Here is a 53,094-nt window from a genome sequence, read left to right on the forward strand (position 1 = left end):
ATCTCACGCGAGTGCTGAGAATCCTGGGCTTTAAAAAGACAATGAAGGCGATGCGGCTGGTGGGTGCGTGAGAACCCCTTTAGGCCCTGAAAAAAAGCCATAAACTCGTCTGGAACGCGTTGGAGAGGCTCGCAGTCTCGTCGTCCCATTGATGGCCGAAAAGGCAACCAAACGCACTGCGGCGGTCAGCAATCATGCGTCGCATTGCAATCTCATCGGGTTTCCACACAGCCTGCTTCTTTATCGAACAGCGCGCGTTGCACGTCGAGCGGTACGATTTCGTCGTCGAAGCGCCCCGCCGCTTGCGCGTCCGCCGTGCGCTGCTGACTCGTCAACGCATACTCGTCCTGGGCTTCGCGCGTAATGCCGTAGCGGCGCGAAACAACCTCGGCCGTTTCGATCATCGCCATGTAGGCGGCGGGTTGATGCGCGAGCACCGCTTCGGAGCGTGAGCGATAGCTGTTCTTGTACTTGTTCTGCGTAAGCGTGATCGACTCGACGCCGCCCGCCACCACGATCTTCGCGTCGCCGCACAAAATGCCTTGCGCGGCGCTCGCAATCGTCATCAGGCCCGACGAGCACATGCGGTCCATCGCCATGCCCGGCACCGACGACGGCAACCCCGCCGCGGCGGCCGACAGCCGGCCGATGTTGTAACCCTGGGTGCCCTGCTGCGCAGCGCACCCCATCAGCACGTCGTCGATCTCCGCGCCGTCGAGTTGCGCGCGCTCCAGTGCCGCACGCACCACATGGCCGCCTAACGCGGGCGCTTCGGTATCGTTGAACACGCCGCGATACGCTTTGCCGATCGGTGTGCGTGCAACCGATACGATGACCGCTTCGTTCATGAGCTATTTCCTCTACGGGTTCTACTGCTACGAATGGCTACAGGTAGTAACGGCTGATGGTGTCGGCCACGCAGCCGGGTTTGGACTCGCCGTCAATGTCCACGGTGACGCGAATCCACGCCTGCACGCCGCCCTCGAACGCTTCGGCGCGCAGCAACTGGCCGACGCCGCGAAGCCGCGCGCCGACGCGCACCGGCGCGGGAAAGCGGATCTTGTCGCAGCCGTAATTGACGCCGAGCCGCGCGCCGTCGATGCGCACGATTTGCGGCAAAAAGAAATTGACCAGCGCGAGCGTGAGGAAGCCGTGCGCGATGCACGCGCCGAATGGACCGTGCCGGGCACGTTCGGCATCCACATGGACCCATTGATGATCGAGCGTTGCGTCGGCAAAACGGTCGATCCGCGTTTGATCGACTTGTAGCCACGCGCTTTCGCCAAGCACTTGCCCCACCGCCGCGATCAGTTCGCCGGGATGCGCGAACACGCGCGCGGGTTGCGGGTCGCCGCCGACCTCGGCCATGGCGCGCTCCATCACGCGTGCTGGCTGCTGACCGACAGCACTTCGCCGGTCATGTACGACGCGTAGTCGCTTGCGAGAAAGACCATCACGTTCGCCACCTCCCACACTTCGGCGGCGCGTCCGAATGCTTCACGCGACGCCAGTTGATCGAGCAGGTCGGCCGAAGCCGACTTCTTCAGAAAATCGTGCAACGCAATACTCGGTGCCACTGCGTTGATGCGCACGCCGTACGGCGCGGCCTCGAGTGCCGCGCAGCGCGTCAACGCCATGACCCCGGCCTTCGCCGCCGCGTAATGCGCCTGTTCCGCCTGCGCGCGCCAGCCGAGCACCGACGCGTTGTTGACGATCACGCCATGGCCGCGCTGCTGCATGTGCGGCAACATCGCCCGCGTCATCCGGAACGTGCCGGTGAGGCTAATGTCGATCACGCGCGACCATTCGGCATCGTCCATTTCGACGATGCGGCGCGCGCCGCCGAGCCCGGCGTTGTTGATCAGCACGTCGACGCCCGCCAGCTTGTCCTCGGCCTCGGCCACCAGCGCGCGCACATCCTCTTCCACCGAGACGTTGCACAGGCGCCCGTAAATGGCCTGCAATCCGGTTTCGGCGCGCAGCGTCTCGACCGCTTGCGCCAGCCGCCGTTCGTGGATGTCGGAGATAAACAGCGCACGGCAGCCCTCTTCCGCCGAGCGCTTCGCGGCGGCGAAGCCGATGCCCACGCCGGCGGCGGCGGTAATCAGCACCGACTTGCCCGCCAACAACTGATGACCCGGCACATACGCGGGCGCGCTGCGCACCGTTTGAGACTCGTTCATAGCGTTCCTCTGGGTTCTTTCGGCATGCCGAGCCCGCGCTCGGCCATGATGTTGAGCTGGATTTCGTTGGTGCCCGCGTAGATCGTGTCGGCGCGCGAGAACAGGAAAACGCCTTGCAGACGGCTGCGTTTTGCGTCGTCGGCGGCGAGCACGTTCGCGTTCGGCCCGAGCACGTCCATGGCCAGCTGGCCGAGTTCGCGGTGCCAGTTGGACCAGTAGTACTTGTAGATCAGCGCCTCGCGGCCCAATGCGCTGGCGGCGGCCGCGTTTGCCGTGTTGGCATCGTCGGCGCCGGCCAGCATGCGCAGCGCGTTGTAGCGCATCACGCGCAAGCCCGCCCACGCCCGCGCGATCCGCTGCCCGATCACGGGATCGTGCGCAACGCCCGTCTCGTGAGCGGCGTCGATCACCCAGTCGAGTTCGCGGATGAACTGCATCTGCTGGCCGAGCGTGGACATGCCGCGTTCGAAACCGAGCAAGGTCATCGCAATGCGCCAACCGTCGCCCGGAGCGCCGACGAGATCGTCTGCAGCGGCGAGTGCGCCGTCGAAGAACACCTCGTTGAATTCCGCGCCGCCGTTCATCTGCCGGATCGGGCGGATCTCGACACCGGGTTGATCGAGCGGCAGCAGCAGGAAGGAAAGACCGCGATTGCCGCGCGAATCAGGATCGGTACGCGCAACGACGAAGATCCAGTCGGAATCGTGCGCGAGCGAGGTCCAGACTTTCTGGCCATGAATGCGCCAGTTGCCCTGGTCGTCGCGAACCGCGCGAGTGCGGATGTTCGCGAGATCGGAGCCCGCGCCGGGTTCCGAATAACCCTGACACCAGAACTGCGTGCCGTTCAGGATACCGGGCAGGAAACGCTTGCGCTGATCGTCGGTGCCGCAGGCAATCAGCGTCGGGCCGAGCAGGCCTTCGCCGATATGTCCCATGCGGCCGGGGCCGCCGGCGCGCGCGTATTCCTCGTGGAAAATCACCTGCTGCGCGACCGTGAAGGCGCGGCCGCCTTCGCTCGAGGGCCAGCCCAGTCCCGTCCAGCCGCCGTCCGCCAGTTCGCGTTCCCATTGCTTGCGCAGCGCCGGATAGGCGTCTTCGTCGCCGGGACCACCTCGGTATTTCAGGCACGCGAATTGGCCCGTCAGATGCGTGCGCATCCAGTCGGCGACTTCGACGCGCAAGCGCTCGTAGTGTGTTTCGCTATTCATCACAGCACTCCCGCAAGCACGTTTTGCGCGTGGTCGCCGTGCGCGTCGGCAGGTGCCCCGGACTGCGGATCGCGGCGATCCACGAGTCGTTGCGCGATCCACGACAACATTTGCGAACTCGTGCCGAATAGCGCGCTCGACGCCTGAGCCCGTTTGAAATACAACTGCGGGTCGTATTCCCAGGTGAAACCGACCCCGCCGTGCAACTGGATCGCTTCCTGCGCGCAGAAGCGGAACGCGTCGTTGGCGGTCGCTTTGGCTGCGGCAACATCCGCGAAGACATCCGCGTCAAGTGATGCAGCGGAGCTCGCCTGATCCCACGCTTGCGCCGCACCTAGAACGACAGAACGGCTGGCTTCGATCTCGACCAGCATCTGCGCGCAGCGGTGTTTGACGGCCTGAAACGATGCGATCGCGCGGCCGAATTGCACACGATCCGCGGTGTAGGCCAGCGTGAGATCGAGGCATTGCTGTGCGCCGCCGACCTGTTCGGCGGCGAGCGCCAGCGCGGCGAACCAGGCAGTGTGCGAGAGCACGCGTTCGGCTTCGCGGCCACGAGCCAGAACGGCGGAACGCGGCAGTTCGACGTCATGCAGGTCGAGCCGCGCGAGGGGACGCGTCGCATCGAGCGTGACGAGCGGCGTGCGCGTCAGCCCCACGATGTCCACGCCACGCAGCTCGAACAGCGCGAGCGTCTGGGCTTCGTTGGCAACCCGCGCCGGCACCAGTAGCAGTTCGGCGCTCGCGCCATCGATCACCTGATCGAGTGTGCCGGACAGACGGTAACCGCCGCCGGTTTCTTCCGCGTGCAGCGGGGCCGTGCGCGCATCGAAGTCGAATCCGGAACCCGCCGAAACCGGCAACGCGAGCGTGGCGCTCAATTCACCGCTCGCGATCCGTGCGAGGTGCTCACGCGCTGCCTCTGCATCGCCCACGCCGTGGCCCAGCATCGCCAACGCCGTCGCCGCCAGACAGACGGTGCCGAAGTACGGCACGCACGCGAGCCGCCGGCCCAGTTGCTCCATCAGCAGCACCAGTTCCGTCGCGCCCAGACCGGCGCCGCCCGCGTCTTCCGGCACTGTGAGCGCGCACCAGCCGAGTTCGCCCGCGATCGTGCGCCACAGCGCCTCATCACGACCCGCGCCCTGTTCGATCGCCTGCCGCACCGCTGCCGACGCGCTGTGCTCGGCTAGCACCTCGGCCGCCGCGTCGCGAATCATGATCTGTTCTTCGGAAAGAGCGAGGTTCATCGCATCAGCTTCCGTAGACGCGCTGTGCGGGCTCGCGCTGCGCGACCAGCGCGGCGACCGCGCCGCCGATTTGCGCGACGTTCCAGCGCGCGCCGTTGTCGATGCTCGGGCCGGTGCGCCAACCTTCGGCCACCGCGATCATGCCGCCCGCGGCCTCGAACACCTGGCCGGTCACCTCGCGCGACGCGGCGCTGCCGAGCCACACCACCAACGGCGCGACGTTGGCGGGATCGAAGTAGTCGAAGCCATCAGCGGGCTTCTTCATCATGTCGGCGAACACGCCTTCGGTCATCGACGTGCGCGCGGCCGGCGCCAGCGCGTTCACGCGAACACCGTAGCGTTGCAGCTCGGCGGCCTGCATCAGCGTAAGCGCCGCGATGGCGGCCTTGGCCGCGCCATAGTTCGCCTGTCCGATCGAGCCTTGCAAGCCCGCGCCGGAACTCGTGTTGACGATCCGCGCGTCTACCTCGGCGCCCGCCTTCGACGCCTCGCGCCATTCGCGCGCCAGCAACTGCGCCATGCAGAAATGGCCACGCAGATGGACGCGCATCACGTCGTCCCAATCGGTTTCGCTCATGCTGGCGAACATCCGGTCGCGGCAAATGCCCGCGTTGTTCACCAGCACATGAATCTCGCCGAACGCCCCGTGCGCGGCATCGACAATCCGTTGCGCGGTATCCATGCGCGTAATGTCGTCCGCGTTGGCGAGCGCGCGTCCGCCTGCCCGCGCGATCTCGTCGCAGACCGCTTGCGCGGCGTCCTCGCGAATATCGTTGACCACTACCGCCGCGCCTTCGGCGGCATACGCCAGTGCATATTCGCGGCCCAAGCCGCCTCCCGCGCCGGTGATAATCACCGTGCGGCCGTTGCAGATTCCCATGCTTGATCCTCGTAGACAGTGATGTGCCTGGTTCCCGCTTACAGGCGCTCGATAATCGTGACGTTGGCGAGGCCGCCGCCTTCGCACATGGTTTGCAGGCCATAGCGGCCCTGCGTGCGTTCGAGTTCATGCAGCAGACTGGTCATCAGCCGCGCCCCCGTTGCGCCGAGCGGATGACCCAGCGCGATCGCGCCGCCATTCGGATTGGTGCGTTCGTGCGGATAACGCATTTCGGCGAGCCAGGCCAGCGCGACCGACGCAAACGCCTCGTTGAGTTCGACCACATCGATATCGTCCAGCGTCAGGCCCGCTTTTTTCAGCGCATGACGGGTCGCGGGAATCGGCGCGGTGAGCATCCACAGCGGATCGTCGCCGAGCACGCTCAGGTGATGAATCCGGGCACGCGGCGTCAGGCCGTAACGCTTGAGCGCGTCTTCGGAAACGATCAGCAATGCGGCGGCCGCATCGCACGTCTGGCTGGAAACGGCGGCCGTCAGCGCGCCACCGGGCATCAGCGGTTCGAGCGATGCCATTTTCGCGAGCGTGGTGTCCTTGCGCGGCGTTTCGTCATGCACGACGCCCGCGAACGGCGCGATTTCACGTGCGAAATAGCCGCCCTCGATCGCCGCCAGCGCACGCCGGTGACTTTCGAGCGCGTACCGTTCCATGGCCTCGCGCGACAGATTCCAGTGATCCGCGATCCGCTGCGCCGCATGAAACTGCGAGACCGGCGCGTCGCCGAACCGCGCGCGCCAGCCGATGCTGCCGGAGAACGGATCGCTGAAACCGAGCGGCACGGCCGCCGTCATCGCCGAAGAAATCGGAATCTGCGTCATGGTCTGCACGCCACCCGCGACCACCACGTCCTGCGTGCCGCTCATCACCGCCTGCGCGGCGAAATGCACGGCCTGTTGCGACGATCCGCACTGCCGGTCCACCGTCACGCCCGGCACCGTCAGCGGCAGACCGGCGGCAAGCCAGCAGGTGCGCGCGATATTGCCCGCCAGCGGCCCGATCGTATCGACGCAGCCGAACACCACGTCGTCGTAGTCGTCGGCGGGAATCGCGTTGCGCGCCACCAGTTCGCGCAGCACGAAGCCGCCGAGGTCCGCGGCGTGCACCTGTGCAAGGCCGCCTTTGCGGCGGCCGGTCGGCGTGCGCAGCGCGTCGACGATATAAGCCTGTCTCATCACGACTCCAGTTCGAAAGTACGGGCCGGCCCGATCGGTGCGCGATCCTCGATCAGCGCAGCGGCGACGCGAGCCTTGTGAAACGTCGTGTCGCCCCAGCTATTCGCGAGCGCCCAGATGCGTTTCATGAAAATTTGCAGATCGAGTTCCCACGTGTAGCCGATCGCGCCATGTACCTGCATGGCGTGGCGCGCGGCGAGCTGCGCGGCGGCGGTGGCCGCGAGCTTCGCGTGAGAAACGTACAGCGCGCGTTGCGGGTCGTTGTCGGCAATCGCGTACGCCGCGCGATACACCACCGGCCGCGCGAACTCGTAGCGAATCGCGACGTCGGCGAGCAGATGCTTGAGCGCCTGATACGAGCCGATCGGCTTGCCGAACTGCTTGCGCTGCGCGCTATAGTCGATCGCGACGTCGAGCACGCGCTGCGTCAGGCCGAGCAATTGCGCGGCGACGGCGAACGCGCCGCGATCCAGCGCGCCGGCCAGCAGCGGCGCGGCCGTTTCGCGCGAGGCCACTCGCGTCGCGTCACAAGGCGTCCATTCGACTTCGAACAAACGCCGCGAAGGATCGACGCTTTCCACCGCGTTCAGGCGGCACGCATGCGGCGTGAGCCAATGCAATTCACCGCCGTGCTCGGCCAGCAAAACCTGCGCGACGTGCGCGTCGGCGACATACGGATTCACCGGATGCGCAATCGCCACCCGCGCCGAGCCCGCCGCGATATCGCGCAACAACGCGTCGCGCGCTTCGCTCGCGGGTAGACCGGCGAGCAGGCCCACGGCCACCAGCGCCGTATCGAGCAGGGGCTCGGGTCCGGCGAAGTAACCGTAGGTCTGCGCGAGCAGCGACCATTCCACTTCGCCGAGACCGAGGCCGTCGTGAGTCTCGGGCACCGACACCGCCGTCAAGCCTTGCGCGGCGATCATCTGCCACAGCGCGTCCGAGCGACCCGTCGGCGTGTGCCACAACTCGCGGATCAGTTCTGGCGTCATCTCCGTCATGAGAAAACGCCGGACACTGCTTTCCAGCGCTTCCTGATCCTCGTTGAATACGAAATCCATAGTTCCTCGCTCAATCCTTTAAGCGCCCGCAAGCGGGCTCGTTGCGGCGGCCGGCGGCGCTTCGCACCGGCATCACGAGCGCGGCATGCCCAGCATCCGTTCAGCGACGATGTTCCGCTGGATCTCGTTGGTGCCCGCGTAAATCGGCCCGGCCTGCGCGAACAGAAAGCCGTCGAGCCAGTTGCCGAGCGCGGCATGCTGCTCGCGCGTTTGCGGCACCACCTCGGCGCGCGCGCCGAGAATGTCGAGCGCGGTCTGATGCATGCGCAGATCGAGTTCGGACCAGAACACCTTGTTGGTGCTCGACTCCGCGCCGATATGGCCGCCCTTCTGCAGACGGCTGGCGGTGGCATAGGTCGACAGCGCGTACGCCTGCGCGTCCATCCATGCGGCGCTCACGCGCTCGCGCAAGGTGGGATCGCGGTCGGCCTCGGCGCGATGTGCGAGGTACAGATCGCGCAACGCTTCGGCGGTGCGCTGAAAACGTGCGGGCGAACGCAGCATCAGGCCGCGTTCGAAGCCGGCGGTTGCCATCGCCACTTGCCAGCCCATGCCTTCGCCCGCCAGACGGTTGTCGACCGGCACGCGCACGTCGTCGAAAAAGATTTCCGCGAAACCCGTGTGGCCGTTCAACTGCCGGATCGGCCGCACGGTGATGCCGGGTGTCGACAGCGGCACCATCAGGAAAGTCAGCCCGTGGTGGCGGGTGGATTGCGCGTCGCTGCGAAACAGGCCGAACAGCCAGTCGGCCCAGACCGCGCGCGTCGACCAGATTTTCTGGCCGTTGAGGATGTATTCGTTGCCCGCGCCACCCTCGGTACGGATCGCGCTCGCGCGAATCGCGGCCATATCCGAGCCCGCGTTCGGCTCGGACCAGCCTTGCGCCCACACATGCTCGCCGGCGGCCATGGCCGGCAGAAAGCGAGCTTTCTGCTCGGGTGTGCCGAAATCCATCAACGTAGGACCGAGCAGGAAAATGCCGTTCTGATTCACACGCATCGGTGCATCGGCGCGCCAGTATTCTTCTTCGAAGATCAGCCACTCGATCAGATCGCAGCCGCGTCCGCCCAGTTCGCGCGGCCACGTCACCATGCTCCAGCGGCCCGAATGCAGCGTGCGTTCCCACGCGCGGTGCGCGGCGAAACCGGCTTCGGTGTCGAAGCTCGGCAGCGGCTCGCGCGGCACGTGCGCGGCGAGCCAGTCGCGAATCTCCGCGCGAAACGCGCGTTGCGCCGGCGTGTAGTCGAGCTTCATGCGCGCGCTCCGGCTAGCGGTTCGGTTTTAGGTTCGGTTTTAGATGCAGCCGCATCGAACTGCGCATCGCGTTTCTCGACGAAGGCCGAACGCGCCTCGGCCGAATCGTTCGTCATATACGCCTGCAGCGTGAAGCCCTGTTCCCAGCGGTATTTGTCTTCGAGGTCGCCGTCTTCCACGCCGTTCAGCGCCTCTTTCGCGAGTTGCAGCATCGCGGGACTCTTGGCGGCGATCTTGCGCGCCAAGTCGAGCGCCGCGTCGCGCAACTGCTCGCGCGGCACGACGCGTTCCACCGCGCCGAGGCGATAGGCGTCGGCGGCGTCGACCATGTCGCCGGTGAAATACATTGCGCGCACTTTCTGCACGCCGAACATGCGCTGCAAATGCGCGCCGCCGCCCATCGCGCCGCGATCGATTTCCGGCACGCCGAAACGCGCGCAGTCGGACGCGACGATCACGTCCGCCGCGCCGCAGATACCGATGCCGCCGCCCAGCACGAAGCCGTGCACGGCGACGATCACCGGCTTCGGATTGCGGTGCACGGCGCGAAAGGTCGCGTAATTGCCGGCGTTGACCGCGACGATCCGCTCCGGATGCGCGGCCAGTTCCTTGATGTCGACGCCCGCGCAAAAGCCGCGTCCCGCGCCGCGCAGCACGATCACGTGCACGCTGTCGTCGCGGCCGAGCGCGTCGATCGCATCGGCCAGCGCCTGCCAGCCGCGCGTGTCGAGCGCATTGACCGGCGGCTGATCGATCACCAGCTCGCCGATACCGCCTTCGCGTTCAAGCCTGAACGGCAGCGAGCGGACGCTGTCGAGGGGTTCTGTCATGGTCTCCGTCCTGGTGAATGATGTCTGTAGACGCGGCCGGCTCACGCGTGAACCGGAATGCCGCGCATTGCGGCAAGTGTGTCGAGCCGCGCCGAGGCTTCGTCGACAATGCGTGCGATCACGCTGTCGCATGACTCGAGCGAGCCGATCATCGCGGCCACCTGGCCGCTCGGCAGCACGCCGTCGTCCGGCTCGCCGTCGACGATCGCGCGCTGGATCAGAAACGGCGCGTTCGCGGCCATCAGCGTCTGGCTCGCGGTGTAGCTGTGCTCGCGCAACGCCTTGAAACCGAGCGACGCCATTTGCGCGACACTCATGCCGCTCTGGCGACGCCACGCTTCGGCGGTGCGCAGCGCGAACAGCGTGCGGCGCAACGGCCCGAATGCTTCGAGACGCAGCAGGTAGGGGTTGTCGATCATGCGTTGCGGCAAGCCGTCGAGCGCGGCCGAGACGCGAATGCGCGCGGGGTCGTCGACGGCCACGTAGCGTTCGAGCGTCGTGCGCGGCACTGGCGATTCCTCGGTCATCAGAAAGCGCGTGCCCATTGCGATACCGGCCGCGCCGTACCCGAGCGCGGCGGCGAGGCCGCGTCCGTCGAAAAAACCGCCTGCGGCGATCACCGGTACGTTGACGGCGTCGAGCACACGCGGCAGCAGCAGCGTGGTGGGTATCGAGCCGGTGTGACCGCCGCCTTCGGCGCCTTGTACGGTGACTGCGTCAGCGCCGAGTTCCACCGCTTTCTGCGCGTGTTTCGGCGCGCCGACGGTGGGAATGCACATCACGCCCGCGTCCTTGAAACGGCGGATCGTCTTCGCGTCAGGTCCACGGCCATAGCTCACGGCGCGCAGCTTGTGTTTGATCGCCAGATCGACGACTTGCGCCGCGTTCGGCTGGAACATGTGGAAGTTGATGCCGAACGGCTGGTCCGTCAGTGCCTTCACCCGCAGAATCTCCGCTTCCACGCGTTCGGCTTCGAGCGTCGCGCCGGCGAGAAAACCGAAGCCGCCCGCGTTGCAGGTGGCCGCGACGAGCCGCGCGTCGGCGACCCAACCCATTGCCGTTTGCACGATCGGATAGCGGCAGCCGAGCAGGTCGCACAGCGGCGTGTGCAGCGCGGCGGTCATGCGGCTTCTCCGTTTGCGGCCGCGTCCGGGCGTTGGGACTCCGCCATCTTGCGGGCGTCGTAACCGCCCAGCTTGTCGCCGCTCACCAGTTCGTTGTGAGCATGTGCGAAGTGATGCCAGGCAAAGGCCGCGTCCATGGCCGCGCGCTTGCCCTGCAATTCCTCGACGTGATTCACCGCCTGCTTGGTGAGCGTCAATCCGAGCCGCGGCATGCGCGCGATCTTCGCGGCGATTTCCGTGGTGGTGTCCTGCAAACGTTCGCGCGGCACGACCCGGTTCACCATGCCCATCTGATACGCGCGCGCCGCATCCATCCGTTCACCGAGGAACAGAAATTCCTTCGCGATGCGCGGATTCAACTCATACGCATGCGCAAAATATTCGACGCCAGGAATCCCCATGCGCACGACCGGATCGGAGAAGAACGCATCGTCGGACGCGACGATCAGATCGCAGACCCACGCCAGCATCAGACCACCCGCCACACACGCGCCCTGCACCATGGCAATGGTCGGCTTGGGCAGATCGCGCCAGCGGCGGCACATACCGAGATACACCTCCTGCTCGCGGGCATACAGAAACTCGCCGCCTTCCTTGCCGACATGGTCGTACCAGAGCGAGGTCCGCTCGAACGATTGATGAATGTCGCGGCCCGGCGTGCCGATGTCGTGCCCCGCCGAAAAGTGCTTGCCCGCGCCAGCCAGCACGATGACCTTGACGGCGTCGTCGTTGGACGCGCGTTTGAACGCGGCGTCGAGCGCGTACGTCATCTTCGAGTTCTGGGCGTTGTGATACTCGGGGCGGTTCATCGTGAGGGTCGCAATGCCCTCGCTCACGCGATAGCCGACAACTTCGTCGGCGGCGTCGGCTGCACCCGTGGATGGATTGATCGACATGACGTCCCTCACGCGCTGCGTGGCGCGGGGTTATTGCGCACGACGCTGGCGCGCAGGTTGTGGGGGTCGAGCGCGCGCACGATGCGCAGATCGTCCGCGGTGGGCGGCGGCGTCACCTGCATCTCGGGGTGCGCGAGCAGCGCGAAACCGGTCAGCTCCTGCACTTCGTCGAAGCTCACGCCGGGATGCAGCGAGCGCACCTGTACCGCGTGATCCGCACCGCCGAAGTCCATCACGCACAGATCGGTAATCACGCTGCGCAGATCGGTGAACGCACGCATGCCCGGAATTTCACGCGCGGGGTTGTAGCCCACGCTGCACACCATGTCCACTTCCCCGGCCACGAACGTGCGCTTGCCATGTCCGCTGACGAAAAACGAATTCGCGTGATTGATGCTGTTGCCTGGAAAACCGCGCGCGCCGAGCAGTTGCGTTTTCGGGCGCGCGTAGTCGTCGCCGAGCCACGAGATGTTGGCCTGGCCGAAGCGATCGATCTGCGTCGGCATGACCAGCGCATGACGCCTGCCATGCCAGACGCAATCGAACACGCGCTCGTAGGTCATCAAGCCGCTTGCCTCGACGCGATAGCCCGCTTCACGCGGCCCGAGCGGCACGGGGCTTTCCACCAGATACGCCTCGCCGTCGGTCAGCATCAGTCCGGCGTTATAGGCCAGACGCGCGAGACCCGCCGCGAGGCGCGGCCCCGTGCCGATGCCGGTGGCCAGCACTTCGCCGTCGTCGCGCCAGACTCGCGCAGCGGCGGCGATCATCAGTTCCGCAAGGGAATAATCGAGAGAGTCGCTCATTTGCGCTCCATTACAGAATCGGCAACGGCAAAGCCGCCACATGGGACCGGCCGCCTGCGCGTTGCAGATAGCCCGGTTCGTCGGCGCCCACTACATCGCGCAGATAAGCCGCGGTTTGCGCCGCATCTTCGGCGCTCGCGCAATACGTCTTCAGGTGCGGCAAATCCCAGCCGTAAGCCGGCGCGCACGAAGTAGGATGCGCACCGCACGGCGCCTGCACCACGCCGGTCACGAGCGAACGCTCGAAGGTATTGCGGCGCGCGAGATCGAGGTCGCTGCTGGCGAGCGAATCGACTACGGTCTCGCTGCTGACGAAGCATTTCGCCGCCGCCCGCGCGAACCATGCGTCGAAGAACGGATCCGGGCCGTCGATACGCGTGTTGCCCAGTTTGTCCGCCGCATTCACGTGCAGCAGCGCGGCGTCGAGTTCGAGCGCGGGCATGGCGAGCAGGGTCTCGCCGCCGTACGGCGACTGCACCGTGCGCAGATGCGGCGCGTGCTTCAGCAGATCGGTGCCGAGCCCGACCCGCGTGGGCAGAAACGGCAAACGCGCGGCGGCTGCACGCAGGCCGAGTTGCAGCAGGCCTTCGTCGAGTTCCAGCACGTCGATCGCGCCGGCTTCGCGAGCCCGGCGAAAATGCGGCTCGAGCGGAATCACGTCGAGCGAGACGAAACCGAACACCACCTTGCGCACCTTGCCCGCCGCGCACAGCAGTCCGACATCGGGTCCGCCGTACGCGACCACCGTCAGGTCCTTCAGATCCGAGCGGACGATTTCGCGCACCAGCGTCATCGGTTTGCGGCGCGGACCCCATCCGCCGATGCCGATCGTCATGCCGTCGGCGAGTTGCGCGACGACGTCGCGCGCGCTGAGTTGTTTGTCGAGAGTTTTCATATCGGTCTAGCGGAATCCCACGCTGAAGTCATGTCCCCACAAACTCACGCGGGTCGCTTCGTAGACGCTGTGCTGCGCCCAGTCGACCGTCAGTCCGCCGTAGCCGTACTCCAGATCGAAGCCGCCCGGCGTCTTCATGTAGAACGAGGTCATGTGGTCGTTGCAATGACGGCCGAGCGTGGCGGAAAGCTTCACGCCCTGCGCGGCGACGCGGTCGAGCGCGCGGCCCACCTCGTCCATGGAATCGACTTCGGCCATGACGTGAATGCAGCCCGACGGCACCGCCATCTCCATGATCGCGAGGCTGTGATGCCGCGCATTCTTGCAATGCAAAAAGTGGATACGCTTTTCGGGTTCGGCAGGGTCGTCGGTGAAGCGCACGCGGAAGATGTCCGAGAGCTCGAAGCCCATCACGTTGCGCATGAACGAATCCGTGGCGTCGAACTGCGGGGCGGGCAGCACCGTATGGCCGAGACCCATCGCACCGGTGACGAAACCGGGCACCCCGAGCGGTGACGCGAAACGGCGGAAATCGGCACGCATGCCCCAGAAAAACTCGTGCCGGTTGCCGGACGGATCGACACACCACACCATCGCCTGCACGCGGCGCAGCGCGACTTCGTCGGCGCTCGCGCGGACCGCTTCCACGCCACACAATTCGAGCGAGCGGATCGCATTGTCGAGCGCCGCGGCGTCGGCCAGTTCCCAGCCGGACGCGAAGTAGCGATCGGTATCGCCGGGCACGATCAGATAGCGGAAATCGCGCTCGTCCATCTTCAGATACAGCGCGCCGTTCGCGACGTTCTGCGTCTGCATGCCCAGCACGTTGTCGGCGTAATCGCGCCATCTGTCGACCGTGGCCGACCGCACGACGACGTAGCCTAAAGCCCGCACTTCGATCATCTCCGACTCCTCCAGAAGCTGTTGTTGTCAGGCTTATTCTGGCGCTGCGGGGGCGGGGTTACATCGTCTGTTGGGACTAGCTTGCGGGGCTGTTTTCCGGGGTCTTGGCGTGGTTGACGGCGCGGGTTTCCGCGTTGGTTTTCGGATCGCTTCCAGCGTCGCTCCCTGCGTCATTTCCCGCCCCTTCGCGCAGACGGTACTTGAGCACCTTGCCCGCCGCACTGACCGGCAAACGCTCGACCAGCGACAGAAAGCGCGGCACCTTGTAGTTCGCCATGTTCCTGCGCGCCCACCCGGTCAGTTCCTCGACGCTCGCGTGCTCGCCCGCGCGCAGCACGACGAACGCGTGCCCTACTTCGCCGAGCCGCTCGTCGGGTACGCCGATCAGCGCCACCTGCGCGACCGCCGGATGCCCGCTGAACAGCCGCTCGATCTCCGCCGGATAGCAGTTGAAGCCGCCGACGATAAACATGTCCTTGATGCGATCCGTAATGCGTAGATAACCGTTGAGGTCGAGCGTGCCGAGGTCGCCGGTGTGCAGCCAGCCGTCGGCGTCAACGGTATCGGTCGCGTTGTCGCGCTGACCGAAATAGCCCTGCATCACGTTGTAGCCGCGAATCTGCACTTCGCCGGTTTCGCCCGTGGCGAGTGCTGCGCCGTTGCTATCGGCGATCCGTACTTCGACGCCCGGCATTGCACGGCCCGAGGTGTGCGCGACGGTTTCGGCGTCGTCGCCGCGCCGGCACAGCGTCGCGAATCCGCACGATTCCGTCAGGCCGTAGCCTGTCAGCACCATGTCGAAACCCAGTTGCGCGCGCATCCTTTCGATCAGGCTCGGCGCAATGGCCGCAGCGCCGGTCACCGCCACCCTCAGCGACGACAGATCGCGCGCCGCCAGATCCGGCATGTCGAGCAACGCGTGATACAGCGTGGGCGGTCCCGGCAAAACCGACACCTTGTCGCGCACGATCCGTTCGAGCACGCGCTCCGGGTTGAACACCAGATGCGGCAAAATCGTCGCGCCGCTCGCCAGCGCCGCGAGCCAGCCGGCCTTGTAGCCGAACGCATGAAAGAACGGATTGACGATCAGATAGCGATCGCTGCCGCGCAGCGTCGCGATCTGCGCCCAGTCGTGGACCGCGCGCAGATTCTGGCCGTGCGTGGTCATCACGCCTTTCGGGCGGCCCGTGGTGCCGGACGTGAACATGATGTCCATCAGCGTATCGGGGCGGACCGTCGCTTCGCGGCTGCGGAAGGTTTCCATCGAGGTACCGGCCGCGCGCAACAGGAACGCGTCCCAGCTTTCGTCGCGGCCGTGATGCTTGCTGGCGCCGGGCTCCACGTCCCCGTCGAACACGACGATCCGCTCCAGCGACGCAGGACGGTGCGGCGCCAGCATCGCCGGATACGAATCGCCGAGGAAAGTACCGCAGCAGAACAGCAGCCGCGCGCCGCTGTCTTCCAGAATCGCCCCGGCTTCAAGGCCTTTCATGCGGGTGTTGATCGGCACCAGCGCCGCGCCCGCGCTATGAATCGCCAGCGCCGCGACGATCCATGACGCCACGTTCGGCGCCCAGATCGCTACGCGCTCGCCCGGCTGGATGCCGCAGCCGATCAGCGCGCGCGCCGCCGTGATGCGGGCGGCGTCGAGTTGCGCGTAGCTGAGGTTGCCCTGCGCGGTTTCGATGGCGGTGCGCGTGCCGTGGCGCGCGGCGCCGTGCGCGATCAACGCGGGCGTCGTCAGAATGTGGTTCAGCGTCATGATGAATTCGATGAAAAGGGTTTGCGGCGCACGTACGCACGAATGACGCGCCCGCGCGCCGCGAACCTAGTCGGGGAAAGCCACGCGCAGCGTCGCGCTGGCAGGGGTCGCGCTGCACGCGAGGGTCCAGCCGTCGGCGAGATCGCCTGCGTCGAGCACGTGGTTCGCGTTCAGGGTCACGCTGCCTGCCACCACCCGGCACATGCAGGCGCCGCACAAGCCGCTGCGGCATGAGTTCGGCGCGGGCACATCGGCGCGTAGCATCGCGTCGAGCAGGGTTTCGCCGGGCTCGCTGGTGAGATGGAAGGTGGCGCCGTCGAGTTGGGTTTCGATGGCAGCGGTGACGGTGGTGACAACGGTAGCGGCGACGGCAGGCGGCCCGATCGCGTGGGTGGCAGCACCGGGTTCGCCGTTGCCGCCACGCTCGCCTGCCGGCAGATCCGGCAGCGAAACAAACCGCTCCACATGCACCTTCGCACGCGGCAAGCCGAGCGCCAGCATCGCCGCCAACGCGTTCTCCATGAACAGCGCCGGTCCGCAGATAAAGCAATCCTGCTGGCTCCACGGCCGCGCCAGTTCTTCCAGATGACGCTGTTGTGGAATGCCCTGCACGCTATCGAGCCAGTGAATCACGCGCAAACGCCCCGCGTGCCGCTGCCCGAGTTGCCGCAGTTCATCGGCGAAAATCACCGACTGCGCGTCGCGGTTCGCATAGATCAGCGTCAGCATGCCGCGTCCATTCACCAGCGCCGATTTCAGAATGGACAGCACCGGCGTGATACCGCTGCCGCCGGCGAACAACAGCAGATCGCCGTCGAGCGAGCGCGGCGTGAAGACGCCCGCCGGCGCCATCACATCGAGCTCGTCGCCTGGCTGCACGCTGTCGCACATCCAGTTCGACACGCGGCCGTCGCGCACCCGCTTGATGGTGATCTTCGGCGCGAGGTCGATACCCGGCGCGCTCGACAGCGAATAACAACGCTGCAGGGTCGCCTCGGCGCACGGCACCTTCAGCGTCAGAAACTGCCCCGGGCGATAGCTGAACGCCTCGCGCAGCGCCTGCGGCAGGTCGAACACGAAAGAGCGCGCGTCGGCGCTCTCCGCGATCACGTCCGCCACTTTGAGCCGGTGAAAACGCGCATCAGCCATGACGGGCGAACTCAGGCCACGCCCATGATCAGCTGCGCGTTATCGATCCGATACTCGCTGCCGTTGATGAAGCGCGATTCGTCCGAAGCGAGGAACAGCACCAGATTCGCGATGTCTTCCGGCAGGCACATGCGCGCCTGCGGATCGATGGATTGCGTCAGCGCGTCGCGCGTGCCTTCCGCCGAACCGAAGAACGGCGCGGTCATCGGCGTGAGAATGCCGTCGGGGTGGATCGTGTTGCAGCGCACCTTGTAGCCCTGGGTCTTGCAATGCGCGGCGATCGCACGCGTCATCGCGGTAACCGCGCCCTTGCTCGCCGAATACGCGCAGAACGCGCCGAGGCCGCCCAACGCCGCGACCGAAGACATATTGACGATCGAGCCGCCCTTCTCCTTCATCGCCTTCACCGCCGCGCGGCAGCCGAGAAAATAACCTTCGGCGTTGATGCGCAGCACGTTCTGCCACTGTTCGAGCGTGGTGTCTTCAATGCTGCCGAGCAACAGCACGGCGGCGTTGTTGACCAGCACGTCCGGCGTGCCGAAGTTCGTTTGCGCGGCGCCGAACACGTCGTTCCAGCCCGCTTCCGAGGTGATGTCGTGGCGCACGAAACGCGCCGCGTCGCCGATTTCCGCCGCCACCGCACGGCCCGCTTCTTCGTTGACGTCGGTCAGCACGACCCGCGCGCCTTCACGCGCGAACAGCAGCGCGTCCTGTTTGCCGACGCCGCTCGCCGCACCCGTCACGACGGCGATCTTGCCTTTGAGTCTGTCTCCCATCTTCGTGCTCTCTTTCAGTGTCAGTCAGTTTCAGTCAGGGAATGGGTGCGGTTCGCGAGAACCACGCCCGCTGCGGCCCGGCCCGCCTGGCGGCCGGACCAGATACAGTCCGCGAGCGAGAGGCCGCTCACGTAATGATCCGATGCCAGTCCGCACGCGGCGCGGCCGGCGGCAAACAGACCCGCGACCGGTTCGCCTTGCGCCGACAGCACCGCGTTGCTCGTTTCGTCGACCCGCAGGCCGCCGAGCGTGATCGACGGGCACGGGAAAATGCGGCTGTCCGAGGAGATATCGATCGCGTAGTAAGGGCCGTGCGTAAGCGGTTTCAGCATGGCGGCGGATTTGCCGAACTCGCGATCGACACCGCTCTGCGCGGCCGCGTTGTAAGTGGCGACGGTGTGCTTCAAGACCGCCGGATCGCAGCGCATGCGTCCGGCAAGTTCGTCCAGCGACTTGCCGCGCTTACGACCCGCGAGCATCAGCAGCAGTGCGGGCACGCTTTGAAACGCCCACAGCTTGCCGCGCCGGCACTCGTGCAGTGCCTGCTTGACCAGACGCGCGTCGAGAATCAGCCACGCGTGGCCGTCGCGGGTTTCGCACATGGCATGACCGAGCGCGGCGCCATACACTTCCTCGTTGCAGAAACGCGCGCCGCGACGGTCCACGACGCAGCCCTGCGCCCACGCATACGGCGGGTTGATGAAACGCCATGCGGACACGCGTTCGAGCCGCGTCGCCACGCCGCCCGCCGATACGCCGAGCCGGATGCCCGCGCCGTCGCAACCGGTCGTGCCGAGCCGCCAGTTCGGCAGATAGCGCGGCGCGTGACGCGCGATCATCGAACGATTGAAGATGAAGCCGCCGGTGCTGAGAATCACGGCGTCGGCCTTGATCGTGATGAGCCGGCTTTCGCGCAACTCGATACGATGCAGCGCGGCGCGCAATCTATCCGCCCACGCCGGCATGCCGTTATGCAAACGTTCGGCCCACCGCGCGAGCCGTTTATGCGCGCGCTGCGCCTGACCCGGCGCAACCTGCCAGACCTGTGCGCCGATCACGCGACCGCTGCGGTCGGTCACGAGGCGGCGCACGCTGGCGTGGCACATCGTGTCGATAAACGGTTGCGACTCGACCGCGCGATGCAGCGTGTCGTACAGCACGCGTCCCGACATGCCGTCGCCGACCACGCGATGCCCACGCGGCGCAGGCGCATGTTCGTGCTCGGCGTCGCCCACTGCCTCGTTGCCGGAGAAGTACAGGTAATAACGATTCTGCGGATACGAGGTTTTGCGCGGCGGCACCGACGCGCCGAATTGCACGCCGAGCCGTTCGAGCCAGCGCAGCATCTCCACGCTGCCCGCGCAAAAGCGTTCGAGCGTCGCGGCAGAGACGGCGTCGCCCACTTCCTGTTGCAGGTACGCGAACATCGCCTCGGGCGTATCGCTGTAGCCTGCTTCGTTCTGGTAACGCGTGCCGCCGCCCGCATACACTACGCCGCCGCTTTTCGCGCTCGCGCCGCCGCCTTCGAACCGTTCGACAATACGGACCTTCGCGCCGGCGGCCGCCGCTTCGAGCGCGGCGCAAGCACCGGTCGCGCCGAAGCCCGCGACCAGCACATCGCACACATCGTCCCAGCGCATCAGCGCGGCTTCGTCGACGACGAGCGGCGCTTCCACCGGCGTCGCGAAGTCGTGTTGGGCGGTTGGCGAATCGTGCATGGCGCGCTGTGCCTCGTTCAAACCGTCGCGCAACGCACGGGAGTCGTAGCGGTCGTATAAACCCCGTCCACGTACACCAGCGGATCGACCTCGCCGCTGATCAGCACCTGTTCCACGCGGCCGATAAAAATCGCATGTGTGCCGTAGTCGAAACGGCCGTCCTGCGCGCAGATCAAACTGGCCTGCGCGTCGAGCAGAAACGGCACGCCGTTTGCCGAGCGTTGCCAGTCGCCGGTGCTGAAACGCTCCTCGCCCTTCAGGCGGCCGCTGCAATCGATCGCAATGTGCTGATGCTGCGCCGACAGCACGTTCACGCAAAACGCCGCGCCCTGATCGAGCGGCGGAAAAATCGACGAATTGCGGTTGATGCAAATCAGCAGCGAAGGCGGTTCCGTGGATAGCGAATCGACCGCGGTGGCCGACATGGAATAGCGGCGTTCGCCGTCGCTGCAACTGATCACGGCAACCGAGCGCGCAAGGCGGCGCATGGCAAGCAGCATGTCGGCGCGCAGCGGGTGGGCATTGAGTTCGGTCATGGTGTGACTCCGCGAAGTTCGCTGTGGGCCTGGGTGTTCGCTTCTGCGTCGACTTCGGCTTTGCCGTCGGCGAGATGATTGGCGGCGATGTAGCCGAAGGTCATCGCCGGGCCGAGCGTCGAGCCCGCGCCCGGATAGCTCGCGCCCATCATCGACGCGCTGGTGTTGCCGATCGCGTAGAGGCCGGCAATCGGCGACCCGTCCTCGCGCAGCACACGAGCGAACGCGTCGGTGACGAGCCCGCCTTTCGTGCCGATGTCGCCCGCGTCGACGCGCACCGCGTAGAACGGTCCGGTGTCGAGCGGCGCAAGGCAGGGGTTCGGCTTGACGCTCGGGTCGCCGTAGTAGGTGTCGAATGCGTTGCCGCCTTTGGCGAAGTCTTCATCCACGCCACGGGCGGCGTAGCGGTTCATCTTCGCCACGGTGTCGCGCAAGCCTTGTGCGTCCACGCCGATCAGCGCGGCCAATGCGTCGAGCGAGTCGGCCTTGTACAGCAGCGAGCGAAACGCCGTGGGAATCCGCGAGTCGGGCATCATTGAACCCGGCATGATCGGCCCGCACGGATAGTTGCGGCGAAAGCGCGCGTCGAACACCATCCACGCGGGCACGCAGGCGCCCGTTTGCGCATGGTCGCGATACATGGCGGGAACGAACTCCGAATACGGCGCGGCTTCGTTGACGAAGCGCTTGCCGAGTCCGTTGACGATCACGCAGCCGGGCAAATTACGCTCCACGAACAGCGCGCGCTGCTTTTCCTCGCGATCCACATGCACGGTCGGCGCGCCCCACACATGCTCCATCAGGGCGATACGTGCGCCGAGTTGCTGGCCTGCCGCGATGGCGTCGCCGGTATTGTTGGGCGGGGTTGCGCTCCAATGCGCTTGCGTCGGATTCGGCAGATAGCGTTCGCGCATGGCCTGATTCCGCTCGAAACCGCCCGCTGCGAGAATCACGCCGCGTCTGGCCAGCACACGCACCGGCTGGCCATCGCGTTCAACCACGACGCCCGTCACGCGCCCATCGGCTTCGAGCAGCTCGCGCATCGGCGCGTTCAGCCACACCGGCACCTTGCGGTCGAGCAAGGCGCGGCGTAAGCCACCGGCCAGTGCATTACCCAGCGTCAGACGACGATCGCGCCGCGAGCGCATCCGCGAACCGATATCGAACCAGTAGCGGCCGAACTGCTTCAATGCGAGACCGATATAACCGGGCGCCTTCGAGAGCAGCACATGCGCTTCCTTCGACGTCACCGCCACGCGTCCGCCGACCAGCGTCCCCGGCGAGGGCAGCCGCAGCCGCGCGAATTCCGCACCGAGCGACGCACCGTCGACCGGCAACGGATCGAGCGCGCGATAACCCGGCATCGAGCCCGGCAGATGCTGAAAGTAGTCGGCATACTTCGGCAGCGATTCGTAGCGCACCGGCGTATTTGCCTCGACATAGCGCAGCATCTCCGGCGCGCTGTCGAGATAGGCGTCGATCTTGTCGCTGGCTGTCACGCCTTGCGTGCAGGCGTCGAGATAGGTGCGCGCCGCTGCGCGCGTATCGGTCGCGCCGAGTTCGGCGATATGGTGATTGCACGGAATCCAGATGCCGCCGCCCGACACCGCCGAGGTGCCGCCGTACACGTCGCTCTTTTCGAGCACCACCGCCGAGAGGCCGCGGTCGGCCGCGCGGCAGGCGGCCAGCATGCCACCCGCACCGGAGCCGACCACCACCACGTCGAACACCTGAGTCTGCGTTTGCTGTTCGCTCATGGCGGTGCCCGTCAGACGAAGAAGTCGGTGTTCGGGCGTCCCAGCATCACCGCGCCGAGGTTCTGTCCGAAGCGATCAAGGTTGTTCGCGTAGTGCGCGCGCGCCGCATGCAGATCGAGGAAACGCCGCACCAGCGGATTGCGGTTGTAAATGCCGTTGCCGCCCGCGTAACGCAGCAGCGCATTGGCCGCCTGCGCGCAGCGTTCGGCCACCTGCGCGGATTGATAGCGGAACAGCACGCGACGTTCGATCGATACCTCGGGGCCGCCGTTGGCCGCCGCCATCAGCTCAGCGAAGTTGCGCCTGAGCAGCACCTTCATTTCGTCGATCGCGACCGACGCGTTGGCGCACGCGGTTTGCGCGCCGGTGTCGTCGGTCGTTTTCGCGCCGCTGTTGGCGCTCACGCGCGTGGCGGCATAGCCGGTGAAATCGTCGAGCGCGCCCTGCAATGCGCCGATGCACGCCGTGCAAACCGCCCGCACGAAAATCTGCGCGAACGGCAGATGAAACAGCGCCGCGTCGTTCACCGCGAGACCGGGGCTCGTGCCCATCATGCCGTCGATCGCCTTGTGCGTGCGGTAGTCCGGCACGAACACATCGTTCACGACAATGTCGTGGCTGCCGGTCGCGCGCAAACCGAGCACGTCCCAGTCCTGCTGGATCGTGTAATCGCTTTTCGGCAGCAAAAACGTGCGGTATTCGGGCGGCTCACCGTCTTTTGCGGGCGGCACCAGGGCGCCGAGAAACACCCAGTCGCACAGTTCGCTGCCGCTGGAAAATTTCCAGTGACCCGCGAGGCGAAAGCCGCCTTCAACCGGCGTGACGCGTCCCACCGGCATATACGTCGAGGCGATCAGCGTGCTCGGGTCCTCGCCCCACACGTCCTGCTGCGCGCGTTCGTCGAACAGCGCGAGCTGCCAGTTATGCACGCCGACCACGCCGTACACCCACGCGCTCGACATGCAGCCGCGCGCCACCGCCATCTGGATCTCGAAGAAGGTCTGCGGATCGAGTTCGTAGCCGCCATAGCGTTTCGGCTGCAATACCTTGAACAAACCGGCCGCCTGAAAATCGGCCACCGTTTCGGCGGGAAGGCGTCCGTTGGCTTCGGCCTGCGCGGCTCGCGCGGCCAGCACCGGCGCGAGGGCTTCGGCGCGGGCGATCAGTTCGGCTGCAAGGGTGTTCGAATCGTTGTCTCGATGCACGGCTGTCTCCTGTCGATCCGGCCTGGCGCGTCGTTCCGGGTCAGCGCTCTGGCGCTTGCTCCGGTCGCATGACGCCGACGCCGGTCTCACGCGCGAGAGGTTTCGCGCTTGTTCTGTTGGGTTCATCTTCGAGGGCCGGCCGGCGCGTCGCATCGTCTGAAGAGACTAGCGGCACGCGCGACCGGTTCACGCTCGCACGGCGTCAGGCGATCACCTGGTCCTTCTGCCGCTCCGCCTTGACGCGGTTGAAGTAAGGGATCACGTGCTCGCCGATATTGCGGATCGTTTCGAGCTGCGCTTCCTGCGGCACGGTGCCCATCTGACACAGGAACAGCACTTCATCCACGCCCGCTTCCATCAGGCGGCCCACGTAGCCGATGCAATCGTCGACGGTGCCGTACGCGTGATTCGGGTTCATCATCGAGAGCGCGGGGTCGCTGAAATCGACCACCACTTCTTCCGACGCGAAGCGCGAGCGGATCACCATTTCGCCGGTGTTGCCCTTCACGAGGTCGTCGCCCCAACTCGACGGATCGGGACGCTCGCCGCCCGTGTACCAGTACGCGAGCGATTCCATGAAATAGCGCTGCCCGCGAATGCCGATCTTGCGAGCCTGCTGGCCGTCGTTCATCACCACCGCCGGGCACAGCGCGGCCAGATGCCGGGTCGGCCGGAAGCCGACCTGGTCTTCTGCTTTGCGGGTGTCCCACGCTTCGCGATACAGCGCGTTTTTCTTCGCGACTTCATCGGGGCCGCCGAAGCCGAGCACCAGCGCGCCCAGGCCGCGTTGTCCGGCGCGCAGCAGGCCGTCGTTGTTGGTGCACGCCATGTACATCGGCGGATGCGGGTCCTGGAACGGCTTGGGGTGGATCGGCCGTTTGGGGATCTTGATGTATTTGCCATCGTGCTCGATCTCGTCCTGCACGAACATCTTCGGGACGAGATACATCGATTCGTCGATCATCGGCTGCAGTTCCGCGAGGTCGTAGCCGAACGCACCGGCTTCCTGCTGGCTGCCGCCTTTGCCGACGCCGAAATGCACGCGGCCGCCCGACAGAATGTCGAGCATCGCGACGCGCTCCGCGACCTTGATCGGATGGTTCATGGCGGGCGGCAGGCAGATCACGCCGTGGCCGAGGCCGATGCGGGTCGTGCGGCCGGCCAGATACGCGAGGAAGGTTTCCGGCGCGCTCATGTGCGCGTAGTTCGTCAGCGACGTGTGTTCGACGCACCAGACGGTGTCGAAACCCATCTGCTCGGCAAGCAGGGCCTGCTCGACGGTCTCCTTGAATACCCGGTGATCGCCTTCCCGCGAAGCGTCCGTGGTCTGGGCTTCGTAAATCAGAGAAAACTTCATTGCGTGCGTCTCCATGAATTTTGGACTGTGCTGAATCGGGCGGTCCGCCTGCAATCCGGCGCTGCACCTGCCCGGCATCGTGACGGTCCACGAAACGCAGTTTCAGATCGCGCGTGCTTGCCGGCATCGTCTGTTTGGATTAACGGCGGGGGTTTGGCGGAGAAGTTTCCATCGGCGCGGTGGCCGGATCCGTTCGAGGCCTGTTTCAAGGCCTTTTTTTGCGTGCCGGCTAGTCCGATTGGACCTCGTGCGACGCGTGCGCGCAGCGCTACGATCGAATCGCGGTCAAGCAAAAACCACGCGAAAGACAACGCGAAAGACAGCGCAAACAACAACGCTCAACGATGGGAGTGCCATGCAATGAAAGCTTCGATAATGCTGTACCCGGTCGACTCGATCGACGCGGCACTGCCGCTTTTTGTCGACGGGCTAGGGCTGGCGGTAAAATTCCGTGACGGCGAGCGCTATTGCGCGCTCGATGGCGTGGGGCTGACGATTGCCCTGATCGCGGGCGAGGAACGGATCGTCGAGCGCCCCGCGCTGGTGTTCCGCGTGGAAGAAAACGACGACCTGTATGCGGCGATGGCGCGCGTCGTGGCGGCCGGGGCTTCGGTTCGGGTGCCGGTGCAGCAAGGTCCGCACGAACTGCGTGCGGTGCTGGAAGATAAGAACGGCGCGCTGCTGGTGTTGTCGCAGAAGCGCGTGGGTCTTTAACCCAGCGGCACCACGCTGCCCAGCAGAATCCGCACGAGCGTGGCCTGACGCGTCACGCCGGTCTTCGAGAAGATTGCCCGCAAATGCGCCCGTGCGGTGTTTTTGCTGATCCCCAACTCGTCGGCCGCTTCTTCGAGCGTCAAGCCATTGGTCAGCAGCAACGCCAGCGACGTTTCCGCCGGCGTGAGATCGAACAGCTTGCGCACGATCTCCTGCGAGCCCTGCGACTTGCGATCGGGGTCGCGCAAAAACAGCACGGTCGCCGGCCGCCGCTTGTTGTCCTCGGACCAGTCCGAGAGCGGAATCGTGCGCACCAGCACGCCGAGTTTCGGCTTGTCGCAACCGCGCGTGATCGGCATGGCCTCCACGATCGGCGCGGCGGTGCCGAAGTGCCCCATCAGCGCATGACGCACGAGGCGTTGCAGATTGCGGTTCTCCTGCGCGTCCGTCGCCTCGACATTGCCGTGCGCGATACGCAGCCCATTGCCTTGCGCGAGGATTTCGTCGGCCACGCTATTGGTGCGCATGATCGCCCCGCTCTCGTCGAGCGTGACGGTGCCCACCAGCATCCGGTCGATCGCGCTCGCGTACAGCGTGCGCTCCGATTCGACGATATCGAGCCGCGAATGCAATTCGACCGCGCGCCGCAAATGCGGCAGCAGCAACGCGCAAAACGCCTTGTCGCGCGCGGAAAAATGCGTTGCGCTGTGCTTGCGGCACACCCGGAAACGGCATTCGACACCCGACTCCGTGCGCAGATCCGCGCCCATGATGTAGCGGATATCGGCCGGCTTCAGGAACTGCTTGTACAACTCGCTGGTGAGCCAGCCGGTGTCGCCGAATACTTCGTCGACGGTTACCACGCGATCCGCGGGCAAACCGACGAACGGATCGAGCGAATAGTAGTAGTTGTTGTACGATGCTTCGCCCGGCACGCCTGCGCCCATTTCCGACGCATGCACCATCAGCCCGCGCCGGTCGCTCGAAGGCGAGCGCAGAATCAGCGTCACATAGCTCGCGCCGAGCGAGGTACGAATCAGTTCGAGTGCGCTGGCCCAAGGGGTGCTTTCCAGCGGGCCCTGATAAATACGCGCGGCAAGCTCGCTGAATTGCGCGACGTTCATGTCCGGCAATTCGCTCGCGGTTTGGCCCTCTTCGGGGCCCATTTTGTCTCCATCAACACGCTCCGTCCTCCATGCGATTTGGCATCGCGACGCCAAGCTTACGGGCCGCTCCGTCCGCTGGCATCGGTGGAAGTACTTAGCTGGGGAAAGTTTCGCAGAGCGTGCGAACGAAGTCTCGTCCAATCGGACGATGCCCCGGCCGGAGCGCCGCGCTTCAATGCATTCAGTGTCATGCCCGATGCACCGCCGCTCGTGTTTTGCGGGGCGTGCGAGCGCTTTCTAATACCCGCTATAGCCGCTGTTGCACCATTTCAAGGAGACCCGATGGCGCTCGATCCTCAGGCGCAAGCCCTGCTCGCCGCGTTCGCCGACATGCCCGCACTCGATTTCACGCAACTCACGGCGCCGGCTTATCGCGCGATCCTCGCGGCGGGCGGCGGTTTTGCACCGGGCGACCCGGTCGCCGCCGAGGAAGACCTGCTGATTCCGACCGCGAACGGCTCGATTGCCGCGCGCGTTTATCGGCCCGTGGTCGACGGCGGCGACAGCAACGCGCTGCTGCCGCTCACGGTGTTTTTCCACGGCGGCGGCTTCGTTTCATGCGGGCTCGATACGCACGCCAACATGTGCCGCTGTCTGTCGCAGCGCGCGCAAACGGTCGTGCTATCGGTCGATTACCGGCTCGCGCCCGAAGCGCATTTCCCCGCCGCCGTACACGATGCGCTCGACGCCGTGCGCTGGGCCGCCGCCAATTCCGCCGACCTGCGCGTGCGACCCGGCCCGTTGGCCGTTGCCGGCGACAGCGCCGGCGGCAATCTCGCCGCGGTGGCCGCGCAGCGGTTGCGTCATGGCGATGTGACGATTGCGCACCAACTGCTGCTCTACCCGGTGGTTGATTGCGCAACCGAACATCCGTCATATGAATCGAAGGGTGACGGCTATTTTCTCAGCGCGGATCAGATGCGCTGGTTCAAGGACCAGTATTTCGGCCCTGCCGCCGACCATGCCCAACGCGCCGATCCTCTCGCCAGCCCGCTCGCCGCCGGCGATCTGCGCGGCGTGGCAAGCGCCACCATCATCAGCGCCGAATACGACCCGTTGCACGACGAAGCTGAGCACTACGCAGCACGCCTCGCACACGCAGGCGTGCTGACCACGCACGTGCGCTGGCCCGGCCAGATTCATGGTTTCGCGAGCCTGCTCGGCGTGCTCGACGCCGCCGACCATGCGCTCACCACGGCAGCGCACGCATTGCGCCACGCGCTGCACGTCGAGCCTTTCCGACTCCGCTAACCCGAAACGACATGACTGCATTGATTCGCCTCGCGGCCGAAAACGGCATCGCGACGCTCACGTTCGACCGCCCCGACGCCTTGAACGCCCTCAACGAAGCCATGGCGCTCGAACTGAACGCCAAGCTCGCGCGCCTCGCGCATCACGACGACATCCGCGCGATCGTGCTGACCGGTGCCGGCACCGCGTTCATGGCGGGCGGCGACCTGCGCAGCATGCGCGCCGCGCTCGACGAAAAGCCGGCGGTTCGCGACCGTGCGATCGGCAAACTCGTGCGGCTCGCGCAGACTGCGGTCGAGGCCATCGCCGCTTCGCGCAAGCCGGTGATTGCGAGTGTGAACGGCGCAGTCGCGGGCTTCGGCCTGAGCCTCGTCGCGGCTTGCGATCTCGCGATCGCGGCCCAGCGCGCCACCTTCACCTCGGCGTATGGCCGTATCGGCACGTCGCCCGACGGCGGCGCGACCTATACGCTGCCGCGTGCGCTCGGCGCACGCCAGGCCGCGCAATGGCTGTATCTCGACGAGCGTCATAGCGCCGACGAAGCGTTGCGTGCCGGACTCGTCAACTGGGTCGTACCCGACGACCAGCTCGCCGACCAGACGCGTTCGCTGCTCGAGCGTATGGGTGCGCTTTCATCCGATGCATTCGCGCAAACCAAAGACCTGCTGCTGCACGCGCCACAACGCAACTTCGCCGAGCATCTTTACGCGGAGCAACGCAGCTTCCTGCAGTGCGCGGCCAGCGACGATTTCCGCGAAGGCATCGACGCGTTTTTCGAGCGACGTCCCGCCGTTTTCGGCTCCGGCGCGCGTTGACGAACCGCACGCGCGGCACTTCCCTTCTTCACCCCAGCACGGGACCACACCGATGAAACTGGCCACCACCGACGAAATCGTCGCCGAACTCAAAGCGGGCCGCATGATCATTCTGGTCGACGAGGAAGACCGTGAGAACGAGGGCGATCTGCTGATCGCCGCCGACCACGTCACGCCCGAAGCGATCAATTTCATGGCGCGCTTCGGACGCGGCCTCGTTTGCCTGACGCTCAGCGCCGACCATTGCGAGCGCCTGAAACTCGCGCCGATGGCCAGACAGAACGGCACGCAATACGGCACCGCGTTCACGATCAGCATCGAAGCGGCGCACGGTGTCACCACCGGCATCTCCGCCGCCGACCGCGCGCATACGATCCGCACCGCGATTCACGCCGATGTGCGCGCCGAGCATCTGGTGCAGCCCGGCCACGTGTTTCCGATCGCGGCACGGCCGGGCGGCGTGCTGGTGCGCGCCGGCCACACCGAGGCAGGCTGCGATCTCACCGCGCTGGCCGGCTTGACGCCCGCCGCCGTGATCTGCGAAATCATGAACGACGACGGCACGATGGCACGCCTGCCGCAACTGATCGAATTCGCCGCGCGCCACGGGCTGAAAATCGGCACCATCGCCGATCTGATCCACTATCGCAGCGTCAACGAGTCGCTCGTGGAACGCGTCGGCGAGCGGCCGCTGCACACGCCATGGGGACCGTTCCGCGCGATCCAGTATCGCGATACTGTGCGCGCGTCCACCCATCTCGCGCTGGTGCGCGGCGAACCCTCGCCCGAAGTGCCCGTGCTCACGCGCGTGCACGAATGCTTCTCGCTGCTCGATCTGCTCGATGCGGAGCCGTCCGCGCATTCGTGGCCGCTGCACGCGGCGTTGAAAAAAATCGACGCGGCCGGTTGCGGCGTGGCGGTGCTGCTCGATTGCGACATGCGTGCGGAGACAGCCCGCAGCCAGCGCAATCACGGCTCGGCAACGCGTAAAGACGGACGGCTCTCGGGCATCGGCTCGCAGATTCTGCGCGATCTCGGCGTGCGTCGCCTGAACGTGTTGTCGAGCCCGTTCAGGTTGCCGGCGCTGTCGGGGCATGAACTGGAAATCATGGCGTTCATTCCGCTGGGCGAAGCCGACCCCGACAATCCGCACGCGTTCGATTTCACGGCGGCCGCACCGCCGGCGCGCGCTTATCCGGCACCGCCTGGCAATGCGCCACTCGTGTCGCTTGCGCCACTTGCGCCACTTGCGCCGAGCGCATCGTTGCGCGCACAACCGCAAGCCGCTTCGCACGAACTCCAGGCTGCTTCCTGACGAACCGTCCATGACTCGAGCTACGACCCAAGCGACAAATCACGCCATGACTCAAACCACGACCCTGCGCAATCAGCCCTATGTCGCCCTCGTCACCGGCGCGTCGCGCGGCGCCGGCAAGGGCATCGCGCTCGCGCTCGCCGCCACCGGCGCGACCGTCTACGTCACCGGCCGCACGCAGCGGGAAGGCGACGCGCCCTTGCCCGGCACGGTCCACACCACCGCGATCGACATCGACAGACTGGGCGGCAAAGGCATCGCCCTCACCTGCGATCATGCCGACGACGCGCAAGTCGCCGACGTCTTCGAACACATCCGTCACGCGAGCGGGCGGCTGGATATCCTGGTCAACAACGCGACCGTCCTGCACGATGAGCTGATCCGCCCCGCACCGTTCTGGGAGAAACCGCTCGCTCTGGTCGATATTCTCGACGTCGGTTTGCGCTCCGCGTATGTCGCGAGCTGGCACGCCGCGCGCATGATGGCCGCGCAAGGCGACGGGCTGATCGCGTTCACGTCGTCGTTCGGCCCAAGCTGCTATATGCACGGTGCGGCGTACGGTGCGCAGAAAGCGGGCGTCGACAAGTTCGCCAAAGACATGGCCGTCGACCTGAAACCGTACGACGTGGCCGCCGTCTCGATCTGGATGGGCATGCTGCAAACCGAACGCACCGCGCGCGTGATCGCCGCCCATCCCGAGCAATATGCAGGCTTTAGCGAACTCGCGGAGACCCCGCAATTCACGGGGCGCCTGATCGATGCGCTCTATCGCGACCCGCAGCGGATGAGCAGGTCCGGCATGGTGCTGGTGGGTGCGGAACTGGCGCGCGAGTACGGCATCACGGATCTCGGCGGACGGCAGCCGCCGTCGCATCGTGAAGCGTTGGGCGGGCCGGTGCAGGCACATCCGGCGATCGTGGCATGAGGATGTTTCCACGCCACGACGGCCCCGTCAGCGGGCTCGTCACTAGAACCCGCTCACCACCATCGCGAACACCACCGCCGCGCCGCCTACCGCGCCCAGAAAGGTGAAGCATTGCTCATCGGCCCCCGAACGGCGCGCCCAGATTCGCCCGGCCAGTGCGGCAACGCCGGTGATCCCGAGAAACAGCGACAACGACGAACCCGCCGTGCACACCATGCCGGGAAACTCGTCGCTCCACGCACACGCGTAGAGTTGCCGCACGGACACGCCGATCACGCCGATCGCCACCAGCAAACCGGCAATCAGTCCGTCGCGCTGAACTCTGGATTTCATTTGCAGCCCTCCTGCTTTCATGCGTGTCTCCCTCTGCCGGCGGCCCTGGCGGCTGCCGAATCGCGTCGTCGCGTGTCTCAGCTGTTGTGTGACGATCGACGCAGCGCCCTGACGACGCATACCGCCATTGACGGCGATTCGACGTGCATGGGCATCGTCCGGACGGACTAAGGGGGATTGCGGAGGGCGTGAGGGGACTGCGCCGGCAAGCAGGCGGGCAGGCAGGGAGCCTGCCGTACGGATTTTCAGAAGGCCTGCGGCGTGCCGGTGGCCCACGTACCGATCGTGTCTTCGATGGCCCGCGCCGCCGACAGCAAGGCCGCCTCGCCACGCGGTTTGCCGACGATCTGGATACCGACGGGCAGACCGCTCGCGCTCATTCCACACGGAATCGCCATCACCGGCATGCCGGTGAGCGTCAACGCGTAGGTGATCGCGAGCCAGTCGATGTAGGTGTCGAAGTGCTGGCCGACCGCGTCGCGTACGTCGCGTGCCTCGACCGGAAACGGCAGCACGATCGACGCCGGACAGATCAGCACGTCGTAGCGTTGCAGCAGCGCATTCAGCCGGTAGAACAACTGGTTGCGCGTGCGCTGCGCCGACAGCATCGCGCGGTTGTCCTGTTGCAGACCGAACTCGATGTTCCAGACCACGTTGGGGTTCAGCACGTCGCGATGCTGCGCGAGCACGTCCTCGTAATTGGTCGCGTAGGCGAGGCCGCGCAGCGTGTGGAACGCCTCTTTCGCGCCGCTCAGATCGATATCGCTGTCGTCCACGCCGATGCCGGACGCAGCCAGCCGATCCATGGCCCGGCGGCAGATCGACAGAATCTCCGGCTCGACGGTGGCAATACCGAGCCCTTCGCTGAACGCCACGCGCGCGGGCCGCTGCGGCCTGCGCGCGTGCGTCAGAAACGGGCTGGCCGGTTCGCTGACCGACAACGGCGCACCGTCGATTTCGCCGCACATCGCGTCGAGCAGCAGGGCTGCGTCGGTGACGTTGCGCGCCATCGGCCCATGAATACCCAGCGTGTCGTACGGATTGGCAACCGGGCCATACGACACGCGCCCCGGCGTGGGACGCAGACCGACTACGCCGCAGAACGCCGAAGGCGTACGCAGCGAGCCTGCCAGATCGGAACCCTGCGCGACCCACGCGGTACGCGACGCCAACGCGGCCGCGGCACCACCGGACGAGCCGCCCGCCGAACGCGCCAGATCCCACGGATTGCGCGTGATGCCGAACACGCTGTTATACGTATGCCCGCCCGACCCGAACTCGGGCGTATTGGACTTTGCGTAGACCACCCCGCCGCGCGCTTCGAGCAGCGTCACGCCGAGGTCAGACGTGGCGGGCACACGGTCGCGATACACCAGCGAGCCGCGCGTGGTGCGTACACCGGCCACGTCCGTCAGATCCTTGATCGGCACCGGCAAACCGCACAGCAGGCCACGCTCGGCAACCGGCTTCTTCAGCAGCGCGTCGGCAAACGCATGCGCGCGTTCGAAACACAGCGTGGGCAGCGCGTTGACCTGCGGTTCGACACGCGCCACCTGCGCGGCCAGCGTGTCGAGCAGATCGTGCGGACTCACGACCTCTTCGCGCAGCAGGTCGACGACTTCGCACGCGCTTCGGTCCAGCAGACTCAAATCGACGGACATGATAACGATCGGCTCCGTGTTGAAGAATCGTGGTCGGGTTCGCACGGCGGCGCGCGCGAACCACCGGCGCATCAGCTCTTGAGGCGGTAGCCGGTCTTGAAGATCCACCCCACGATCAGCAGAAACACCGCGAGGAACAACCCGGTCATGGCGAGACTCACTTCCACGTTCACGTCCGCGAGTCCATAAAAACTCCAGCGGAACCCGCTGACCAGATAGACGATCGGATTGAACAGCGTCACCACCTTCCAGAACGGCGGCAGCATATTGACCGCATAGAAGCTGCCGCCCAGAAAGGTCAGCGGCGTGATGATCAGCAACGGCACGAGCTGCAGCTTCTCGAAGCTATCCGCCCAGATACCGATGATGAACCCCAGCAAACTGAAGGTCACTGCCGTCAGCACCAGGAACAGGATCATCCAGAACGGGTGCTGCACTTGCAGCGGCACGAACAGGCCCGCGGTCGCGAGAATGATCAGCCCGAGCAGAATCGATTTGGTGGCCGCCGCACCCACATAACTGACGACGATCTCCAGATACGACACCGGCGCCGACAACAACTCGTAGATCGTGCCGGTAAAGCGCGGAAAGTAAATCCCGAACGACGCGTTCGAAATACTCTGCGACAGCAGCGACAGCATGATCAGACCCGGCACGATGAACGCGCCGTAACTGATGCCGTCCACTTCCTTGATGCGCGAGCCGATCGCCGCGCCGAACACGACGAAGTACAGCGACGTGGAAATCACCGGCGCGATGATGCTCTGCATCAGCGTGCGCCAGGTGCGTGCCATCTCGAACTTGTAGATGGCGCGGATTGCGTAAATATTCATTGATCACCCCGGAGCAAACTGACGAAGATGTCTTCCAGCGAACTCTGCGTGGTGTGCAGGTCCTTGAAGCGGATGCCGGCGTCGTCGAGCGCTTTCAGCAACGCGATGATGTCGGTGCGGCCACCTTCACCTTCATAGGTGTAGATCAGCTCGTTGCCGCTCTTCTCCAGCGTCAGCGTGTAAGCGGCGAGCGAAGCAGGCACCGCCGCGAGCGGGCTCTCCAGTTGCAGCGTCAACTGCTTCTTGCCGAGCTTGCGCATCAGCTCGGTTTTTTCTTCCACGAGCATGATTTCGCCGCCGCTGATCACGCCGATGCGGTCGGCCATCTCCTCGGCTTCATCAATGTAGTGCGTGGTGAGAATGATCGTCACGCCGCTTTCGGCGAGCGAGCGCACCAGCTTCCACATGTCGCGACGCAATTCGACGTCCACGCCGGCCGTGGGTTCGTCGAGGAACAGCACGCGCGGTTCGTGCGAGAGCGCCTTGGCAATCAGCACACGCCGCTTCATGCCGCCCGACAGCGTGATGATCTTGCTATCGCGTTTTTCCCACAGCGACAGGTCGCGCAGAACCTTTTCGACGTAGGCCGGGTTTTTCGGCTTGCCGAACAGGCCGCGGCTGAACGAGACGGTGGCCCAGACGGTTTCGAAGGAGTCGGTGGTCAACTCCTGCGGCACCAGGCCGATCAGCGAGCGGGCGCCGCGATAGTCCGTCGCGATGTCGCGGCCGTCCACCGTCACGCTGCCCGCGCTGGCGTTGACGATGCCGCAGATAATGCTGATCAGGGTTGTCTTGCCCGCGCCATTGGGGCCGAGCAGGGCAAAGATTTCTCCGCGGTTGATCGCCAGATTGATGTTTTTGAGTGCATGAAAACCCGTGGCGTAGGTTTTCGACAGATTCGTGACCGAGACGATTGGCTGCATGGATTCGACGATGGCAGACACCGTTGTTTGATTAGAGGGAACGGTGCAGAAGCGCCACCGCCCCCGCAATGTAATGGAAAGTGGCGATGCTTGCAGCAAACCGCCACGGCGGCGCGTCTACGCCTCGCGCCGTCCGCCGGGGAAGCGGGCGGCACTCACCTGCCGGATTTCCTCGGACGACACGGGCTTGACCAGACGGTGATCGAAGCCGGCCTCGTGCGACCGTTCGCGGTCGGTGGCCTGGCCGTAGGCGGTTCGCGACCAGCAAGGCTCGGGCGGTGGCCGCACGCCCACGCATTTCGCGCCTGTCCCACGTTCGACGTCACCGAGGCACACCGCTTGCGCGAGATACGTCATGCGAGCGAGATCGCTCGTATCACATCAATCCGACTGTTAGGAGATGGACCATGAAACACATGACCAAGGCGATTTTTGCATCCGCACTCGTGATGGCGCTCTCGGGTGGGGTTTACGCACAGGCCGGCGGTGGAGGCGGGGGTGGTGCCGGCGCTGGTGGTGCGGGCGCGGGAGCCGGTGGCGGCAACGGCGGCGGTAACGGTATCGGCGCCGGCGGCGGCACGACCGGCGGCGCGGGCGGCACGGCCACACCGGGTGTCGGTCCGAATTCGATGAAGAACCCGGGCAGTTCGGGCTATGGTTCGCCGGGCGTGACCGGCACGGGCGGCGGCATGGGTACGGGTACGGGTGCCACACCGAATAGCGCGCCGATGAACCGTTCGAACAGCGGCATGAACGGCGCGGGCAATATGAATAACGGAGCCAATAACGGCGTTCGCGGCAATGGCGTGAACGGCGGGACGATGCAGAACGGGCAGTAATGCGTGACCCGTGCCGTTTCTGACGAGGTCCGCAACACAGGGCGGTGGCGTTCGTTAAGCACGCCGCCGCCCTGCCCGCTTGTGGATATTGCAACAGCGCTACCAATCGTTGCAAATGCAAGCACTACAAGTTGGCGTCGCTTCGCGGTTGCGCGCACACGAAGCTGCTGGCGAGATTGATACTCCCCTTGCCCGCATAGCGAGGAAACAGAGGATAACGGCACAAGGGCCGCGAGCGTCCATTGGTAGCCGGAGCGATATCGGTCGCGGTCAAGGTCTCTGGCGCCACGCCGCGCGTCACCCAGGCATCGAGTGCGCCGAGCAGATCCACCGACGGAATGAACACGCCGCTGCCGTGCTGAAAACCCGGCACCATGTAGAGCCGCATGAAGCTGTCGACCCGCTCGCTGCCGAAGCGCGTATTCAGCGCCTCGTAGTACGCGATGGTCTGGTTCGGGCTGATAACCTCGTCGGCGAGACCTTGCAGCGTGATGAGCTTGCCGCCGTGCGCGATGTAGCGCGCCAGATCGGGATTCATCGCGCCGATGGTCTGTGACAACGCCACCAGTTGCGCGCGATATTTTCCCGGATGCCGCGGATCGAACCGGAGCGCGTCGAAGCCCGCGTCGTGAGCGACGAAATAGCGGATATAGCCGTCGCCTTGGGCAAACAGATAGCCGTTGGCGAAGAACGTCGGCACCGGCAAACGCTCCGCCTGATGCGCGAGGCCCAGCAGGCCCGTCAGATGAGTGCCCTGGAAAATGTTGTAGCCGCGATAACCGTCGACGTCCCACGCCAGCTTGTACGGTAACGACAGTCCGTCGCGCATGACCATCAGCGTGGCGAGTTGCGGATCGGTCAGGCATTCGTCGTGCGCGGGCGTGTGTCCCGTGCAGCGCAGCGACGCGATGATCTCCGGCTCGTACTCGCGGCACGCGGCGATGTCGCTGACAATGCCGTCCGCCGCGCCGTCGAGCTTGTCGCAAACAGCTAGCGTGCGTTGATAAACATGCTCCAGCAGCAACGGCGGTATAAAACCGCCAGGCGTTGCATATTCGGCCTGCCCGAGCTTCACGCCGAGCAGACGCACGCCGGAAAAATTGAGCGCGGGCGAATTAGCGATCACGCCGTCGTAATCCTCGGGATAGCGCTGCATCACGGTGTAGCCTTCGCGCCCGCCGGTCGAGCCGCCGGCAAAGTACATGCGCTGGGGCGGCCGGCCATACGCACGCGCGATCAAGGCGAGCGCGGTGTCGTGGGTTTTCTTCAGGTGCGCGTAGCCGAAATTCGTCACCGCCTCGTCGACCAGTCCAAACACCGCGAGCGAGGAATCGCCCACATGCCCCGAGTCGTCGCCGAACGTCGCATACCCTTGCGCGAGCGGCGCGCGGTCCGGTGAAAACGGCATCACGCCGGTGCCGCTCACCACCACCCCGTTGTAACCGCCGCCGCCAATCTGCAACGCGCGGCCGTTCCAGCGGCGCGGCAAATTCAGATCGAACCGGATATCGGGCGTGCTGGCTTCGAGCGCTTTGATGCGGCCGGTTATACGGCAATACTCGCCGCCTTGCTGGTTGCCTGGCGCGGTGGCGCCGACCATGTTCGCGCTTTCGATCAGCACGCCGGCCGTCGGCAATGCGATCAGTTCGGGCGGCAGCACCGCGCCCGCGAGTTCAGCGCAGTGCATGGCGAGCGGCGCATCCTTCGGCGCGGCGAGCGCCGGTTGCGCGTTGAGCCAGAACGCGGCGGCACCGATAGAGACCGCTGCGGCCAGGCGCCGCCACGCCATCATCCGCAGCCCGCGCCATTGGCGGCGGCGCGCGTCGGCTGGCGCTTCCAGCCGTGCCAGCCGCGCGCGATCATCAGTAGCGCGCCAATGGCGACCAGATCGCCACCGAGCCCGATCAGCACGCCGCGAAAACCATGAAACGTGTGCGGCGTGGCCGTATCGACGATCAGCGACACCAGCGTGCCCGCGACGAAACACACCAGCCCCGTGCGGCCGACCGTCACCACGGCAGGCAGCCGCCGCGCGAGCCACGCGATACTGCCCATGCGCACGAATTGCGCGGCGAGCCAGGCAATGACGATGAAATTGATCACGCGGTCGGGAGAGAGATTCTGTTTGAGTGCGCCGGGCAACGGTTGCGTCAGCACGAATAGTTTAACCACGGCAAATGTCAGCACCGCGATTCCCGCGATCCAGGTCAACCAGCGCGCGCGGCGGCTAGTGTGAAAGCGCTCGCTGATCGGCTGCACCCGGCACAGCATGCCGAGTACGAACATGAGTTGCCAGGCAAACGGATTAAAGGCCCAGTCGGCCATGTCGTCAATGCTGAAAAACGCGGCCAGCGGCCGGGCAAACGCCCAGATCGTCACGCTCAAGGCCAACGCCAGCCACCACGAACGGCGCGCGAGCGGCACCGCGAACGGCACGCACAACGCGAAAATCACGTACATGGGCAGCACGCTCGACAGATAAGGCTGGCGCCGCAGCACCGCGATATCGAGCGCCGTGTGCAACGGCTGCGCCGAGAACGGTGTCCAGCCGGTCAGTTCGACCATGGGCTGATTCAGATGCAGCAGCGAGAGAATAGCGCCGGACACCAGCGTCAACACCGCCGTCAGGAGATAGGCGCGGTAGATTTCCCAGCACCGTTTGACGAAGCGCAGCTTCGCCGCGCTCTCGCCGCGGCCGGCGAGCACCGCCGCATATGCCGCCGCCGACGCATAGCCGCCGAGAAATACGAACACCTCGGCGGAGTCGCATAGCGCGTAGGCGTGCAACATCAGATGCGACAGCGTGCTGCCCGGAATGTGATCCAGCACGATGACGATCAGTACGACGCCACGAAAGAAGTCCACTTCGATCGACCGCCCCGCAGACGAACTGCCTTCGAAGCGCCCGTGACGGTTGTCCATTCGAATTCTCTCAGAATGACACGCGCAAGCGACGCGTAGTGACAGACGGCCAGGCGCCGCTGCTGTTCGTAGGAACCCCATGACAATAAAACGTTCCCACTCCTGTCGTGCGCCGAGCTCCCGCGCGCTGACAGGCAGCTTTTAATCGCACCGCGCGACACGGCGATCTGAAATGCCGCTGTCGGCGTGCGGTAAAGCGGCGGCGTCGTGACTTCGGTTCGCGGCAAGTTTTGCGGCTTGACGCGTGACTCGGCAAGCCGATCGGTAATCCACGCGAAAAATAAATCGTCGAAAAGGGCGTGCGATTTTTTTCGGTTTTTTTCATCGTACGATGGACTACCTTCCGTTACCGCCCAGTCCGGCTGCGTTGCGCGCGCCGCCTTCGCTCTGGAAGACAATCACATGAACAACCGGATTGCCGGCTTCGACGGACTGCGAGCGATTGCAGTCCTGATGGTATTTTTTCAGCACCGACTGTTCGGCGACGCCGGCGAGATCGGCCATCTCGGCGTATGGATTTTCTTTGCGCTGAGCGGCTTTCTGATCATCGGCATTCTGTCCGCGCAACGCACGCGGATCGAAACCGCCGGCGGCCGCTTCGGCGCCGAACTCAGGCGCTTCCTGTTGCGCCGGACGCTACGCATCTTTCCGATCTACTACCTGATGCTCGTGGTAATGAGCGTACTGATGGCATGTGGCATCGCCAGTCCGGAACTCGCAAGCGGCATGCCGTATCACTTCGCGTATCTGTCGAATATCTGGATCGGCTCCGTGCTGCATTTCTGGCCGGGGCGTTACTCGCATTTGTGGAGTCTCGCGATCGAGGAGCAGTTTTATCTGGTGTTCGCGCCGCTTTTACTGCTGCTGGCCGCGCGTCGGCATCGTGCGGTGTGCTGGGCGATCGTCGCGGCAGGACTCGTCGCGTTGCTGGCCATGCGTGCCGCGCATTGGCAGGAAATCACCATTTATACGCACCCGTTGACCAATTTCTGGCTGCTGGCGTTGGGTGGAATCGGCGGTTTGACGATTGCGCGTAAGCGGAGCGCTTTGCGCGCCTGGCTCGGACATGGTGTGACGTTGTTCGGTTTGAGTCTCGCGTTGGTGGGTTTGTGCGCGAGCGAGCCGATATGGAGTCGGTTGGACAATCCGCTTCTCTTCACCACGGTCAGCGCGCTGTACGGCGTATGTATCGCGGCGCTGGTGTGTTCGGTGGCATGTTGCCGCAATGCCGTGGTGATCGGCTTGCTCGAAACCGGCTGGCTGGCGGGACTCGGGCGCATCAGCTACGGCTTCTATCTCTATCACAACCTGATCCCCGACCTGACCCGCAACCGTCACGCCGCAGCGCTGTTCGGCGGCACGGTGCCGTGGTGGGCGCATGCCATCGGTATCGGGGCGTCGTTTGCGATTTCAATCGTCATGGCGATGCTGTCGTGGCGCCTGATCGAAGCGCCGATTCTTCGACTGAAGACACGGCGCGAGGCGCAGCCGATCGAAACGGGCACGGCTTCGGCCACGGTCTCGCCGCAAACATCCGCCCCATTGACCACCCGCCGCGAGCACCTTCGAAAAGACGAATCGCGCGATCAAAGCCGCGACACGACCACCGCGTCGGACGCCGCTTGATACCCGCACGCCTTACGTTTCTCTTTCGAGCGGCGCGAGAAGCAGCGAGGTATCATGCGGCCTCACTGAACGGCTGCTTTCTCTCTTGCGCACTCCGCGGGCATCGAACCGGCCGACCGATAACAACAAGCCACTGCCCGCGCGACATCCGGTGATCGTCCGCGCGCGGCAGCTCGCGGACCTCGACCATGCTCCATTTCAATTTTGCCGACGGCGTGCTGGGCCCCAACCTGCAGGCGCTCGATTTCTTCGCGTTGCTGGGTATCGTCGTCGCGCTGTTGCTGGGCGGCATGGTCAAGGGCGTGGTCAGCATCGGCGTGCCGCTCGTCGCGATGCCGATTCTGAGCCACTTTCTGCCGATCAAAAGCGCGGTACTACTGCTGTCGATGCCGATCATTCTCGGCAATATCCCGCAGGCGCTGGAAGGCGGCAATCTGTTGCCCACGGTGCGGCGCATCGCGGCGCCGCTGGTCGGCACGGTGATCGGCAATATCGTCGGGGTGAGCGTGCTGATTTCACTGGCGCCGCATCGCGCGCAGGCGGCTGCGGGCGCGTTTCTGATGATTGCCGCGTTGTTGCTGCTGGCCACGCCGCGTTTGACGCTGTCGCCGACGTGGGCGAAACCCGCAGGGTTCGTGCTGGGTTTCGGCGCGGCCTTGATGGAGAGCATTGCGTCGGTGCCGGGCCCCTTGCTGGCCATGTATCTGATCGCCACGGGCGCCACGGGGAAAGCGTTCACCAAGCAGATCGCGATCATTCTGGTGGTGTCGATCATTACGTTGGTGCTCGCGTTGAGCGGCGGCGCGCATGCGAGTTGGACCGATCTGCTGATTTCGGCGGGCGCGAGCGTGCCGGTGATCGTGGGCATGGTGCTGGTGCGGCCGCTACGCGACCGGCTCCCACCTGCGGCTTTCCGCGCGCTCGTGCTGGTGTTCGTCGTGGCAGCCGCCGCGCAGATGATCTGGAAATCCGGGGTTTTATAGGTTGTTTTTTATCCGGCCACGGGCCGCGCCGGGGGGTTAGACGAATGTGTCTGGTACACGCCTTGCTGACCGATGGGTATTGCCCCGATCAGCAGGAGCGCTGTCATGACCAACCTGAGCGAGTTTCCGAACGAGCCCGAACGCCGTGCCGAGGAAGACCCCGGCGGCCCACCTACGGACGTCTCCAAGCCCATCGGCGACGCCATTCCCACGCCCGTCGAGCCGGGCCTCGATCAGCCGCTGCCGCCCAAAGGTGAAACGCCCCAGCCAGCCAGGGATGATGACGACGGCGGCAACCCGTTAGGCGAAACCGACACGCCTGCCGGCGTGCCATCGCCGGGTCCTTCCGACTTCGCCTGAAATGCGGAAACCGGTTAGGCCGCCGCCGGCTCATGCACGATCTTCAGCGTGCTTTTATGTTCGCGGATTAACCGGTAAACCGTTTCTCCGGGAACAGTTTCCTGCTCCAGCAATTCGTCGGCGATAGCACGCAGCACCGGTTCATACGCGTGCAGCAGGCCAAAGCACAACTCGTTCAATTCCTTGAGCAGCACGTTCGCGTGTTCAATCGCGCTCTTCATTTGCAGACCCGCGTACTGCGACGGCAGCGCGGCGAGGCTGAACAAATCGCCGTCGCGGTTGAACCCAAACTTCGACACCATGTCGAGACTGATACGCGACGCTTCCTGCAAATCCGACGCGGCCCCGCTCGATGCCTCGGAAAACCGCAGGATTTCGGCGTTACGGCCGCCCAGCAAAACCTGGATTTCGTTGCGAATCTCGGTCTCGCGATAAAGATGTTTGTCTTGCGCCTTGGTGATCAGCGCAACCCCTAACGCGCCGCCGCGCGGCAGAATCGTCACCTCTTCCAGCACGCCGGTGCCGAGCAGCGCGGCGACCAGCCCATGCCCCGCCTCATGCACCGCGATGCGTGTGCGTTCGTCTTCGCTCAAGGCGCGTTCGGCGCCGCTCACGTCGCCGATCCGGGCAATCTTGATCGCCTCCATGAAATGCTTCGACGCGATTTCGACGTCGCCGGCCTTGCGCGCGACCAACCCCGCCTGGTTCACCACCATGGCAACCGTTGCCGGCGACAAACCGGTGGTGAGACGCGCGAGTTGATCGTAGTCGATGTCGGCGGACTTCGATTTCAAACGCTCCGCGTAGAAGCGGAAAATCTTCGCGCGGTCTTCGAGATCGGGCAAACGAACCTGCACGGTACGATCGAAACGGCCCGGCCGGCGCAACGCTTCGTCGAGATTGTCGGGGTGATTGGTCGCCGCGACGATGATGACGCCTTCGTTCGACGCGAAGCCGTCCATTTCCGCCAGCAGTTGATTGATGATGCGGTTGCTCTCCGCTTCAACCGGACCGCCGCCGGTATCCGTACGTTTGGCGAGACCGTCGGCTTCGTCGATGAAGATCACCGTGGGCGCATTCTTGCGCGCCAGTTCGAACAGATGCTTGACCTTCTGAATACCGACGCCGTAGTACTTCGCGCTGAAATAGCTGCCCGTGATCGAGATGAAGCTCGCGCCGCACTCGCCGGCCAACGCCTGCGCGAGCCGCGTCTTGCCGACGCCCGGACCGCCCACCATCAGAATGCCGCACGGCGCGCGCACGCCCATCGACGTGAACTGCTTCGGGTCGGACAGATAACCGCGAATATCGGCGAGCGCCGCCTTCGCCTCACCGGCGCCGATCACGTCGTCGAAGCGTAGCGTGGGCGCCTTGTTGAGCAGCGAAGCGCCGCCGCGCATTTCGCGGCGCATGAACCACACCATGCCGCCGATCAGCAGCAACGGCAGCAACAGGCTAATGGCGTCGCGCACCTGGTCGAATACCGGAATCCAGCGCGACGCCCCCGTGCGAATGTCCGCGTCCGGCAGCCAGACGAGTTGATAAGCGGCGGCCTGATTGGAACTGGGTTCACCGAACAGCAGTGCGTGCGAGAAGGTCGCGTTGTGGTCGGTAACGAAATACTTCGCACCGTCGCGTCTCGACACCAGAATGGCACTGGGACTCACGCCGACCGCCGTAACGTTGCCATCGCGAACATCGCGCAGCATTTGCGAGGCGTCTTTCTCTTCATGAGTCCACGCGGACGCGTCCTGGCGCATCTGCTTCGCGACGCCCGTCAGCGCCGGCACGGCCTGCGCGCCGCGCTGGACATGCCATACGCTGAACGCGAGCAATGCCACGATCAACGCCGCCCCGATCGCCATGGCGATTTTGCGTGCGCGTTTTTTTTCAAGTGAGTTCTTTCCCGGCTTCATGAGTCACTTCCAAAAACGGGCTCAGGCGAGCCCTGATACTGATCAAAATCGGGTGGGTAGAGATTGGCGAGGGAATCGATCGATACGACACCATGCATGAATGGAAGACAGGACAACCAATCATGCGTCCCTTTTTGCGCTTCGAACACGGGCTAGTATGCCGTGCTTGCGCGCATTCAAAATCGGGGAAAAAGCCTGTTTCTACCGTCTATCCGGCGGTTTCCGCAACCGGATTTCAGGGAGCGAACGGCGCCTGAAAAGGCCCGGCGTCCTGCTCCGGCGCACAGTTTATCAGCGCTAAATTCAGCGCGTATTCTGGATAGTGACTATTAGTCCGCGCCCTATTTAAAAGCGGTCGGAATTACTGCACGCGTGATTCTTTTATTTATTAGGGCACGGTGCCGTTATTGGCGAATGATGGGTCGATGTGCGACGGGCCTCTCTGGGCCCGTTCGCATCATCGCCACTTTTCTCTCAGGTTCCTCGACTTGTACTACCGATGCCCGTGGGCATCGTTTGGTCCCCTACTACACAGCTACTGCCCCCGGTCTTTGCGACTCTTTTTTCTCGCGGCTCAGACGGCCGATCTGCGCTTCAGTCATCAGCCGCGCAAGCAACCTCGCCATGCGCTGCCGCTGGCTGTTGATCAACTCGTGAGTCTCTTCCAGCGCACGAATGCGCTTTTCCCAGTACTCGTGGTCGAGCGTGTGCTGCGCGCCGGACGCGTCCCCACGCGTCACAAACTCCACCACGCACTCGAAATGCTGCAATTGACTGTCCACCAGACTGGACGGACGCAGACCACCGCGTTGCGCGGCGGATCGCCTGTTCGTGCCACTCATCTTTCGTTCCCCGTGAAATGCCAGCCGGCAAAGCATGGGCCTCGAGCCCATTGCGCCGCGTATGGCGGACGGCGCTTTCTTCACGCGCAGCTGCGGTTCCAGCACGGGCAACGGTCGATCAATCAGCCGCGCCATCAGCGAAAACGATCTGCATCTAATCATGTGACGATAAGCGAAAATTTTTGGCACGCTTTACCATACGTCTCAGTTTTGGCCTATGGTGTGCAAAAATACCTGCTCGCCGCCGCCCCCGCCGCCATTGCCTTTCCCGTTCGCAGCAAGCTATTCATGAATCAGCGCTCCTTGCCCCCGCATCTGGCCGCGGCTGCCGCAGCCGATTCGCGCTCGTCGATTTCCACGAGCCGTTTCAGCACGCGCGGGTTTGCCACGCAAAAACAGGCGTTGGCGTGGCGGGAGCGGGTGGGGCACGTGGTCGACGCACCGCCCTCGACAGATCAGATTGACGGCGGTTTTCACGGTGAAATCGATTTATATGCGGTGGGCGGCATGGTGTTTACCGACTGCCGCACCGATTCGATGCAATTGGAGCGCTCGGTGGCCCGCGTCTCGACGGATAGACGGCGCGACTACGTGTTTCAACTGTTCGTGGAAGGAGAAGTCGGCCACGTCACGGGCATGCAGAAGAAACGCAGCGCCACGGGCTCGGTGCAGGGCATCGTCGCGTTCGACCTGAATCAGCCGTTTCGCGCCGAGCGCCCGGCCTCGCGGCTGCTGAGCCTGTTCGTGCCGGCCGCGATCGTCGAACAGGAGCTGGACGGCCCGGCTATTCACGGCCGCATCGTCGAGCAGGGCTCACCGCTGACCGGCCTCGTGCTCGACCACATGGCGGCGCTCGCCCGCGAAATCCCCACGCTCGACCCTGCCGGCGCAATCGAGGCCTTGCAGGCCGGCGGCCAATTGCTGGTCGCCGCGTTCGGCAAGCAAGCCCGGCTGACCGGCGCGAGCCGAGCCGCGCTGCAGACTGCCGTGATGGGACAGGTGCGCCGTTACATCGAAAAGAACCTGCATCAGAGCGAGCTCACGCCCAGCAGCGTGGTTCAGGCGCTGCAATTGAAACGCGCGACGGTTTATCGCTGGTTCGAACACGAAGGCGGGCTCGGCGCGGTGATCCGCAACCGCCGGTTGCGCGAGGCGGCGGACGAACTAGTCCGTTTTCCGGGCCTTCAGGTCGCGGAAATCGCTTATGGGCTGGGTTTTCAGAGCGCGTCCGACTTTACCCGCGCGTTCCGCCGCGCCTTCGACATGAGTCCGCAGGACATGCGCCTGCGCGCGCTCGACCTGCAATTGCGCAACGCGGCCTAGCGGTCAAGAGCCGATCCGGGCATCAAGCCGACGGTTGCGACGGGCAGGCAGCGCACGCGTTGCATCTCGCCGGCTCGGGAAACCCCTTCAACGCGGCCAACGTCAGCAGCGTCGCCCCCATCAGATACCACGCAGGCACCATTGGATCGCCGCTCCGGTCGATCAGCCACGTCACGATGAACGGCGAAAATCCGCCGAACAGCACCACGCCGAAGCTGTAAATCACCGCCAGCCCCGCCGCGCGGCGGTGTACCGGCAGCGCTTCCATCATCAGCACCGAACTCGGACCGGCGTTGTTGACGGCAAGCGCCACGTAAGCCGTGATGATTGCGAGCGCAACCAGATCGGCCGCGCCGTGGGTCAGTGCCCAGAACGCCGGCCACGCCAGCACGAGCGACGCCGCGAGCGACGCGTATTGCAGCGTCTTGCGGCTTGCGAGCCGGTCGGCAGCGCGCGCAAAGAGTGGCGTCACCACGAGAATCACGAGGCCGGACAGGCAGGCAGTCCACAGGCTGATCGCCGGCGGCCGCTGCAGTGTACGGACCAGGTAGGCCGGCATGTAAAACACCGTAAGGTAAATCCCCACCGACGGCGCGGCCATCATCAGCAGGCCGCAGACCAGCGCACGCGGATGCTCGGCGAACAGGCGCGCCGGCGAGAGCCGCGCGCGTTTCTGCGGCGCGGCCGCCGGCATGCGGCGCCGCAGATACCAGCCGACCGGGCCGATCAGGCCGCCCAGCACGAATGGAATCCGCCAGCCCCATGCGTGCATTTCCGCACGAGTCAGCAGCATCGTGGTGCTCGCGCCGATCAGCGCGGCGGCGAAAGCGGCCGCGCCCTGGCTCGCGCCGCGCCAGCTCACCATGAAACAACGCTGCCGGTAAGCGGCCGATTCCATCAGCGAAGCCGACGCGGGGCCGATCTCGCCGCCCGCCGCGAGCCCCTGCATCAGCCGCGCGAGGACCATCAGCACGGTCGCGGCGGGTCCGATCGACGCGTAGTCCGGCAGACAGGCAATCAGCCACGTGCCGACCGTCATCAGCGTGAGTGATACCGTGAGGCCTGCCTTGCGGCCACGGCTGTCGGCGATATGGCCGATCATGATCGCGCCGAGCGGACGCATCACGAAGCCCGCGCCGAAGGTGGCGAGCGAGAGCAATAACGACGACGCGGGGTTGAGCGACGGCAAAAACAGATTGCCGATGATTACGGCGGAGAAGCTATAAACGGTGAAGTCGTACGCAACGAAACCGTTGCCGATCACGATGGCGGCGACGATACGCCTGAGTTCGGCGCGGCTCGGCGGCGCCGTTTTGCCGGTAGCAATTTGCATGAGATACGGTCGGTGGCGACGGCGGGAAAGTCAGGGAAATCCGTGAAGGCAGGAAATAAACACGAACTTTACTTCTTTAACGGCCCGACGTAGCGCAACTTTACGCCGTGTGAAGCGATTCGCCGTGTCGTGCCGGCGAGAATTCGCAGGCCCATTCGCCCGTGCCGTCAGCCCGCGCTGCTAAACTTGCGCCACCATGGCGGCGCCGACTTCATGAAGAGACCGTACGGCACGACGCGGCACAGTAGGCCGCGCTAGCGACCCGGTTCGCCATCGCACCGGCAACCGAAGCGCCCTTCTTCTCCGACTCCCGTTTTAATCCATGCTCCGATTCGACAACCTCAGCAAGCGCTACGGCGAACGTGTCATTTTTCAGGGACTGCACTACGAGAATCAGGCCGGTTGCGTCGCGTTGAATGACGAATCCGGCAGCGGTAAATCCACGCTGCTCGGTGTGCTGGCCGGCACGATCGAAGCCGATTCCGGCGATGTCTGGATTGGTGGTCAAGCGTTGCGCGGTGCGTCGCTTGCCGCGCAAACCGCGCTGACGTATGTGCCGGAAGACTGCATGACGTATCCGGATCAAACCGGTCGCGCGTATCTGAACGACGTCGCAACGGTGAGAAAAACCACGCTCGACGCCGCCGCGCTGGATCTGGCCGAGCGTTTCGGACTGACGCCGCATCTCGACAAGCGCTTCGAGCAGATGTCGTTCGGCACGCGCAAGAAGATTTTCCTCACGGCGTCCGTGTTGGGCGAAACCAGCGTGCTGATCGCGGATGAGCCGGTCGGCGGACTCGACGCCTCCGCGCGTGGGGTGCTGGTGGAATTATTCCGCATGCTGGGCGAAACCTGCACGGTGTTTTTCTCGAGCTACGACACGGTCTTTTCCGAAGCTTGCCAGGCGGCCAGCATCCGGTTTTCCGATCTGGCGGGTTAGGCACGGCGAGAATCCGCCTGACGGTATATCGGCGGTTTGGGGAGCACGCGGTCGGTTCGCCAGGCATAGCGCACGCCGCAATCGCACACACGCACGCTCACTGATAACCGTCGGCTACGTGGTTAGTGCACCATCGTCACGGGCGTGACGGTGCGGCGCGCCAGCGCCGCGAGCGTGACCATCCTGCGGAAAAAGCTCATATGGCTGGCGTCGATCACCATCACGTCGGGTTGCGTGAGCGCCGCATATTCGGCGATCGCTTTGGTGCGGTGACCGAACACGCGTTTCCAGTGATACGGCACACCAGCTTCTTCAAGGATCGTGCGGACGTCGATCAATGCTTTTAGCATGGCGCGCTTTTCTTCCCGCACGAGCGAACTACGCGAGTGAAACGCAGCGGCCCTCCCCTGATCGACGGGTTCGAGCACTTCCAGCAATTCCACCTCGCTGACGCCGCGCTCGAGAAACAGGAATGCCGCGTAACGTGCGGCTTCAATCGCGCCGCCGTTGTCGAGGACAGGGATCAACATTCGTATCATGGGGCACCCGTGGCCGCTATTCGATATGACGAGCTTATCCAATGCCGCGTTAAAAGCGCGTAAAAGTATGGGCTGCTTTTAACGATGATCTTGCATTGCGCTATCCGGCACCGACTCGAGTCGGGCATTCGGGCTAGCGTGATGTCCGGAGCGCGGCAGGATTCAACTCGATATGCAGAATCACCAGCCAGCGCTTCGGGCAATCTTCCGCGATCCGCAACGCCTGCTTGCCATCGCCGGTCATGACAAAGCCCTTCTCGCGCGCGAAACCGAACGCGCGCCGCGCGTCGGACTGCAGCCAGAGCGTCAGCAGTCCGCAGGTCACGCAGCTAAACAACCAGATCGTGTCGTGAGGCAGCGCCGAATCGAGTTGCTGCGCGACATACGTGAAAATGGTCGTGAGCACCTGGTTGGTGACGAAGGCGATCGCCACGACCTTGCACATTCCGCGAAACATCATGGCCTGTTTTGACGGTGTCGCGGCCATGTCAGACTCCGAGTAGCCGGCGCGCTTCGACCTCGGCCAGTTCGAGCGCTTGCGCGGCGCTATGCATCGGCCGGCCGCAGCCGCGTCCGATCACCTGTTGAATCTCCTTGTCGCCGCGTCGGGTCGTGACGCGCAGTGCGCCTTTGAACATCTGCCCCGGCGCGGGAAATACGCAAGCCTCGACGGTTACGTTGCCCTTCGTTTGTTTGAATGCCATGCAGCCTCCAGCGAAATTTCATCGTCGTTGCGGCGAACCGCCAACCCCAGACGATACGGAAAAGGCCGTAAAAAGCGGGCAACGATAGCGCTCGGCGGTGTAAAAAACCTGTGAAAGCCAGCGCCTGGCATGGGCACCGCATCACAGGTTGCCGATCGATAACGGGCGACGTCCGGCTTCAATCTTCCGGCAACTCGCCGGTGTACTCATAGGCCACCGTGCCCTTTGGATGCCTGAACCAGCCTGGATCGCGGTAATCGTCGCGCCCGAGTCCCTCACGCACTTTCACGACGCTGAACATGCCGCCCATTTCCAGCGCGCCGAACGGACCGGTGCCGGTCATCATCGGCAGCGTGTTGTCGGGCAGCGGCATCTCCATGCCGCCCATCGCGCCGCCGGTGGCGCCCATTGCCATGTAGCCGGGCACCAGCTTGTTGATGCGCTGCGCGAGATCCTGCTGCGGCACGCCGATCAGGTTCGGCACCTGGTGCCCCATCGCATTCATGGTGTGATGCGACTTGTGGCAATGAAACGCCCAATCGCCGGGGCGATTCGCGGTGAACTCGATCGCGCGCATCTGCCCGACCGCGACGTCGGCCGTCACCTCGGGCCAGCGCGCGGACGGCGGAATCCAGCCGCCGTCCGTGCCCACCACTTCGAAGTGATAGCCGTGCAGATGCACCGGATGATTGGTCATGGTCAGATTGCCGACGCGAATCCGCACCCGGTCGCCGGCACGCACCGGCAACGCGTCGATACCCGGAAACACGCGTGCATTCCACGTCCACAGGTTGAAGTCGGTCATCTCGTTGACGCGCGGCGTGAAGCTGCCTGGGTCGATGTCGTACGCGGACATGATGAACACGAAGTCGCGATCCACTCGCATCACGCCCGGGTCTTTCGGATGGACGATGAACGTGCCCATCATGCCCATCGCCATCTGCACCATTTCGTCCGCGTGCGGGTGATACATGAAGGTGCCGTGCTTCTCCAGCTGGAACTCGTAGACGAAGGTCTTACCCGGCGGAATATGCGGCTGCGTGAGACCGCCCACGCCGTCCATGCCGCACGGCAACAGCATGCCGTGCCAGTGCACCGTGGTGTGTTCCGGCAAGCGGTTCGTCACGAAGATGCGCACCTTGTCGCCTTCCACGGCCTCGATCGTCGGGCCGGGCGCCTGGCCGTTGTAGCCCCACAGATTCGCGCTCATGCCCGGCGCCATTTCGCGCACCACGGGTTCGGCGATCAGATGAAACTCTTTCCAGCCGTTCTTCATGCGCCACGGCAACGACCAGCCGTTCAGCGTGGCCACCGGCGTGTAGGGCCGGCCATTGGCCGGTGCGAGCGGCAGCTGCATCGTGGCAGTAGCCATCGTGGGCGCTTCGGGCAACGACGCGGCGCCGGCCTTGCTGACCAGCGCCGCGCCTAGCAAAGCGGCGCCCGAGCCGCCGAGAAAATGTCGACGTGTCACCATGTCATTGACCTTTGGATTCATGGATTGAGGCGGTTTGCGTCGCCGGTGAGAGAGAGGTTGCCGGTGAGAGAGGGGTGGCCGCCAGCGTGGCAGGCGGCAACCGGCCGCCGAGTGCTTGCTGGAGATCGGTTTCGGCGAGCCAGTAGTCTTTCAGTGCGTCGATCGCGCCATTCACCGCGCCGATCTGCTCGCGCGAATCGGCGAGTAGTTCGAACACGCTCGCAAGCATGCCGTTGTATCGAAGCAGCAGTTCATCCGAAATGGTTTTGCGGATCGGCACGACTTCGTCGCGGTAGTGCCGGGCGAGTTCGTAGTTGCTGGTATACGCGGAATACGCTTCACGTACCTCGGAACGCGCGTCGATCGCCGTCTCGCCCAGCCGGTTTACCGCTTGCAGATAGATCGATTCGGCGCGCGCCACCTTCGCGCCACCCCAGTCGAACACGGGAATCTCGACGTTGATTTCGTAGCCCTGCTCACGGCCGTCGGAGGTGGTGAAATTGTTCTGATAGCCGACGTCCAACGCATTGATGAAACGCGTGGTCTTGCTCAGGCCCAGTGAACTCGCAACGCTTTGCGTGTGCAGTTTCGCCGCCTGAATGTCGAGGCGGTGGCTCATGGCGAAGCGTTCGAGATCGGGCAACTCGGGACGCGCCCGAGGCAGATCGGGTAAGCGGTCGGGCAGCACATAGCGCGACGCCTGCGAGCCCCACAGGCCCATCGAGCGGGTGAGCTTTTCTCGCGCCGCCACCGCCACTTGCTGCGCTCGCGCGCCTTGCGCCATGGTCTCCGCGTAGAAAGCCCGCTCGCGCGCGTAGTCCAGCTTGCTGAAATGGCCGGCTTGCTGCATCCGCAGCGCGAGCTCCGCGCTCGCTTGCGCCGCGTCCGTCACCTGCACCGCGTAGGCCGCGGATTGCTTCGCCGCCACCGCGTCGATGTACGCGCGTCGCGCGTCGGCGGCGACTTTCAGCATCGTGTCCGCCGCGAGCAAACGGGTCCGCTCGAAACGCCGACTTTCGATACGCGTAGCCAGCGGCATCGTCAGCAGGTTCATGAGGCCGAGCGTGAAGGTGCGGCTGATGCTGAGGTCGCTGCCACCGTGCGCGCGGCTAAAGGAGAAGCCGGGATTCGGCAGCCGCCCCGCCTGAACCCAATCCGCTTCGGCGATGCCTAGCTCGCTATACGCGGCTTGCAGGCCGCGGTTGTTCAATAGCGCGATCTGGACCGCGTCGTCCATGTCGAGCGGTTTGGCCAGCAGTTCGTCGGTGCGTTTGGCGACCGCGTTGCGGTCCTGATCCGTGGCGATTAACGCGGTGTCTTTGCCGAGACGTTCCGAGGCTGTGCTGGAAACAGTCGCGAATCCGCCGTCTTTCGAAAACGTCGTGCAACCGGCGAGCAATAAAACCGCAGCGGCAATGGCCAATACCCGGGGAGTGGGAAACATGGGCCGATTCATTGCATCGGCTCCTCGTGGGAAACGCCGTGCATGTCGTGCATGTCGCCAGCGCTACCGTTCATCGAATGCTTCATGTCGTGACGCATGCCGGCGTTACCGGACGACGGCTTGGTGACCGCGCGATTGAGCGCCTGCCAGTTCGGCGCGTCCGGTTCGCGGTAACCCGCGTAGTCCGCGAAAAAAGACGGCGCGTCAAGCGCGGGCGTCGACGCGGCGGCATCTGCCGGGTCGGGAATGACAGCGGGAGTGTGGGTTTGGGCGTGCACGAGCAGCGGCAAGCCTGCCGTCGCGGCGAGCAGCGCCGCAATAAACGTTCGCATGATTTGTCTCGTCGTATGTCGTCCGGGCGGCCTATATACACCGGGCCGCCGAAGCGAATGGGAACCACGCAGCACGAGGCTGCGACAGAACTAGACGAGTGAGATGCGTGGAGGCCGCTCGATGCCGTCGGTCAAAAACGACGCGACACGAGCAGCGGGAGGCAGGGGAACGGTGAAATGAATCGGCTCGACCGACAGGGACGCCGCCACGGTATTCGGCAACGCGCCGCCGAAACAGCAAGCGGCGCAGGTCGAGCAGGCGTGCGCGTGATGCTCGCCGCCCACACCGCCGTGATGCGGAAGATGGACGCTACGATTCATCGCTCCGGCTTGCGCGGCCGTCATCGCGGCGTGATCGTGATGACGAAGCGGGCTCGCGTCAGACTCATGACGCACCGGCGCGCGCTCGCCGATAGCATGCGAGGGTTCGCATTTCATGGAGACGGCCGAGAACGACTGAACCGGAAAGCTCAGCACGAGCAGCACGACAATGAAGAGTTTGCGCCAGTAAGACATGGGTCCGGAGTCTAGCACGCTGATTAAGGCGACTGTAAGGCCCGGCGCGTGTCTCACTCGACGAGTTCCACCAATACGCTTGACCTTACTGCAGTGGGAAGGTCCACGATCGAGTCCTGAACACTCATCGACGACTCATTGAACTCACTGGAGGCAGCAAATGGAATTCGACATCCCGGATATGACGTGCGGCGGTTGCGCCAATGCCATCAAACGCGCGGTGACCCAACTCGACCCAGGCTGTGTGGAAACCCGAGGAGATTGCAATGCGACGCATGATTGCTGACCGCCGCAGTGCGTTTGGTTGCCTTTGCGGCCATCAATG

The 53,094-nt window shown here is 64.9% G+C and carries 50 protein-coding genes and 3 pseudogenes; 12 read left to right on the forward strand and 41 right to left on the reverse strand.

All coding sequences use genetic code 11. The annotated features are described in order from the left end of the window. Window positions 1–236: 236 nt before the first annotated feature. The 23 genes and pseudogenes from BX591_RS33235 to BX591_RS33345 form a co-directional block, all read right to left on the reverse strand. Window positions 237–848 (reverse strand): annotated as a pseudogene (locus tag BX591_RS33235) (thiolase family protein); the annotation flags it as partial. Between the two features lie 37 nt (window positions 849–885). Then, window positions 886–1,368 (reverse strand): MaoC family dehydratase, encoded by a 483-nt coding sequence (locus BX591_RS33240; protein WP_111935553.1) that lies wholly within the window; start codon window positions 1,366–1,368, stop codon window positions 886–888. A gap of 11 nt (window positions 1,369–1,379) precedes the next feature. Next, complete coding sequence (locus BX591_RS33245; protein WP_111935554.1) at window positions 1,380–2,183, reverse strand: SDR family oxidoreductase; 804 nt, start codon at window positions 2,181–2,183, stop codon at window positions 1,380–1,382. After that, window positions 2,180–3,391, reverse strand: coding sequence for an acyl-CoA dehydrogenase family protein (locus BX591_RS33250; protein ID WP_111935555.1), 1,212 nt, complete (start codon window positions 3,389–3,391; stop codon window positions 2,180–2,182). The genes BX591_RS33245 and BX591_RS33250 overlap by 4 nt, the downstream gene beginning before the upstream one ends. Further along, window positions 3,391–4,641 carry an acyl-CoA dehydrogenase family protein gene (locus tag BX591_RS33255; protein ID WP_111935556.1) on the reverse strand — a complete coding sequence of 417 codons (1,251 nt, stop codon included), beginning with the start codon at window positions 4,639–4,641 and terminating at the stop codon, window positions 3,391–3,393. Before BX591_RS33255 ends, BX591_RS33250 begins: the two co-directional genes overlap by 1 nt. Window positions 4,642–4,645: 4 nt before the next feature. Further along, window positions 4,646–5,521 carry an SDR family oxidoreductase gene (locus BX591_RS33260; protein WP_111935557.1) on the reverse strand — a complete coding sequence of 292 codons (876 nt, stop codon included), beginning with the start codon at window positions 5,519–5,521 and terminating at the stop codon, window positions 4,646–4,648. Between the two features lie 38 nt (window positions 5,522–5,559). Then, window positions 5,560–6,711 (reverse strand): acetyl-CoA C-acetyltransferase, encoded by a 1,152-nt coding sequence (locus BX591_RS33265; protein WP_111935558.1) that lies wholly within the window; start codon window positions 6,709–6,711, stop codon window positions 5,560–5,562. Then, window positions 6,711–7,772 (reverse strand): acyl-CoA dehydrogenase family protein, encoded by a 1,062-nt coding sequence (locus BX591_RS33270; protein WP_111935559.1) that lies wholly within the window; start codon window positions 7,770–7,772, stop codon window positions 6,711–6,713. Before BX591_RS33270 ends, BX591_RS33265 begins: the two co-directional genes overlap by 1 nt. A 72-nt stretch (window positions 7,773–7,844) precedes the next feature. Beyond that, window positions 7,845–9,026: an acyl-CoA dehydrogenase family protein gene (locus BX591_RS33275; RefSeq protein ID WP_111935560.1), complete on the reverse strand. Its 1,182-nt coding sequence runs from the start codon at window positions 9,024–9,026 to the stop codon at window positions 7,845–7,847. After that, window positions 9,023–9,856 (reverse strand): enoyl-CoA hydratase family protein, encoded by an 834-nt coding sequence (locus BX591_RS33280; protein WP_111935561.1) that lies wholly within the window; start codon window positions 9,854–9,856, stop codon window positions 9,023–9,025. The genes BX591_RS33275 and BX591_RS33280 overlap by 4 nt, the downstream gene beginning before the upstream one ends. Window positions 9,857–9,897: 41 nt before the next feature. Further along, entirely contained in the window at window positions 9,898–10,980 is a 1,083-nt protein-coding gene (locus BX591_RS33285) for an NAD(P)H-dependent flavin oxidoreductase (protein ID WP_111935562.1), read from the reverse strand. Further along, the gene (locus tag BX591_RS33290; protein WP_176343150.1) at window positions 10,977–11,876 is read right to left on the reverse strand and encodes an enoyl-CoA hydratase; all 900 of its coding nucleotides are present in this window, start codon (window positions 11,874–11,876) and stop codon (window positions 10,977–10,979) included. The genes BX591_RS33285 and BX591_RS33290 overlap by 4 nt, the downstream gene beginning before the upstream one ends. 8 nt (window positions 11,877–11,884) lie before the next feature. Further along, on the reverse strand, window positions 11,885–12,682 hold the full coding sequence (locus BX591_RS33295) for a CoA-transferase subunit beta (protein ID WP_111935563.1): 798 nt from the start codon (window positions 12,680–12,682) through the stop codon (window positions 11,885–11,887). A gap of 10 nt (window positions 12,683–12,692) precedes the next feature. Next, the gene (locus BX591_RS33300; RefSeq protein WP_111935564.1) at window positions 12,693–13,577 is read right to left on the reverse strand and encodes a CoA transferase subunit A; all 885 of its coding nucleotides are present in this window, start codon (window positions 13,575–13,577) and stop codon (window positions 12,693–12,695) included. A gap of 6 nt (window positions 13,578–13,583) precedes the next feature. Continuing rightward, window positions 13,584–14,480, reverse strand: coding sequence for a VOC family protein (locus BX591_RS33305; RefSeq protein ID WP_111935565.1), 897 nt, complete (start codon window positions 14,478–14,480; stop codon window positions 13,584–13,586). A gap of 76 nt (window positions 14,481–14,556) precedes the next feature. Next, window positions 14,557–16,242 carry a FadD3 family acyl-CoA ligase gene (locus tag BX591_RS33310; RefSeq protein ID WP_111935566.1) on the reverse strand — a complete coding sequence of 562 codons (1,686 nt, stop codon included), beginning with the start codon at window positions 16,240–16,242 and terminating at the stop codon, window positions 14,557–14,559. Window positions 16,243–16,308: 66 nt separating this feature from the next. Then, window positions 16,309–17,391: a ferredoxin--NADP reductase gene (locus BX591_RS33315; protein WP_111935567.1), complete on the reverse strand. Its 1,083-nt coding sequence runs from the start codon at window positions 17,389–17,391 to the stop codon at window positions 16,309–16,311. 11 nt (window positions 17,392–17,402) lie between these two features. Then, window positions 17,403–18,167 carry an SDR family oxidoreductase gene (locus BX591_RS33320; protein WP_111935568.1) on the reverse strand — a complete coding sequence of 255 codons (765 nt, stop codon included), beginning with the start codon at window positions 18,165–18,167 and terminating at the stop codon, window positions 17,403–17,405. Window positions 18,168–18,187: 20 nt separating this feature from the next. Then, window positions 18,188–19,885 (reverse strand): FAD-binding protein, encoded by a 1,698-nt coding sequence (locus BX591_RS33325; RefSeq protein ID WP_111935598.1) that lies wholly within the window; start codon window positions 19,883–19,885, stop codon window positions 18,188–18,190. A 17-nt stretch (window positions 19,886–19,902) separates the two neighbouring features. Next, window positions 19,903–20,421, reverse strand: coding sequence for a flavin reductase family protein (locus BX591_RS33330; protein WP_111935569.1), 519 nt, complete (start codon window positions 20,419–20,421; stop codon window positions 19,903–19,905). Continuing rightward, on the reverse strand, window positions 20,418–22,178 hold the full coding sequence (locus BX591_RS33335; RefSeq protein WP_111935570.1) for an FAD-dependent oxidoreductase: 1,761 nt from the start codon (window positions 22,176–22,178) through the stop codon (window positions 20,418–20,420). The genes BX591_RS33330 and BX591_RS33335 overlap by 4 nt, the downstream gene beginning before the upstream one ends. 11 nt (window positions 22,179–22,189) lie before the next feature. Then, the gene (locus tag BX591_RS33340; protein ID WP_111935571.1) at window positions 22,190–23,383 is read right to left on the reverse strand and encodes an acyl-CoA dehydrogenase family protein; all 1,194 of its coding nucleotides are present in this window, start codon (window positions 23,381–23,383) and stop codon (window positions 22,190–22,192) included. 202 nt (window positions 23,384–23,585) lie between these two features. Next, entirely contained in the window at window positions 23,586–24,740 is a 1,155-nt protein-coding gene (locus BX591_RS33345; RefSeq protein ID WP_111935572.1) for an LLM class flavin-dependent oxidoreductase, read from the reverse strand. Window positions 24,741–25,100: 360 nt separating this feature from the next. On the opposite strand from BX591_RS33345, the gene BX591_RS33350 reads away from it, so the two are divergent. Then, window positions 25,101–25,454: a VOC family protein gene (locus BX591_RS33350; RefSeq protein WP_111935600.1), complete on the forward strand. Its 354-nt coding sequence runs from the start codon at window positions 25,101–25,103 to the stop codon at window positions 25,452–25,454. Here the strand turns inward: BX591_RS33350 and BX591_RS33355 are convergent. Beyond that, the gene (locus BX591_RS33355) at window positions 25,451–26,620 is read right to left on the reverse strand and encodes a helix-turn-helix transcriptional regulator (protein WP_244147188.1); all 1,170 of its coding nucleotides are present in this window, start codon (window positions 26,618–26,620) and stop codon (window positions 25,451–25,453) included. The genes BX591_RS33350 and BX591_RS33355 overlap by 4 nt on opposite strands. A gap of 282 nt (window positions 26,621–26,902) precedes the next feature. On the opposite strand from BX591_RS33355, the gene BX591_RS33360 reads away from it, so the two are divergent. The 4 genes and pseudogenes from BX591_RS33360 to BX591_RS33375 all read left to right on the forward strand — a co-directional run bounded on the left by BX591_RS33360 (window position 26,903) and on the right by BX591_RS33375 (window position 30,926). Further along, a complete protein-coding gene (locus BX591_RS33360) occupies window positions 26,903–27,871 on the forward strand; it encodes an alpha/beta hydrolase (protein ID WP_111935573.1) in 969 nt (322 codons plus the stop codon). An 11-nt stretch (window positions 27,872–27,882) separates the two neighbouring features. Then, window positions 27,883–28,686: an enoyl-CoA hydratase/isomerase family protein gene (locus BX591_RS33365; RefSeq protein ID WP_111935574.1), complete on the forward strand. Its 804-nt coding sequence runs from the start codon at window positions 27,883–27,885 to the stop codon at window positions 28,684–28,686. 52 nt (window positions 28,687–28,738) lie between these two features. Further along, a pseudogene (gene ribBA / locus BX591_RS33370) lies at window positions 28,739–29,842 on the forward strand (bifunctional 3,4-dihydroxy-2-butanone-4-phosphate synthase/GTP cyclohydrolase II); the annotation flags it as partial. Between the two features lie 205 nt (window positions 29,843–30,047). Beyond that, complete coding sequence (locus tag BX591_RS33375; protein WP_111935576.1) at window positions 30,048–30,926, forward strand: SDR family NAD(P)-dependent oxidoreductase; 879 nt, start codon at window positions 30,048–30,050, stop codon at window positions 30,924–30,926. 42 nt (window positions 30,927–30,968) lie between these two features. On the opposite strand, the gene BX591_RS33380 is transcribed toward BX591_RS33375, so the two are convergent. The 5 genes from BX591_RS33380 to BX591_RS33400 all read right to left on the reverse strand — a co-directional run bounded on the left by BX591_RS33380 (window position 30,969) and on the right by BX591_RS33400 (window position 35,033). Next, complete coding sequence (locus tag BX591_RS33380; protein WP_111935577.1) at window positions 30,969–31,259, reverse strand: hypothetical protein; 291 nt, start codon at window positions 31,257–31,259, stop codon at window positions 30,969–30,971. 245 nt (window positions 31,260–31,504) lie between these two features. After that, complete coding sequence (locus tag BX591_RS33385; protein ID WP_111935578.1) at window positions 31,505–32,920, reverse strand: amidase; 1,416 nt, start codon at window positions 32,918–32,920, stop codon at window positions 31,505–31,507. 71 nt (window positions 32,921–32,991) lie between these two features. Beyond that, on the reverse strand, window positions 32,992–33,753 hold the full coding sequence (locus BX591_RS33390; RefSeq protein ID WP_111935579.1) for an ABC transporter permease: 762 nt from the start codon (window positions 33,751–33,753) through the stop codon (window positions 32,992–32,994). Then, window positions 33,750–34,676: an ABC transporter ATP-binding protein gene (locus BX591_RS33395; RefSeq protein ID WP_111935580.1), complete on the reverse strand. Its 927-nt coding sequence runs from the start codon at window positions 34,674–34,676 to the stop codon at window positions 33,750–33,752. The genes BX591_RS33390 and BX591_RS33395 overlap by 4 nt, the downstream gene beginning before the upstream one ends. 117 nt (window positions 34,677–34,793) lie before the next feature. After that, a complete protein-coding gene (locus BX591_RS33400) occupies window positions 34,794–35,033 on the reverse strand; it encodes a response regulator (protein ID WP_176343151.1) in 240 nt (79 codons plus the stop codon). Window positions 35,034–35,083: 50 nt separating this feature from the next. Between BX591_RS33400 and BX591_RS36685 the strand changes: the two genes are divergently transcribed. After that, window positions 35,084–35,515, forward strand: coding sequence for a hypothetical protein (locus BX591_RS36685; RefSeq protein ID WP_111935581.1), 432 nt, complete (start codon window positions 35,084–35,086; stop codon window positions 35,513–35,515). A gap of 124 nt (window positions 35,516–35,639) precedes the next feature. Here BX591_RS36685 and BX591_RS33410 read toward each other — a convergent pair whose 3' ends face one another. Next, entirely contained in the window at window positions 35,640–37,304 is a 1,665-nt protein-coding gene (locus BX591_RS33410; RefSeq protein ID WP_420849454.1) for a tannase/feruloyl esterase family alpha/beta hydrolase, read from the reverse strand. Then, on the reverse strand, window positions 37,304–38,437 hold the full coding sequence (locus BX591_RS33415; RefSeq protein ID WP_111935583.1) for an OpgC domain-containing protein: 1,134 nt from the start codon (window positions 38,435–38,437) through the stop codon (window positions 37,304–37,306). Before BX591_RS33415 ends, BX591_RS33410 begins: the two co-directional genes overlap by 1 nt. Before the next feature lie 402 nt (window positions 38,438–38,839). Between BX591_RS33415 and BX591_RS33420 the strand changes: the two genes are divergently transcribed. The 3 genes from BX591_RS33420 to BX591_RS33430 all read left to right on the forward strand — a co-directional run bounded on the left by BX591_RS33420 (window position 38,840) and on the right by BX591_RS33430 (window position 41,406). Beyond that, window positions 38,840–40,063 carry an acyltransferase family protein gene (locus tag BX591_RS33420; protein WP_111935584.1) on the forward strand — a complete coding sequence of 408 codons (1,224 nt, stop codon included), beginning with the start codon at window positions 38,840–38,842 and terminating at the stop codon, window positions 40,061–40,063. 188 nt (window positions 40,064–40,251) lie between these two features. After that, window positions 40,252–41,046, forward strand: coding sequence for a TSUP family transporter (locus tag BX591_RS33425; protein WP_111935585.1), 795 nt, complete (start codon window positions 40,252–40,254; stop codon window positions 41,044–41,046). A gap of 105 nt (window positions 41,047–41,151) precedes the next feature. Beyond that, window positions 41,152–41,406 carry a hypothetical protein gene (locus BX591_RS33430; protein ID WP_111935586.1) on the forward strand — a complete coding sequence of 85 codons (255 nt, stop codon included), beginning with the start codon at window positions 41,152–41,154 and terminating at the stop codon, window positions 41,404–41,406. 14 nt (window positions 41,407–41,420) lie between these two features. Here BX591_RS33430 and BX591_RS33435 read toward each other — a convergent pair whose 3' ends face one another. Both BX591_RS33435 and BX591_RS33440 read right to left on the reverse strand, forming a co-directional pair. Beyond that, entirely contained in the window at window positions 41,421–43,322 is a 1,902-nt protein-coding gene (locus BX591_RS33435; protein ID WP_111935587.1) for an AAA family ATPase, read from the reverse strand. A 527-nt stretch (window positions 43,323–43,849) separates the two neighbouring features. After that, complete coding sequence (locus tag BX591_RS33440) at window positions 43,850–44,299, reverse strand: hypothetical protein (RefSeq protein ID WP_244147189.1); 450 nt, start codon at window positions 44,297–44,299, stop codon at window positions 43,850–43,852. Window positions 44,300–44,452: 153 nt separating this feature from the next. On the opposite strand from BX591_RS33440, the gene BX591_RS33445 reads away from it, so the two are divergent. Beyond that, window positions 44,453–45,487: a helix-turn-helix domain-containing protein gene (locus BX591_RS33445; protein ID WP_111935602.1), complete on the forward strand. Its 1,035-nt coding sequence runs from the start codon at window positions 44,453–44,455 to the stop codon at window positions 45,485–45,487. A 22-nt stretch (window positions 45,488–45,509) separates the two neighbouring features. Here the strand turns inward: BX591_RS33445 and BX591_RS33450 are convergent, their stop codons facing one another. Then, window positions 45,510–46,820 carry an MFS transporter gene (locus tag BX591_RS33450; RefSeq protein ID WP_111935588.1) on the reverse strand — a complete coding sequence of 437 codons (1,311 nt, stop codon included), beginning with the start codon at window positions 46,818–46,820 and terminating at the stop codon, window positions 45,510–45,512. Window positions 46,821–47,142: 322 nt separating this feature from the next. On the opposite strand from BX591_RS33450, the gene BX591_RS33455 reads away from it, so the two are divergent. After that, window positions 47,143–47,760, forward strand: coding sequence for an ABC transporter ATP-binding protein (locus tag BX591_RS33455; RefSeq protein ID WP_111935589.1), 618 nt, complete (start codon window positions 47,143–47,145; stop codon window positions 47,758–47,760). 122 nt (window positions 47,761–47,882) lie between these two features. On the opposite strand, the gene BX591_RS33460 is transcribed toward BX591_RS33455, so the two are convergent. The 7 genes from BX591_RS33460 to BX591_RS33490 form a co-directional block, all read right to left on the reverse strand. Beyond that, complete coding sequence (locus tag BX591_RS33460; RefSeq protein ID WP_420849452.1) at window positions 47,883–48,290, reverse strand: universal stress protein; 408 nt, start codon at window positions 48,288–48,290, stop codon at window positions 47,883–47,885. 142 nt (window positions 48,291–48,432) lie between these two features. Beyond that, window positions 48,433–48,786: a hypothetical protein gene (locus tag BX591_RS33465; RefSeq protein WP_244147190.1), complete on the reverse strand. Its 354-nt coding sequence runs from the start codon at window positions 48,784–48,786 to the stop codon at window positions 48,433–48,435. Between the two features lies 1 nt (window position 48,787). Continuing rightward, entirely contained in the window at window positions 48,788–49,003 is a 216-nt protein-coding gene (locus tag BX591_RS33470; protein WP_111935591.1) for a hypothetical protein, read from the reverse strand. Window positions 49,004–49,181: 178 nt separating this feature from the next. Further along, on the reverse strand, window positions 49,182–50,477 hold the full coding sequence (locus tag BX591_RS33475) for a multicopper oxidase family protein (protein ID WP_111935592.1): 1,296 nt from the start codon (window positions 50,475–50,477) through the stop codon (window positions 49,182–49,184). A gap of 1 nt (window position 50,478) precedes the next feature. Then, the gene (locus BX591_RS33480) at window positions 50,479–51,921 is read right to left on the reverse strand and encodes a TolC family protein (protein ID WP_420849453.1); all 1,443 of its coding nucleotides are present in this window, start codon (window positions 51,919–51,921) and stop codon (window positions 50,479–50,481) included. A gap of 8 nt (window positions 51,922–51,929) precedes the next feature. Next, window positions 51,930–52,253 carry a hypothetical protein gene (locus BX591_RS33485; RefSeq protein WP_111935594.1) on the reverse strand — a complete coding sequence of 108 codons (324 nt, stop codon included), beginning with the start codon at window positions 52,251–52,253 and terminating at the stop codon, window positions 51,930–51,932. A gap of 90 nt (window positions 52,254–52,343) precedes the next feature. Continuing rightward, window positions 52,344–52,769: a hypothetical protein gene (locus BX591_RS33490; RefSeq protein WP_167444667.1), complete on the reverse strand. Its 426-nt coding sequence runs from the start codon at window positions 52,767–52,769 to the stop codon at window positions 52,344–52,346. 160 nt (window positions 52,770–52,929) lie between these two features. Here BX591_RS33490 and BX591_RS37075 point away from each other — a divergent pair. Beyond that, window positions 52,930–53,007, forward strand: a pseudogene (locus tag BX591_RS37075) (heavy-metal-associated domain-containing protein); the annotation flags it as partial. Window positions 53,008–53,094 lie beyond the last annotated feature (87 nt).

The sequence above is a fragment of the Paraburkholderia bryophila genome, from assembly GCF_003269035.1.
GTDB classification, from domain to species: domain Bacteria; phylum Pseudomonadota; class Gammaproteobacteria; order Burkholderiales; family Burkholderiaceae; genus Paraburkholderia; species Paraburkholderia bryophila.

Coding starts and splice junctions, on each gene's coding strand:
- BX591_RS33270 (WP_111935559.1), bottom strand. CDS start 7,772: ATGGATTTCGTATTCAACGAGGATCAGGAAGCGCTGGAAAGCAGTGTC.
- BX591_RS33390 (WP_111935579.1), bottom strand. CDS start 33,753: ATGAATATTTACGCAATCCGCGCCATCTACAAGTTCGAGATGGCACGC.
- BX591_RS33430 (WP_111935586.1), top strand. CDS start 41,152: ATGACCAACCTGAGCGAGTTTCCGAACGAGCCCGAACGCCGTGCCGAG.
- BX591_RS33245 (WP_111935554.1), bottom strand. CDS start 2,183: ATGAACGAGTCTCAAACGGTGCGCAGCGCGCCCGCGTATGTGCCGGGT.
- BX591_RS33360 (WP_111935573.1), top strand. CDS start 26,903: ATGGCGCTCGATCCTCAGGCGCAAGCCCTGCTCGCCGCGTTCGCCGAC.
- BX591_RS33365 (WP_111935574.1), top strand. CDS start 27,883: ATGACTGCATTGATTCGCCTCGCGGCCGAAAACGGCATCGCGACGCTC.
- BX591_RS33410 (WP_420849454.1), bottom strand. CDS start 37,304: ATGGCGTGGCGGCGCCTGGCCGCAGCGGTCTCTATCGGTGCCGCCGCG.
- BX591_RS33275 (WP_111935560.1), bottom strand. CDS start 9,026: ATGAAGCTCGACTACACGCCGGCGCAACGCGCGTTTCGCGCGGAGATT.
- BX591_RS33395 (WP_111935580.1), bottom strand. CDS start 34,676: ATGCAGCCAATCGTCTCGGTCACGAATCTGTCGAAAACCTACGCCACG.
- BX591_RS33460 (WP_420849452.1), bottom strand. CDS start 48,290: ATGTTGATCCCTGTCCTCGACAACGGCGGCGCGATTGAAGCCGCACGT.
- BX591_RS33425 (WP_111935585.1), top strand. CDS start 40,252: ATGCTCCATTTCAATTTTGCCGACGGCGTGCTGGGCCCCAACCTGCAG.
- BX591_RS33435 (WP_111935587.1), bottom strand. CDS start 43,322: ATGAAGCCGGGAAAGAACTCACTTGAAAAAAAACGCGCACGCAAAATC.
- BX591_RS33240 (WP_111935553.1), bottom strand. CDS start 1,368: ATGGCCGAGGTCGGCGGCGACCCGCAACCCGCGCGCGTGTTCGCGCAT.
- BX591_RS33295 (WP_111935563.1), bottom strand. CDS start 12,682: ATGAGCGACTCTCTCGATTATTCCCTTGCGGAACTGATGATCGCCGCC.
- BX591_RS33280 (WP_111935561.1), bottom strand. CDS start 9,856: ATGACAGAACCCCTCGACAGCGTCCGCTCGCTGCCGTTCAGGCTTGAA.
- BX591_RS33485 (WP_111935594.1), bottom strand. CDS start 52,253: ATGCGAACGTTTATTGCGGCGCTGCTCGCCGCGACGGCAGGCTTGCCG.
- BX591_RS33480 (WP_420849453.1), bottom strand. CDS start 51,921: ATGTTTCCCACTCCCCGGGTATTGGCCATTGCCGCTGCGGTTTTATTG.
- BX591_RS33355 (WP_244147188.1), bottom strand. CDS start 26,620: ATGGGCCCCGAAGAGGGCCAAACCGCGAGCGAATTGCCGGACATGAAC.
- BX591_RS33400 (WP_176343151.1), bottom strand. CDS start 35,033: ATGACGTATCTCGCGCAAGCGGTGTGCCTCGGTGACGTCGAACGTGGG.
- BX591_RS33300 (WP_111935564.1), bottom strand. CDS start 13,577: ATGAAAACTCTCGACAAACAACTCAGCGCGCGCGACGTCGTCGCGCAA.
- BX591_RS33470 (WP_111935591.1), bottom strand. CDS start 49,003: ATGGCATTCAAACAAACGAAGGGCAACGTAACCGTCGAGGCTTGCGTA.
- BX591_RS33350 (WP_111935600.1), top strand. CDS start 25,101: ATGAAAGCTTCGATAATGCTGTACCCGGTCGACTCGATCGACGCGGCA.
- BX591_RS33450 (WP_111935588.1), bottom strand. CDS start 46,820: ATGCAAATTGCTACCGGCAAAACGGCGCCGCCGAGCCGCGCCGAACTC.
- BX591_RS33375 (WP_111935576.1), top strand. CDS start 30,048: ATGACTCAAACCACGACCCTGCGCAATCAGCCCTATGTCGCCCTCGTC.
- BX591_RS36685 (WP_111935581.1), top strand. CDS start 35,084: ATGAAACACATGACCAAGGCGATTTTTGCATCCGCACTCGTGATGGCG.
- BX591_RS33455 (WP_111935589.1), top strand. CDS start 47,143: ATGCTCCGATTCGACAACCTCAGCAAGCGCTACGGCGAACGTGTCATT.
- BX591_RS33320 (WP_111935568.1), bottom strand. CDS start 18,167: ATGGGAGACAGACTCAAAGGCAAGATCGCCGTCGTGACGGGTGCGGCG.
- BX591_RS33330 (WP_111935569.1), bottom strand. CDS start 20,421: ATGACCGAACTCAATGCCCACCCGCTGCGCGCCGACATGCTGCTTGCC.
- BX591_RS33265 (WP_111935558.1), bottom strand. CDS start 6,711: ATGAGACAGGCTTATATCGTCGACGCGCTGCGCACGCCGACCGGCCGC.
- BX591_RS33325 (WP_111935598.1), bottom strand. CDS start 19,885: ATGCACGATTCGCCAACCGCCCAACACGACTTCGCGACGCCGGTGGAA.
- BX591_RS33440 (WP_244147189.1), bottom strand. CDS start 44,299: ATGGCGCGGCTGATTGATCGACCGTTGCCCGTGCTGGAACCGCAGCTG.
- BX591_RS33385 (WP_111935578.1), bottom strand. CDS start 32,920: ATGTCCGTCGATTTGAGTCTGCTGGACCGAAGCGCGTGCGAAGTCGTC.
- BX591_RS33310 (WP_111935566.1), bottom strand. CDS start 16,242: ATGACGCTGAACCACATTCTGACGACGCCCGCGTTGATCGCGCACGGC.
- BX591_RS33475 (WP_111935592.1), bottom strand. CDS start 50,477: ATGGTGACACGTCGACATTTTCTCGGCGGCTCGGGCGCCGCTTTGCTA.
- BX591_RS33255 (WP_111935556.1), bottom strand. CDS start 4,641: ATGAACCTCGCTCTTTCCGAAGAACAGATCATGATTCGCGACGCGGCG.
- BX591_RS33290 (WP_176343150.1), bottom strand. CDS start 11,876: ATGTCGATCAATCCATCCACGGGTGCAGCCGACGCCGCCGACGAAGTT.
- BX591_RS33490 (WP_167444667.1), bottom strand. CDS start 52,769: ATGTCTTACTGGCGCAAACTCTTCATTGTCGTGCTGCTCGTGCTGAGC.
- BX591_RS33445 (WP_111935602.1), top strand. CDS start 44,453: ATGAATCAGCGCTCCTTGCCCCCGCATCTGGCCGCGGCTGCCGCAGCC.
- BX591_RS33315 (WP_111935567.1), bottom strand. CDS start 17,391: ATGGCTGATGCGCGTTTTCACCGGCTCAAAGTGGCGGACGTGATCGCG.
- BX591_RS33285 (WP_111935562.1), bottom strand. CDS start 10,980: ATGACCGCCGCGCTGCACACGCCGCTGTGCGACCTGCTCGGCTGCCGC.
- BX591_RS33420 (WP_111935584.1), top strand. CDS start 38,840: ATGAACAACCGGATTGCCGGCTTCGACGGACTGCGAGCGATTGCAGTC.
- BX591_RS33250 (WP_111935555.1), bottom strand. CDS start 3,391: ATGAATAGCGAAACACACTACGAGCGCTTGCGCGTCGAAGTCGCCGAC.
- BX591_RS33345 (WP_111935572.1), bottom strand. CDS start 24,740: ATGAAGTTTTCTCTGATTTACGAAGCCCAGACCACGGACGCTTCGCGG.
- BX591_RS33260 (WP_111935557.1), bottom strand. CDS start 5,521: ATGGGAATCTGCAACGGCCGCACGGTGATTATCACCGGCGCGGGAGGC.
- BX591_RS33305 (WP_111935565.1), bottom strand. CDS start 14,480: ATGATCGAAGTGCGGGCTTTAGGCTACGTCGTCGTGCGGTCGGCCACG.
- BX591_RS33465 (WP_244147190.1), bottom strand. CDS start 48,786: ATGGCCGCGACACCGTCAAAACAGGCCATGATGTTTCGCGGAATGTGC.
- BX591_RS33380 (WP_111935577.1), bottom strand. CDS start 31,259: ATGAAATCCAGAGTTCAGCGCGACGGACTGATTGCCGGTTTGCTGGTG.
- BX591_RS33335 (WP_111935570.1), bottom strand. CDS start 22,178: ATGAGCGAACAGCAAACGCAGACTCAGGTGTTCGACGTGGTGGTGGTC.
- BX591_RS33415 (WP_111935583.1), bottom strand. CDS start 38,437: ATGGACAACCGTCACGGGCGCTTCGAAGGCAGTTCGTCTGCGGGGCGG.